Below are 57671 nucleotides of genomic sequence, written 5' to 3'. Positions count from 1 at the left end.
CGCCGCGACTCGGTCCACGGTCCCTTCGAGGGAACCATCACCATTGACAAGAAGAACAACACCATCCTCGCCAACGGCACCCTGATCCAGGTCATCTACTCGAACGACCCGGCCTCGGTGGACTACACCCAGTACGGCATCCAGAACGCCATCGTGGTGGACAACACCGGCAAGTGGCGCGACGAGGCCGGCCTGTCCCAGCACCTGCAGTGCCCCGGTGTCTCCCGTGTGGTGCTGACCGCACCAGGCAAGGGCGGGCTGAAGAACATCGTGCACGGCGTCAACCATGGCGACATCACGGCCGAGGACAAGATCGTCTCCGCCGCCTCTTGCACCACCAACGCCATCACCCCGGTGCTCAAGGCCCTGAACGACAAGTACGGCATCGTGCACGGCCACGTGGAGACGGTCCACTCCTACACCAATGACCAGAACCTGATCGACAACTTCCACAAGGGCGAGCGCCGCGGCCGCTCGGCGGCACTGAACATGGTGCTGACCGAGACCGGTGCCGCCAAGGCCGTGGCCAAGGCCCTGCCCGAACTGGAGGGCAAGCTGACCGGCAATGCCATCCGTGTCCCCACCCCGGACGTGTCCATGGCCATCCTGAACCTGAACTTGGACCAGGAAGCCACCAAGGACGGCATCAACGAGTACCTGCGCGGTGTCTCGCTCAACTCGGACCTGCGCAAGCAGATCGACTACATCGACTCCCCGGAGGTCGTCTCCACGGACTTCGTGGGCTCCCGCCGTGCCGGCATCGTGGACGGCCTGGCCACCATCGCCACCGGCAAGAACGCCGTCGTGTACGTCTGGTACGACAATGAGTTCGGCTACAGCTGCCAGGTGATCCGCGTGCTGGAGGAGATGGCCGGGGTCAACCCGCAGTCCTTCCCGGCCGTGGGCCAGGACCGGGAGCTGACGGCAACCGTCTAGGCTGCATAATCCAAGAGGTCCTAAGGGCCGGTGGCGGGTTTCCGCTGCCGGCCCTTCGGCGTCCCGGATTGGGCTATGGCTTTCGGCCGGAACCGTTCCTAGAATGAGCCGCATGACAGAGATGACGAAGTGGCAAAGGGCGCAAGCCAACTACAAGGAAGCAGTCCGTCTCCTTGACCACGCCAAGGCTGCCTACGCCCGGGGGGACGTGCCCGAAAAGCGGGTGGCCGAGCTGACCCGGCTGCTGGACGTTGCCACCGAGGATCTGCAGCGCTGCGAAGTGGAGCACCGATCCGGCTTCACCGATTCTTAGCCCGGCCGGGACCCGGCTAACCCGCCCCGCGCCAGCCGTTCGGCCAGGCGTACAGCGGCGGCCACAACCAGCGGATGGTCCTAAGTGTAGGTGCCGACCAGCCCGTAGAGCCAGGCAATGAATTCGTGCACCGTGGGCGGCCGCAGGATGACTCTCAGTTCACTGTCCGCCAGCTTCCGGTGCGGATCCGGCCGGGTGGCCGGCCAGGGCCAGCCCCGGGGCGACTTCTTCCAGGCATTGCCGCGGTGCCGCAATGAGGGTGGCGCAGCCCAGGACCGTGGGCAGGAAGCAGAATGGTTAGCGTGTTCCACGCAGCCTGATGAACCTCATGCCCCAAGCGTAGACGTGCCGGCGGTCTCAGCAGGGAAGCTTTGCAGGCAACTTTGCCGGGCTGGTAACGATGGCGCCCTTGTTGTCCTTGCCCCGGTATGCGCGGCACACCTTCAGTCCCTTGTCCTCCAGCTTTAATTTGATCTTGCGGATGGCGTCCGGGCCAAACCCGTTCCACTGCATGTGCATCAGGATAGTGGCGCCTGGTTTCGCGACCTTGACCGCGGCCGAGACCACCTTTGCTTTGGATTTGCCCGTGGTGTCCCCGGTGGCGCCGGTCCAGAGCCAGGGTTTCATTCCCGCTTTGGCATAGCCGCAGCGGACCGACGAATTGATGCGCCCATATGGAGGTCGGCCGAAATTCGTCACGACTCCGGGGGAGCGAAGTTCGCGCGCCACGGCATTGCAACTGAGCGACCGCATATCCTTGCGGTGGTTGATGCTGTGGTTGATGACGTACTGGCCGTAGGAGCGGGCCAGCTTCGCAAGGTCGACGCCGTGCTTATTGCGGAACTTCTGCAGGCAATCGCCGGTGGGGGCGAGGACCAGGCCGTCATTCTTCTTCTTGGCGTACTGCAGCACCTTCTTGAAGGAAGTCAGCGTCCGCGGGCAATCGTCAAAGGTGAGAATGACACGGCTCGTGTAATTAGGCCCCCGGGACTCGTTGTAGGAAGCGCCGAATGCCACCTGTGTGCTTGTGGCAAGGCCGACAGCCACCAGTGTGATGGTGGCCAGTACAGTCAGAATACGGCGCACACGCATCGCGCTACCGCCCTTCCGTGTCTATGCCGCACGGCAGGAACTGTGGTTGAGAGCGGGGGCGAACCGTACGGCTACCGGCAGTGTGCTACGGGCACCCTAGGAAAAGTTTGGGGTGTTGCGCAGGGCTAACTAAACCTATTGCGGTTCAGTTGGGAGTTCTCCCGTCATACGGGCCCCGGTACAAGGGAAAGTCAGTGCCCGAAGGGATCGGGGTCGGTGCCGGGCAGCCATGTGAGCCCGGGAACGCCCCAGCCTTCCTTCTTGACCTGCTTGCGGGCGCGCTTGCCCCACCTGTCGTTGAGCCGGTCCACGTACAGCTTGCCGTCCAGATGGTCGTACTCGTGCTGCATCACCCGGGCGAACCAGCCGGTGGCTTCGAACTCCAGCGGGTTCCCGTCCACGTCGTAGCCTTTGACCCGGGCCCATTCGGCGCGCTTGAGCGGGTAGCTTAGTCCCGGCACGGACAGGCAGCCCTCGGTCTCCTCGTCCGGGTCCGGCTCGGCCCCGGACACCTTGGACAGGGTCAGCTGCGGGTTGATCACCACGCCGCGCTCGGGCACGTCATCCTCGTTGGGGAAGTGGTAGGTGTACAGCCGCAGGCCGACGCCGACCTGCGTTGCGGCCAGCCCGACGCCGTGGGCGGCGTCCATGGTCTCGTACATATCCTCGACCAGGGTCCGCAGCTCGTCGTCGAACGCTTCCACCTCGACGGCGCGGTGGTGCAGGACGGGCTCCCCGGTGATGGTGACGGGTCGGATGCTCATTGTTCTCCTTCTGCTTGCCAGGCTTCCCGCGTCAGCGGGCGATCTCCCGGCCGATAACTTCGCGCATGATCTCGCTCGTGCCGCCGAAGATGGTCAGCAGCCGGGAGGCCAGGAACGCCTGGGCCACCGGATACTCCATGATGTACCCATAGCCTCCATGCAGCTGCAGGCAGCGGTCCGTGATGGACTTGGCCCGCTCGCTGGCGAAGAGCTTGACCTGGGCGGCTGAAACCGCATCCAGCCGGCCGGCATTGAAGGCGAGCATCGCCTTGTCCACGTACGCCGCGGTGGCCTCCACCTCGGTGCGGACGTCCGCCAGCGTGAAGCGGCTGTTCTGGAAATCAAGGACCCGCTCGCCGAACGCACTGCGGTCGCGGGTGTACTGCACCGTCGCCTCGTACACGGCGCGCGCGACGGCGGCGGCGGCAACCGCGATCGCCAGCCGCCCCTGGGGCAGCTGGCCGGCGGCGTACTCGAGTCCGCGGCCGACCTCGCCGACGAGGTTCCGGCCGGGAACCCGGACGTTGTCGAAGAACAGTTCGGCGGTGTCGGAGGCCTTCAGGCCCATCTTGTCCAACTGGTTGCCGGTGCTGTAGCCCTCGGCCTTCTCCACCATGAACAGGGAGAAGGAATCCGCCGCACCCCGTCCGCCCGAGCCGTCGGTACGGGCCAGCACCAGGGCCGCGTCGCCGCTGACGCCATTGCCGATGAAGGTCTTCTGGCCGCTGACCAGCCAATCGTCCCCGTCGCGCACCGCCTTGGTCCGGATCCCGCGCAGGTCCGAGCCGGCGCCAGGCTCGGTCATGGCGACCGAGGTGATCTTGTCGCCGCTGACCATGCCCGGCAGCCAGTATTCCTTCAACTCGTCCGAACCGTAGGCGAGCAGGTGGGGGAGGACCAGATCGTCATGCAGATGGAAGGCCAGGGCAACGGCGAGGTGGTTAGCCCTGGCGAACTCCTCGTCCAGGACGGCACGGAAGCGGTAGTCGGCCAGCCCCATTCCACCGAACTCCTCGGGCACCGCCAGGCCCAGCAGGCCCTGCCCGCCGGCGGCGGACCATAGCTCGCCGGGCATCATGTGCTTTTCGTCCCACTGCTGGTAGTGCCCGGCGATCTCGCGGGCATTGAATTCCGCGGCAAGTGCGCGGAATTGCTCGTGGTCCTCTTCGTAGAGATTCCGGTCCAAAAGGTAGTCCTCCACTGGCTGCGCGTCTCGTGCGGGCCGGCGCCGGCCCGGACATGCAAGAAGCCGCCCGGAACAATTCCAAGGCGGCTTCTGCCGGTCCGGCGCCAGATGCCGGACCCCTTCGGGGTGAGTAACGGGGATTGAACCCGCGACCTCCTGGACCACAACCAGGCGCTCTGCCAGCTGAGCTATACCCACCGTGTGCTTCTTCGTTCCTCCCGGGTAGCGCCGCGCTTGGCGGTTCCGGCCGGTCTTCAACAAGAAAAGCAACGCAGACTAGTCTACATGCTTTCCGGGGTGGTTTTGACCATTTCGCCGCTTTTGCGGGATTTACCGGAAAGTGTGGCGCAGCTAACAGCCTTAGTCCTGCTGCTGGGCCGCAAGGTCGGCGGCAATCTGCTTGGCGGTCGCCGAGTCCGGGCCGGGGGAGGGAACGAAGACGGACTGCCGGTAGTAGCGCAGTTCATTGATCGAATCCTTGATGTCGCCCAATGCCCGGTGGCCGCCGTGCTTGGCCGGGGACTGGAAGTAGGCTCGGGTGAACCAGCGGCGGGCCAGCTCCTTGATGGTGGAGACGTCGATGATCCGGTAGTGCAGGTGGTCCACCACCCGGGGCATGTCCCGGACCAGGAAGGTGCGGTCCGTGCCCACCGAGTTGCCGGCCAGCTGGGCCTTCCGCGGCTCGGGCACCCAGGTGGTGATGTACTCCATCACCTTGTCCTCGGCCTCCTGCATGGTGATCCCGCCGGACAGTTCCTCCAGCAGGCCGGAAGTGACATGCATCTCCCGCACAAAGTCGGTCATCTGTTCCAGCGCCTCGTCCGAAGGCTTGATGACCACGTCCACACCGTCGCCAAGGACGTTCAGCTCCGAGTCGGTCACCAGCACCGCGACCTCGATCAATGCGTCCGCTTCGAGGTCCAGACCGGTCATTTCACAGTCGATCCAGACAATGTTTTCGTTAGAGATAGGCACCGCTCAAATGTATCGTGTTCTGTCCGGGGCGGACTGCTAAAATCCTTCGGGTGACTGCCCCCCGCCCTGCCGCCGTTCCGCTGCCGTTATCCGACGCCGCAGCCGGTGAGGGCCGTCATACGCTGACCATCGCCCAGGGGGCGCTCGGCTCCTTCTTGATGTTCTTCGGCTCGCTCGGCGTGGGCTGGCTGGCTTCCGTGTCCGAACTGCGCCGCTGGCCGCTGCTGATCTGGCTCCGGCTGGAGCCGGCTGGGGTCATTGTCAGCGTCCTGTTGCTGGCTGTGGGCAGCATGCTGCTGGTGCGGTCCTGGCTGCGCCTGGGCCAGCAGTTCACCGTCTGGGGACCGCAGGCCCGGCGGGCCACCCTGACGGCGATCGCTGCCTGGGCCGCGCCGCTGGCGCTGTGCATTCCGCTGTTCAGCCGCGATGTGTATGCCTACATCGCCCAGGGCAAGGTGATGGTCAACAACCTCAACCCGTATGTGGACGGGTATGACCAGCTGCAGAACTACCTGCAGACCGGCGCGGACGACCTGTGGGCGCGCAGCCCAACGCCGTACGGGCCGATCTTCCTCTGGCTGGAGCAGTTCATCGTCTGGTTTACCGGCGGTCATCCCGAGTACTCGATCATCCTGTTCCGTGTGCTGGCCCTGATCGGCGCGGCGCTGTGCGTGTACTACGGGCCCAAGCTCGCCGAACTTCACGGCATCAACCCGAACCGGGCCCTCTGGCTGGCCTGCGCCAATCCACTGTTCCTGACCACTTTCGTCGCCAGCATCCACAATGACGCGCTGATGCTCGGCCTGGCCCTGGGCGGGTTGTATTACGCGGCGACCAAGCGGCCGCTGCTGGGCATCCTTCTGGTCACCCTCTCGGTGGGCATCAAGCCCATCACCTTGATCTTCCTGCCCTTCGTCGGCCTGCTCTGGGCGGGCAAGGAAGCCGGCTGGCTGCGCAAGTTCGGCTTCTGGGCGCTGACGGCCGGCCTGTCCTTAGGACTCCTGGCCGTGCTGGGGGCGATCAACGGCCTGGGCTTTGGCTGGATCGGGGCGCTGAATGCCCAAGGGGCGGGGCTCTACATCTGGTACGCCCCGGTGGGCCTGATCGGCATGCTGATGTACCTGATAGCCAGCGGCCTGGGCTTCGACGGCGGGACGGTCCAGAACTTGGTGTACAGCGCCGGGAAGGCGGCTGCCGTCGTCGTGGTGCTGGTGATGATGTTCCGGGGCAGCTATGACCGGATCGTCCGCAGGCTGGCCGTGGCACTGGCTGCCGTCGTCTGTTTGGCCCCGATGATCCAGCCCTGGTACGTCGTCTGGCTGCTGCCGCTGTTCGCTGCCACCGGGATCCGCAATGACTGGCAGGTGCGCACCGTCTATGCGGTCACGTCCTTCCTGATGGTCTACGCCACTGCGGACCAGTTGGACATCTTCCCGTACATCGGCATCGACCTGAACGCGGCACGCCTGCTGGCTGCCGCCGTCGCCGTCGGCTTCGCCCTCTACCTGGTGTTCCTGGACCCTTGGACGCGGCGGCTGTTCCGCAAGAAGTACATGGACCCGGCGGACCGCCGGCTGTTCTAAACGTCACGCGGGAAACGGCCGGTGGTGCCGGATCTACTACACTGATATGTGCGCCGCCGCGTGCATGGGGTTCCCGCGGCTGTACCGCCCTATTGATCGTGTGTTAGGAAAAATGCTGGCATGAGCCTTGCCGAATATTCGGAACGGAGCGGACTCCGCAGAGTCGGTGCCCGTCCGTCCCTCCCGAGTTACCTGGCGCAGGCCTGGCGCCGGCGGGACTTCGCCATCGCCATGGCCCAGTACAAGATCGAAGCGGCCAACCACCGCAACCGGCTGGGCATGCTGTGGATCTTCATCAAGCCCACGCTCAACGCCCTGATGTACGGGCTGATCTTCGGCGTCCTGCAGGGCGCCAACCGGCCGCCGAACTTTCCGATGTTCGTGGTCATCGGCGTTTTTCTCTTCGAGTTCTTCGCCACGTCGATGACCGCAGGCGCCAGGTCGATCACGGGTAACGGTGCGCTGGTGCAGTCCCTGGCCTTCCCCCGGATCACCCTGCCGCTGTCCACTGTAATCCAGCAGCTGATGACCCTGGTTCCGATGCTGGTTGTGATGGCCGTGTACATCGTGGTGCTCGGTGCGCCGATCACCACGGAGTGGTTGCTGATCATCCCGCTGGTGGCCATCTTCACCGTGTTCAACCTGGGGGTGGCCCTGATTGCGGCGCGCCTGACGGTCCACGTCCGCGACCTGACCCAGCTGCTGCCGCTGATTACCCGGATCCTCTTCTACACCTCGGGTGTGCTCTTCGCGATTGACAGGATCCTGAAGAACCACCCCTGGGCCGTCGAGCTGTTTAATTTCCACCCCATCCACGAGATGCTCACCATTGCACGTGGTCTGCTGATGCCCGGTATGACGTATCCGCCGGTCTACTGGCTGTACTTCACCATCTGGTCGGTGGCGGTATTCGTGGCCGGAATCCTGTTCTTCTGGTCTGCTGAGGAGCGTTATGGCCGGATTGACTGAAACCGGAGACAAATTGAACGAGTTCATGCCGTCCGAGGACGGCAGGAAACCCGTCGTCGTCGTGGACAACGTGCACGTGGAGTACCGGGTGCACGCCGCCGGCCGGAAGGCCCCCGGCACCGGCCGTTCGCTGCTGAACCGCACCCGCGGACTGCGCACTGTGCATGCCCTCAAGGGGGTGTCCTTCATGGCCTACGAGAACGAGTCGATCGGCGTGATTGGCTCGAACGGTTCCGGCAAGTCCACCCTGATGCGTGCCCTGGTGGGCCTGACCCCGCCCAGCCAGGGCGCCGTCTACGCCGCGTCCCGGCCCAACATGCTCGGCGTCGGCGCGGCGCTGATCCCGGAGCTCTCGGGCGAGAAGAACATCATGCTCGGCGGCCTGGCCCTGGGCTTTGGCAAGGCCGAAATTGACGAACTGCGCGATGACATCGTCGCCTTCGCGGAGCTGGAAGAGTTCATCGACCTGCCGATGCGCACCTATTCCTCTGGCATGCAGGCACGGCTGAAATTCGCCATCGCCGCCTCCAAGCAGCACGAGATCCTGATCGTGGACGAGGCGCTGGCCGTGGGGGACCAGCGGTTCCGCCAGCGCAGCGAGGCCCGTATCCGCGAAATCCGCGAGAACGCCGGGACCGTGTTCCTGGTCTCGCACTCGATGAAGTCCATCCTGGACACCTGCAGCCGGGTGATCTGGATCAACAAGGGTGTGTTGCAGATGGACGGAGAGCCGAAGGAAGTCGTGGCCGCCTACCGGGATTCCAGGAAATAGTGCCAGCCGTGAACCGCCTTTCCCCGCTGGCCGAACATCCCGGGGTTTCCTACATCATGCCCATCCTGAACGAGGCCGCCCACATCGAGGATGCGGTGCGCAGCATCTTGGCCCAGGACTATCCCGGGCCCAAGGAGATTGTGCTGGCGTTGGGTCCGTCCACGGACGGGACCAACGAGATCGTGGCCCGGCTGCAGGCGCAGGAGCCGCGGCTGCATAGTGTGGCCAGCCCCACCGGCCGGACTCCGGCCGGCCTGAACCTGGCCCTGGACGCTTCCCGCTATCCGGTCATCGTCCGGGTGGACGCGCATACCGAATTGGAACCGCACTACACGGCCCGCGCAGTGGCGACCCTGCGGCGCACCGGGGCCGCCGACGTCGGCGGGCTGATGGATGCCCAGGGCAAGACCGCGTTCCAGCGGGCCGTGGCCGCAGCCTATGTCTCCCCGCTGGGGCTGGGCGGCGCCGCGTACCACAGCGGCGCGCCGGAAGGCCCGGCCGAATCCGCCTACCTGGGTGTCTTCCGGCGCGAGGCGCTGGACGCCGTCGGCCATTTCGAAGAGACCCTGTGGCGCGGCCAGGACTGGGATATGTGCCTGCGGCTGCGCCAGTCCGGCTACGACGTCTGGTTCGATCCGGAACTGAAGGTCACCTACTGGCCACGCTCCAGCTGGGGCAAGCTCGTGCGGCAGTTCTACGCTGCCGGTATCTGGCGGGCCGAACTGGCCCGCCGGCACCAGGAAGGCAAGTCGACGCGGCACTACCTGCCGCCCCTGCTGGTAGCCGGCCTGGCCGCCGGCGCCGCCGGCGGCGTACTGTCCGCGTCCGGGGCCACCCGCCGCTGGCCGGCCTGGCTGAAGCTCCCGGTCGCCGCCGCGGGCCTGGTCCCCGCCCTCTACGGTGCGGGCCTCGCCTATGCCTCGGCCACCATGAAGCAGGATCTGGGCCGGCCCGAGCGGCTTCGCCTGCTTGCCGTGCTGCCGGGCATCCACGTCAGCTGGGGGCTGGGCTACCTGCGCGGCCGGCTGTTCGGCGCCGCCGGCACCGTGGACACCAGCCGGAGGAAGTCATGATGGACACTACCCGTCCGGCCCACCCCACCCTCGAGCAGCTGCGCGCCGTCGCCCAGCCGCCGGAGGTGCGCAGCCGGAAGAACGCCGAACACTGGACCGCCGAGCTCTACCTTCGGCACATCTCCATCTACCTGACCAGCGTGCTGGTGCGCACCCCGATCAGCGCCAACGGCGTGACCGGCCTGATGATCCTCTCCGGCTGGGCCATCTCCGCCTGCCTGCTCATTCCGGGCATCTGGGGCCCGCTGCTGGCCGTGTTCTGCTCCCAGCTGCAGCTGTACTTCGACTGCAGCGACGGCGAGGTGGCCCGCTGGCGCGGAACCCAGAGCCCCAAGGGTATCTTCCTGGACAAGATCGGCCACTACACCACCGAAGGCCTGATCCCGCTGGCCCTGGCCCTGCGCTGCCTCGGCGGCTTCGGCCTGCTCGGGCCGGATCCGGACCGGGCGCTGCTGCACCTGGCCTGGTTCCACATGTTCCTCGGCGCCCTGCTGGCCCTGCTGATCGTGCTCAACAAGGCCCAGAACGACATGGTCCACGCCTCGCGCGCGCTGGCCGGCCTGGACAAGCTGCCGGACACCGCCGCGGCCAAGGCCGTTCCTGCTGCAACCCTGGTGGGGCGGCTGCGCCGGCTGGCCCGCTTCCTGCCCTTCCACCGCATGCTGCACTCCGTGGAAATGAGCCTGCTCATCCTGGCCGCCTCGGTCGTTTCGCTCATCGCTGGCCAGCCCACGCTGGGGGAGCGCTGGCTGCTCTACGTGCTGGTCCCGGCGGTGCTGCTCGTGAACATCGGCCACTTCGTGGCCATCATGGCATCGCCGAGGCTGCGCAAGTGAGCGCCGCCGGCCCCGAAAGCAGGGGACTGACGACGGCGGCGGACGGCTCGACGGCGGTGCCCACCTTCGGCGTCGTCATCCTCACCCAGGGCACCCGGCCGGATGACCTGCAGCGCGGCTTCGCCTCGCTGCGCGCCCAGCGCGGGGTCAGCCTGGACGTCGTCGTGGTCGGCAACGGCTGGAAGCCCGAAGGACTGCCCGCCGGCTTCAAGTCCCTGCACCTGGAGGAGAACCTCGGCATCCCCGCCGGGCGCAACGCCGGCGTGCCGCAGGTCACGGGGGAGTACCTCTTCTTCCTCGACGACGACGCCTGGCTGCCGGACGAGGACTTCCTCCTCTCCTGCGCGCGGCTGTTCCGGACCCGGCCGGACATCGGCATGATCCAGCCCCGGATCGAGGATCCGGCGGACCCCTGCGCCCCGCAGCGCTGGATCCCGCGGCTGCGCAAGGGCAGCGCCCACGCCTCCAGCAACGTGTTCTCGGTGGTGGAGATGGCCATCGCCATGCGCCGTGACGTGTTCGAGCGCACCGACGGCTGGCCGGCCACCTTCTGGTACGCCCACGAGGGCATCGAATTCGCCTGGCGGGTCTGGGACACCGGCTTCCGCACCTGGTACGCCGGGGACCTGCGTGCCGGTCATCCGGTGATCGACCCACGCCGGCATGAGGAATTCTTCCGGCTCAATGCCCGCAACCGGGTCTGGCTGGCCCGGCGCAACCTGCGCTGGCCGTTCAGCTGGGCCTACGTCGGCTCCTGGACGCTGGTCCAGGTGCTCCGCGCCCGCCGCGACCTCGGGCAGCTCAAGCCCTGGTTCGCCGGCTGGCGCGCCGGCTGGCAGCAGGATCCATGGGGACCTGGGGAGAGCCGGCGCAAGCTGAAGTGGTCCACGGTGATCCGGATGGGCGTGTCGGGCCGCTGGCCTGTGATCTAGCCACCACGGGTCGAATCCATCTCGCCCTGGCAGGTTTGGACCGGTTTCACTCGCCCGGTCCAAACGCGTGCCTGAGGCCTACAACGCAGTACCTTTGGCAATACCTTTATAAGGACATGACGAATAGGAGCAGTGTGGGCACGAATGTCTACACTCCCGAACCGGCGCTTACACGCGCGGCTATCCGGGGGCAACAGATGACAGGAACAAGGCCATCAGCCGCAGTACCGCGCTTCCGCCTCCTGGACGGTCTTAGGTTTCTGGCTGCCTTGGCGGTCGTGATTTACCACTTCACAGCGCGCGACAACTCGGCATGGGGTGTGCCTGTCGGTCAGGTCTTCCCGGAGTTCTCTAAGATCTCCGCCTTCGGTGCTTTCGGCGTACAGCTGTTCTTTATCATCAGCGGATTCGTCATCCTACTCTCAGCTTGGGGCCGTGACGTGTCGTCATTTACTGCGTCACGAGTTGGCAGGCTCTTCCCGGGCTATTGGGCAGGCGTTCTGTTGACGAGCTTCTTGCTGCTCGTCCTTTGGCCGGCTGGAAAAGACATCTCCCTCACACAGGCGCTAGTGAACCTGACCATGGTTCAAGAAGGCCTTGGTGTAGGTCATGTCGATGGCGTGTATTGGACGCTTTGGGTGGAACTGAAGTTTTACCTGATAATCGGCATTCTCATGGCCGTAGGCATGACACGTGTGCGGGTATTGGTTCTTTGCCTGCTTTGGCCTTTGATCGGTGCGATGGCGGAAGAAACGGGCAACCCGCTGCTGGCAAACCTGTTGGTGCCGGAATTTGCGCCCTTGTTCGCAGGCGGCATGCTCATTTACATGGTGTACCGGGAAGGGGCGAGCGTGCTTCTTTTGCTCGCGCTGGGTTTCAACGCGATATTGGCCGGCTACCAGACGCTGGGCGGTCATGCCCAAGCCATTGAGCACGCGGCTCACGTGACTCTCGCTCCGCCTACCGTTTGGATCACGGTTATCGGCCTATTTGTTATCGTCGCGGCAGCCACACTAACACGACTCAATCGGGTCCCTTGGAAGTTCCTGAGCATGGCTGGGAGCCTGACTTTCCCCCTCTACCTCATACACGAGTACTGGGGCTGGTGGTTTATCTCACTCGGGAGCCCTCATTTTCCCCAGCTCGCCGTCCTGCCCGCCGTCATCGCGCTGTGCCTCAGCATGGCATGGGCTGTCTGGCGGTTTGTGGAGAAGCCCATCAACCCGCTTCTCCGGTCAGCGGTACAACGAGGCCTTGACCGGCTGTGGGTCACGCATGCTGACGAAAGGTATCCGACCGCGCCGAAGTGAGGCTGCCCATGCCATCCCCGGATCCGGAGGAAGGCATGGTTACATTGACAGGGACCTTCGTCAGGAAGAATTTGAGGTAAACAAGTGGGCAAGACAGTGCTGACCTACGGAACGTTCGACCTGTTCCATATCGGCCATCTGAACATTCTCAAGCGTTTGCGCGGACTGGGAGATCAGTTGATTGTCGGCGTATCCACCGATGACTTCAACGCTATCAAAGGTAAGAAACCCGTCGTCCCGTTCGAGCAGCGGATCGAGATTGTGCGCGCCATCCGCTACGTCGACCTGGCGATCCCCGAGGATAACTGGGCACAGAAGCGCGAAGACATCGAAAAGTACAACGTCGACGTCTTCGGCATCGGCGAGGACTGGAAGGGCAAGTTCGACGATCTCGAGGACAAGGTCGAGGTCGTCTACCTGCCCAGGACCAGCGGCATCTCGACTACGGAAATGAAGCGGGTGCTCAGCGCCTTTGACGAACGCCACGTGGATGAGTTGAAGCGCACGCTGGACAGCATCAGCCAGATCGTGAAGGAACTCAGCTGACCATGGCTCGCTCAATGGGGGAAATGGGCTTCGTCGGTGCCCTGAGGACTCTGCCGGAGGAGTCCAGAAACCTGGCGCAGATTTTGGCACTCAGTGCGCTTGCGGTTGTCGGCTGCATCCTGGTGTTGTCGGCAGAGGACACCTTCACGGCCGTCATTGGCACGGCGATCGCAGCGGCGGCGTACCTTGCCATCGGTTGGCTAAAACGGCGTCCACTGCGCCACCTCGACTACGGGGGATTGCTGGCCACCTATGTTTCCGTGCGGGTGGTGCTGGCAGTGACCGCCGGTGCTTTTTATGCCCGGTTGGTTCCGGCGCACGCTGGATGGAGCTGGGCGGCCCTGGGGTTGACAGCTGTAGTCGTTCTCCAGGAGCCCGTTCTCAAGAAAATCCTCGGAGGGAAGCGGCAGCAAACTGCGCATCTGCCCGGCGCCCCGGCGTTGCCGGCACGTCCGTACCCGGCCGGGACGATCACCCGCAACAGTCTGGCCGTTATCGGGCTGTCCGTGTTGCTGGCTGCGTTCCGGGTGCCGGGCTGGATCCCGCTCATTCTCGCCGTGGGTCAGCTGCTGCCCGTGTACCGCGTGGCTCGCTACGCCGTCCTGACCCAGGCCATCAGCAAGCAGAATTACGACCGCCTTCCGGAGCTGCTCAAGAAGCACAAGCCGGAATTTGCCGTTTACTACGCTGCGCTCAAGGGCGCGGAGTACCAGCTGGGCATGTGGCTCCCGTATCTTGAACGGCTGGACCGGCCCTTCGTCGTGATCACCAAGAACCCTGCCACGGTGCCGGTGATCGCGGGTCTGACCAGCGCGCCGGTTGTCAGCGTGATGGAAGGCGTGGCCGGCGCGCTCGACCGCATGGTCGTCCCGAGCCTCAAGGCGGCCTACTACGTCCAGGGCAGCCCGGGGAACGCCGCATTCCAGCGTTACCGCAAGCTCACCCACATCTGGCTGAACCACGGAGACTCGGACAAGGAAGCCAATTTCCACCCGAGGCATGCCACCTACGACAAGCTCTTTGTCTGCGGCGAGCAGGGGGTCGCACGCTATGCGGCCCACGGTATCGAAATCCCACGCGCTAAGTTCGAGCTGGTTGGCCGGCCGCAGGTGGAGAAGATCGAGTTCCGCGAAAATGCGACGGTCCCGGCTGCGCCGACGATCCTCTATGCACCGACCTGGCAGGGCGGCCGCCCCAGCACCAGCTATTCCTCACTGCCGATCGGTCCGGACATCGTGAAGGCGCTGCTCGAACGAGGCGCGACGGTGGTCTTCCGGCCGCACCCGTTGAGCTACGGGATTCCGGCCGACAAGAAGCAGGTGCTGAAGATCCATGACCTGCTGCGCAAGGACGCCGACGCGACAGGCCGCCAGCATGTCTTCGGTCCTGCCGCCGAGAAGGAGCTCGACGTCGCGGGCTGCTTCAATCTCTCCGATGCCCTGGTCACGGATGTCTCCAGCATTGCCTCCGAGTACCTGGCGTCGGGCAAGCCGTTCGCGATGGCAGCCATCACCTCCGGTGGCGAAGCGTTCCTGAGGGAGTTCCCGACGGCCCAGGTGGCCTACGTGATCGAGAAGGACCTTTCCACCCTGGCGCCGGCTCTCAATGATTTGCTGGGCAGCGATCCGCTGTCCGCCAAGCGCGCAGAGCGCCGCCGGTACTGCCTGGGCGACGTGATTGGACCGGAGGCGGCCCAGCCGTTCGTGGAAGTTTCGCTGGCTATCCTCGACCGCGCACCGGTTGCCAAGGCTGCCATTTCAGTCAGCTAAGCGGTCCCGGCGCGGCCGAGGGTTCCCGTTTGATGGGTTGCCTACTATCGTCGCACTCCAAGGTTAAAGGTTATTTCTGTCCTGGCTGTACCTTCACTCCCGGGGGTGTGCTCCATGACCCCTCCCGTTTTGGCAAGGAAGAATTGTGGCACGACGAATTCTCGCTTTTCTGGCAGCGGTCCTCCTGGCGGGGGGAACGCTCCACCTTACGGCGCCCGCCGCCAGTGCCGCCTCGCTGGCCAGACCGACCGGCTTGAGCGTGACTGAGGTCAACTATGAGAGTTTTGTCTTCAGTTGGAGAGCGGTAGCCGGCGCCACCAGCTACACGGGCAAGCTGGCAACCAACTCGACGTTCACCTCCGGCGTCCAGTACTTCCAGACCTCGAAAACCACCCGCAAGCCCATCAACTTGAAGAACTGCACGACGTACTACTTCAAGGTGAAGGCGAACAAGGGGTCCTCGACCTCGAGCAGTTACTCGGACACCAAGAAGGTGACCCTCAAATGCTTCTGGCCGCGAGAGTTCACGAGGATCAAGGCTGTTCCGAAGTCCGGCTCATCCATCGGACTGAGCTGGACCCGGCCGGAGTACGCCACGCGATTCGAGATCTGGCGCTCCACCGCCAGTGACTTCACGAAGAATTTGGTGAAGGTGCAGACGTCCAAGGACTGGTACGTGGATGAGAACCTCTCGGCGTCCAAACCGGGCAAGAGCTACTACTATCGGATTCTCGCGTTCAACAAGTCCAACACCACAAACGTCCGCTACTCGCCCAAGTTCGAGGCCAATCTCAAGCCGGCGGTGCCCTCGGGCGTGAAGGTGGCACGGACCTCGCCGAACGGTGCCACGTTGACTTGGAGCACGACGTGGAACGCCAGGCAGTATGAGGTACGGGCCGCCACGGATGCCGCTTTTACCAGCAACGTGAAAACCCTGACGACTTCTGACGGCCGCAATCGGCTGACTTTCAATACCCTCGCCTCCGGCAAAAAGTACTATTTCCAGGTCCGAGCCGTTAACGGACTGAAGCAGAACATCGCCCGCAGTGCATACAGCAGCACCGTCTCCGGAACGACGTCGGGCACAGGTGTGCCGCTGACCGTTATGTCGTTCAACGTCCTGTCCGCTAAATATGACGGCGGTGTCAGCAGCCGTAGCTGGAACAATCGCAAACCGGCCATCGCGGCGACCATCGGCAGCAGCGGGGCCGATGTTGTCGGCGTTCAGGAGGCCTATGCGTCCGATGACTACCCCGGGGGCGATGGCGTGACACCTCAGTGGGAGGACTTGCGAAAAATCCTGGCTACCAAGGGCTACCGGCGGGCGCTGACCGGAACGGACGGTCTCTACGCCTACAGTCAGTGCGGCAAGGACGGCTGCTGGAGGGACGAGTACCAGTTGGACGGAAACCACATTTTTTACAAGTCGGCCACCGTAAAGCCGGTCGGGAATGGCGGCAAGATCAGCCTGCCGAACCCCGACGACCGGGGTAGTGGCTACACCGCATCCTGGCAGGTCTTTGAGAAGCTCGACAGCAAGGCGCGGTTCATCGCCGTCGACACGCATCTTTACGCCGCCGGGATTACGACCAGGGGCACCAATGAAAGCAACCGCGTGGCGCAAGTGACTGGGATCTTGGACACACTGAAGCAGGTGAATACAGCGAGCCTCCCGGTGGTGCTCCTAGGGGACCTGAACTCGCACGAAAGCCACAAGCCGATCTCGACCCTCCTAACCGGAGGCTTCGCAAACACCGCCGGATTGGACGTCCCGCAGACGAAGGCCAACTTCAACAGCAGCCATGGCTTCCAGAACCCGCCGCCGAGCACCTTCGGCACGCAGATCGACTACGTCATGGTGTCGAATGACATTGCCGCAAAGAAGTGGGAGCTCGTGGCGAACATCGACCCTGCGACGGGCAGGTTCACCGGGACCATTCCATCCGACCACCACGCGATCAAGGCCGTCGTGACACTACCCCAATGAAATGCTGGCCCCTGTTCGCACGCATGTGGTGGGCGCCGGCCAGGGGCCTTCGGCCCGCCCTTAGCACGGACGTCTGTGTATAGCCGGTAAACTGTTCCGGGCGACCGGCCAACGAATTGATTAATTAGGGAGTAAGTCTTTGTCTGAACTACGGAACGTTGCAGTAGTGCTTGCCGGAGGCGTCGGGTCGCGCGTCGGACTGAATATTCCCAAGCAGCTGATCAAGATCGCCGGCCGGCCGATCATGGAGCACACTCTGGACATTCTCAACAGCCATCCTGCCATCGACGAAGTCGTGATCATGATGACTCCGGGTTATCTGGACAAGGTTCGCGAGATCGTCAAGCGCAACGACTTCGAAAAGGTGTCGCAGATCCTCGAGGGCGCCGACAACCGCAACGACACCACGCAGCGGGCCTTGGCCGCCTTGGACGACGAGGAATGCAATGTCATCCTCCACGACGCTGTCCGGCCTCTGCTCTCTCCGCGCATCGTGACCGATGTAGTCAAGGCGCTGAACACTCACGGTGCAGTCGACGTTGCCATTCCTTCTGCAGACACCATCATCTCTCTGGCTGGCAAAGAGATTGACGGCTACCCGGTGATCAGCTCCGTCCCGCCGCGGGCCATGCTGCGCCGTGGCCAGACTCCCCAGGCCTTCAAGCTCAGCGTCATCCGGTCGGCCTACACCGAGGCTGCGAAGGACCCGGAATTTGCCGCAACCGACGACTGCACCGTAGTCCTCAAATACAAGCCAGAGGTGCCGGTAGCAGTCGTTCAGGGCGATGACCGCAACATGAAGGTCACCGAGCCCATCGACATCTACATTGCGGACAAGCTCTTCCAGCTCACCAGCAACGACGTCCCGGCGCCGTCGAGCGAGGAAGGCTACCGGGCCGCGCTGGAGGGAAAGACCGTCGTAGTCTTCGGCGGATCCTACGGTATTGGTGCGGACATCGCGGCCATGGCCGCCCGCTACGGTGCAACTGTCAAGATCTTCTCCCGTTCCAGCACCAAGACCCATGTGAATCGCCGCGAGGATGTGGTTGCAGCACGCGACGAGGTGCTGGCCGAAACCGGCCGCATTGATTACGTGGTCAACACTGCAGGGGTGCTGCCTCGCGGACTCCTTAGCGAGACCTCGGACGAGACCATTTACGAGTCGACCGAAATCAACTACATCGGCCCGGTACTGGTGGCACAGACCTTCTACCCGGAGCTCAAGAAGACCGGCGGGTCCCTGCTGCTGTTCACCTCGAGCTCGTACACCCGTGGCCGCGCCAGCTACAGCCTCTACAGCTCCGCTAAGGCCGCCACAGTAAACCTGACCCAGGCGCTGGCAGATGAGTGGTCCGAGGACGGGGTGCGTGTTAACTGCGTCAATCCCGAACGGACCGGAACTCCGATGCGTACGAAGGCATTCGGCCAAGAGGACCCGTCCGGCCTGCTCGAGTCGGAGACGGTTGCACAGGCGTCCCTTGATGTCCTCATTTCGGGTAGGACTGGACACGTGATCGACGTGCGCAAGGTCGATCCCCTGTCTGCAGAGAGCATGGTGGCTCTGCAAGACAACGCCTGAACGGGCGAATTGCGGCTAATGGGGCGAACAACCAGCAGCCTGTGTTGATAGTCGTGTTGGGGGAGAGTAGAGCATGTTGGAAAGCCAGATAGGTTCGATTAGGGCAAGCGGATTGGCGCCGGTATATAAAAAGGTCACCCGTTTTCTTCCCCAGCCCGTGCAGCGGGGCTTCAAGAAATGTGTCCGCGGAATACTGCTGAGAAGTCAAGGCGCACATGAGGTGCACGCCAAAATCCGTCGTCCGCTTGTCAGCCTGATCGTTCCCGTGTACAATGTCGAATCGTATCTGCGCCAGTGCCTTGATAGCATCATTCGCCAGACATATACCAACATTGAAGTAATTCTGGTCAATGACGGATCTACAGACACGTCTCCCGACATTGCTCGTTCATACGTCGAAAAGGATCACCGTTTTCGTCTGATAGAACAAGCGAACGGCGGGCTGAGCCGCGCCCGTAATGCTGGCGTGCTTGCTGCGTCAGGGGAGTACTTAGCCTTTATTGATTCCGATGATACAATCGGGGCCGGCTACATTCAGCGCGCTGTTAGCGTTCTGAATGAGACGCAGTCTGACTTCTTGGTCTCTTCCTATTCTCGCTTCAATTCCACCCGTGAGTGGAAAGCCGCGAGGTGGATCCAGGCCGCGCATGGAGTCGAACGCTTGAAGGCCACGGTCAGTGAATTCCCCGGAATCATGGTTAACGCTATGGCCTGTTCGAAGGTGATACGGAGGTCGTTTTGGGACCAGCACGCGCTGGAATTCCAGCCAGGAATTCTGTATGAAGATCAAATCTTCTCTGCTCGGCTTTACGCAAAATCTGCGAGCTTCGATGTCCTGACGGAACCCTACTATCAGTGGCGTGCTAGGGAGGATAAGTCCTCGATTACCCAGAAAGTCGGTGATGTAGCCGATTTCCAAGCCCGCCTGAGCGCTGCCAAGTATTCACTGTCGGAGCTCAGTGAGTTGAGCAACCAAGTGTCAATCGTGCGGGCCCAGCAGATCCTGGCCAACGATTTCCCGATGTGGCTGCGTCAGATATCGCAGTCTTCCCCCGCCTTCTGGGAAGCGGTGGCGGAGGGTATTGCTGAACTGGCAGGCGAGGTCCCGCTGGACGCGTGGGACCAGGTGAATGCCCAGCACCGACTGCTCTATCAGATTGTCCTGAACGGTTCCCGAGATGACGCCCTTGACTACTTCCGTCAAGGACTGTGGGATCTCAAGAACTATTCCACCTACGTTAAATCAGGGGAAGTCTTTCTGGACTCCGAAGCAATTGACTTTGACCGGTTTAAAGTGGAAGAATCTATGCGTCGTCTCCAGGAACATCAATTTCCCTCGATATGCCGTTTTACCAGAGGCCTGTGGCTGGATGACAAGCTTCATGTGGAAGGGTACGCCTACATCGACCATGTCGATACGAAATATGCGGACTATGCAGTCGAGTTGGTGTTGGTTTCTCCTGACGGCAAAGAGCTGATGATACCGACGAAAAGACGGACCGTTTCACTGGACGAACATGTCGGCAACCATCCGGTAAATGATTACTCGGAGGGTGGCTTTGAAGTCGATATTGATTTTCGCGACATACTTGCCTCCAAAGCTTTCGGTAAACCGGAGAGCTGGAACCTTGAGCTGCAGCTCATGACTTCCGGGATCGCACGGAGAATCAAGTCCGTTCCGGTGATGGCTTCGTCGTCACTGGCCATCGTTGGGGCGAAGCTGATCCAGAACCGTAGCGTAAATCCAACGATGTCAGCCAGCCGCGTCATCTCCATCCGCATCAGCGAGCCGACTGTCACGGCTGCACCCGCTGCAGACGGTAATGCTGGCTCTATAGTTTTACGTACCAAACCAGGCATTGAGCTGCAGGCCGTAGCTGCAATTACGGGAGGGCGACGGTACTTCGCGCCGGTGCGGACAAGGCAACTGGACACCGACGATGTTGAAACTGTGTTCGATCTATCCGACCTTGGCCACCTTCCTAGAGGCGCCGCTCGTATTCGAGCATTCGACACAAAGGGGAAACTCCGCCCTATTACCTGGAGCGCTTCGCATGAGAATGCTCCGCAGATCCAGCAGCGCAAACTCGCCCTGTCAGTTCATGGAAACCTCGAACTATACGAGGACCGCAATGTCGTCGAGGTCCGAGACGTAGGATTCGATAATTTGGGCAGGCTGCGCCTAAGTATCGATGCGTTTACTGCAGGAACGGCATCATTTGGACTAGTCGGCGGACCTGAGGCGATTATGTTGGGCACCTTTTCGCCGGGTAGCCAAGTGGTTGAGGTAGAGCTTTACCGCGCGCCCGGCGAGGCGTTGGCCAGCGGCATCTATCAGGTCGCAGCATGGTCGGAGGATGGCAGGCGCATTACGTTTAGGGCTGATCCTCATCTAGCCACGCCACTGCCCATATCTGCCGTATCGCCGTCGCACAGAGCGACCGTCGGTCTGCGAAGACGAAGTCTTATCGTCCGAGTGTCTCCGTCCTACAAGGACTCGGAAATTGGGGCGGCAAGCCAGCGCAAGCTAAAGGCAAAATATGTGGAGGTCAGCGAGAACCTGAGGCAATCGGTCCTTTTTCGGAGTTACTTTGGGGAGTCCGCGTCTTGTAATCAGTTGGCGATCCACAAAGAACTTAGGGAACGCGGATCAAAGCTTGAACTGCTGTGGGCTGTCAAGGATCGTTCTGTTGCTATACCGGAGGGGGCGATTCCTGTCATCCGCGACAGCGAGGATTGGTACCGGTCGCTGGCGACGACGAAATACTACGTGGACAACATGCACCAACCAGAATATATGGTGAAAAGGGACGGGCAGGTGATCATTCAAACCTTCCACGGCTATCCATTCAAATCAATGGGACTTCCGCATTGGGAGAGTCTTCACCTTGACGGTCATCGCGTCGATTCGTTGCTGGCTCGCGCCAAGGATTGGGACTACTTGGTTTCACCGGCGGCCTACGCTACACCGCTGCTTCGCGAACATTTTGGCTACCAAGGCAAGGTGCTGGAATATGGCTATCCGCGGAACGACGAACTCGTCAATGATGCCTCGGCTGCGCGCCGGATCAGCATCAGACGCGGTCTAGGCATCGCTGCAGACCAGAATGTCGCCCTGTATGCTCCAACCTTTCGGGACGCTGACGCTATCAACGATTACCGGTCCCGGATGGTCAGCTTTCTCGACGTACGCCGACTCAGCGAAGAACTTGGGCCGCAGTGGACGGTTCTTGTGCGGGGGCATGCCTACCATGCCCGGCAAGGAGTGAAACTGACCAATACCGATCGCATTCGGAACGTCAGCACCCATGCGTCGATCAACGAGCTGATGATTGCTTCCGACATCGGTATATTCGACTACTCGTCCATCCGGTTCGATTATGCTGCCTTAAGAAAACCCATGATCTTTATGGTTCCGGATATCGATTCATATTTTAGGTATCGGAAACCAGTCGTTGATTTTTCGGCCACAGCGCCCGGCCCCCAGGTATCCTCCACGGAGGAAGTGGCGGCAACGCTGATGAACGCAGCCGAGACAGGATTCAGCCTGCCGCCGCAATATATGGAATTTGTGGCGGGCTACACCTATCTAGATGATGGGACGGCGAGCCGGCGGGTTGTGGATCAGATCTTTGGCTCGCCCGCAGCTGCGTGAACTGTCAGCGCCGTAGAAGCTGTAACTGTTTCGAGGTGGCAGCAGGGCATGCAGGCAGGGTATGCGGTCTACTTGGAAAGCGCGGTAGTCAGGTCGCGGAGCCCCAGCGGAGCGGCCCGTAGGCCGATTGCTGGGAGCCACCCAGGGAGTCGCAGCAAGCCATCTTCCGTCAGATCGTCGAACATGCCGGTAGCCTGGCATCCGTGCTGTAAGCACAGTTCGCTTCCTGCAGGACGGCACCGAGGGGGCACTGCCAAGTGTGCTTGGTCACGTCTCTTGGGGTGGTGTAATACGGTCGCCGTATGATTCATGGATCGGTTAGGCGCAGAGCGCCAGGTCAGTGTCGGTTCCCTTCTGTTTCGTTTCGGGGCCGGTGGTTCCGGCGGCTTGGGAGGTGCTCCGCGGTCCTGGGCAGTTCTCTTCCAGTACGTCCAGGACCCGGTCGAACTGGGCGTGCACTCCGGCCGCGTCGGGCAGGGTCGCCCCGATTGCCGAGACCAGACCGGCGTGGGCGTCGGAGGTCACCAGCTTCACCCCGGCCAGGCTGCGGGCGGTCAGTTCCGGAAGAACCCCAGCCACCCGGCCCCGTCCTCGGCGGAGGAGGCCTGGATGCCCAGGACCTCGCGGTACCCGTCGGTGTTGACGCCGGTGGCGACTATCGCATGGACGTTCACCACATGCCCGCCCTCGCGGACCTTCAGGACCAAGGCGTCGGCGGCCACGAACGTGTACGGGCCGGCGTCCAGCGGGCGGGTGCGGAACGCCTCGACCTGCTCGTCCAGGTCCCGGGCCATGAGCGAGACCTGGGACTTCGAGAGCCGGTTGATCCCGAGGGCTTCCACCAGCTTCTCCATCCGGCGGGTGGAGACCCCGAGCAGATAGCTGGTGGCCACCACGGTCGTCAGGGCGACCTCGGCCCGGCGCCGGCTCTCTAGCAGCCAGTCCGGAAAATAGGACCCCGAGCGCAGCTTGGGGACGGCTACGTCCAGGGTTCCGGCGCGGGTGTCAGAGTCCCGGTGCCGGTACCCATTGCGCGAGTTGGTGCGTTCCTCGGAGCGGGCCCTATATTCGGCGCCGCAGACCGCATCCGCCTCGGCACTCATTAACGCGTTAATGAATGTGGTCAGCATCTGCCGCAGCCGATCCGGGGAGGCCTGTTCAAGCTGTTCCGACAGAAAGCCGGCAGGGTCAATAGAATGGGGTGCGGTCATCGCGTGAGAACTCCTTGAGAAAAGACTTTGGGCGAGCTTTCCAAGAATCACGCGGTGACCGCCTCACGTTCGGGATCAACACACCCCGCTCCGCGGCACGTTACACCACGCTAATGGGCACTACTTACCACGAAGGCGCGTCCCTACAAAACCCGGGCCAGTTCAAGGCTGCCATCAGCCCACCGGTGAGTAAATGGCATTCGTGGCTGCCCTGAGGGAAATCGTACATAAGTCCGGATAAGTGCTCTTTTTGAATATTGCGGATTATCCGCCCCTTGTCTTGATCCTCCGAGTCTATAATCACCGCCAAGCAACGCAGCTTTTCCATCTACACGGTTGTAGGAGGAAGATGCGATGGGGGTGCGAAGCAGAACCTGCCGTCACTGGACGTGCCTGATCGCCGGTTCGCTCCTGGCCGCAAGTACCTGTCTCCAGGGCCCTGCGGCACAGGCAGCGGCCAAACCCGCAGCGCCCACGGGCGTAGCAGCCAACGGAATCAACTATGAGAACTTCAGCCTCAGCTGGAAGGCCGTGTCCGGCGCCACCGGCTACACGGTCAGGATCGCCACCAACCCGAAATTCACCTCCGGGCGCAAGACGTTCAAACCCGGCAAGGCGTCGCAGAAGGTAACCAAGCTCAGGAACTGCACTACCTACTACTTCAAGGTGAACGCGCACAAGGGATCGGCCGCCGGCGGTGCCTACTCGGCCACGTCCAAGGTCACGTTGAATTGCTACGGGCCGGAGAAAACCTCCAGTATCGGAAAGTTCTCGACGATCACGGTCAAGCCGAAATCCGGCACCAGCATCGGGATCAGCTGGTCCCGACCCAAATCCGCCACGAGGTACGAACTGTGGCGTTCCACCTCCACGAATTTCAGCACTGACCTGGCCAAAGTAAAGACCAGCAAGACCTGGTACATCGACCAGAACCTCAAAGCGAGCACGCCCGGGAAGAGCTACTACTACCGGATCCTGGCTTTCAAATCAGGCAGCAGCACGGTGCGTTACTCCACGAAGTTCGAGGCCAACCTCGCGCCGGGCGTACCCGGGGGAGCGCGCGTCCTGGGCACCTCCGCCAGCGGGGCGACCCTGGCCTGGAATGCCTCGACGAACGCCCGCCAATATGTGGTCCGGACCGCCACGGACCAGGGCTTCACCCAGAATGTGAAGACTTTCACCACGACTGACGGCCGCAACAGGCTCGCGGTGAATACCCTCACCGCCGGCAGGAAGTACTTCTTCCAAGTCAAGGCGGTAAACGGGAACAAACAGCACATCGCCAGCAGCCGTTACGGTGCGTCCGTCTCCGCGACTACGTTGGCGTCGGGCACTCCGCTCACGGTCATGTCGTTCAACGTGCTCACTGCGAACCTGAACGATGGCATCGCCAGCCACAACTGGACCACCCGCAAACCCGCCGTCGTTAACGTCATCGGTGGCAGCGGCGCGGATGTCGTGGGCGTCCAGGAAGCCTACGCCACCGTCAGCTATCCCGGTGTGGTGGACGCGAAACCCCAGTGGGAGGACCTGAGGCAGGGGCTGGTAACCCGCGGCTATGAACGCGCCCTGTCCGGGACGGACGGACTCTACGGCACCCAGTGCGGAGGGACCGGCTGCGCGCAGGACGAGTACCTGCAGGACGGTAATCACATCTTCTACCGCACGTCCACGGTGCGGCCGATTGGAAGCGGCGGCAGAATCCAGCTCACCAATCCGGACAACCGGACCAGCGGCTACACCGCCGTGTGGCAGGTTTTCGAAAAGCGGGACGGCAGCGGCGTCCGCTTCCTGGCCGTGGACACCCATCTCTACTGGCAGGGAATCAACGTCCGGGGAAGCTTCGAAGCCGCGCGCACGAAGCAGGCACAGTCCCTGGTGGCTGCCCTGAATACGGTGAACCGGGACGGGCTGCCCGTTATCCTTCTGGGAGATTTCAACTCGAAGCCGTACCACGATCCCATTACCGCCATCGAAATGGCAGGATATTCCGACGCCGCGGGGGTGGACGTACCGCAGACCAAGGCCACCTATAACAGCTTCCATGGCTTCAGAAACCCGCCGCCGCACACCTGGGGGAACCACATCGACTTCGTTTTCCTGTCGCCGGATGTGTCCGCGAAGAAGTGGGAGTTGCTGGCGAACATTGACTTGACAACCGGGAAGTTCGTGGGTGCCATACCGTCGGACCACCACGCACTCCGGGCGACGCTCACCCTGCCGAAGTAATGGCTTCGGTGTCGACCGCGGCAGCCGCCGGCACTGTCACCAGGGCTTCGCTGGCATCGGTGGCCAGGATCTCGCGCACGGTGGTCTCGAAGCATTCGCTCCGGCTCTGGTAGCCGGCTGCGATCCGGCTGAGCGGGTTGAGGCTTCGTTCGGCAGCGTCCAGCAGCACCTCCGCATCCTCGGGGGAACGCATCAGCTGTGCAGCCCGCAGCGAGGGGTAGCGCTCCGCCAGGTCCTCGTTAGTCCACGCAATGACGCCAATAGGTTTTCCGGTGACCGTGTAGTCCACCAGCACGCTGGAGACGTCGGTGACGAGCGCATCCGAAGCATTGAACAGTTCCACTAGGTCCGCGGAGCGTGCCGCCCCGGAAGCCATGTGCGGACCTCCGTGCCGGCGCAGTTCTTCATCCACGGCGGCCACCAGCCGACGCTCTTCGGCGGACTTGACGCTGAACGGATGCGGCCGGAAAATGATTCGGGCTCCGCGGGACAGCAGGCGCTGGATGTACGGTCCGGCATGCTCGAGCGAACTGAGCGTGGAAGCATTGTTGTAGCCCAGCCAGGTGGGAGCGTAGAGCACCGTCGGTGCTTCGTCCGGGGTGCGTTGGCGCGGTCCCTTGTGAGCGCCGCGCAGCTGCGGCCGGCCGACGACGGCGAATTTTTCTTCCGGGATGAGCACGTTGTTGGCGTGGTAGCGCTCAATCGCGGCCTGCCCGGCCACGAAGATCCTGTCGTACATGGCGTGGACCGGATGGGCGGAAATCTCTTTGTCCGAATCCCCGTGCCCGAGGTAGACATGCGTCAGGTGCCGGTAGCTGACCATGTTGATGTTCGACGCCACAGAATTGACGTAGAAGGTAGCGCGGACCGTAGGGGCGATGACCTTGTCCAGTTCGGCAGTATTCAGGCAGGCGACCAGCGGTATCCCCGCCAGCGCGGGCCGCCTGCGCAGGGCGTCCGCGGCTTCGTTATGCCGGGTCACGACGGCGAAAGGCACCCCCAGCTCCTTCAGCGGTCCCAGCCACTGTTCGATCTGGTACGCGCCGCCGTCTTTGCGCCCTGTGTAGATCAGGAACTCCGGGCCGAAGCTGCCCAGTGCCCGCTGGACCGCCGGCCACCGGCGGCCGCGCTGGCGGGCCAGCCAGAACGCATAGCCGCCGACGCCGGCCATGGCCGCCCCGATGGCGGCCAGCCACAGAATCCACCAGAGCACGCTCCAGCCGGCATTAAGGATGGCCGCGGTGCCGAGCAGGCTGGCCCCGGCCAGGACGCTGGGCACCCAGGCTTGCGGTGCGGCCGGCAGCTTGATTCCGGGAAGCCCATAGGCGGTGACATGGTGGACCGCCAGCACCCGCTGGGTGACCGGGACCAGCATGATGCTGAGGGCCGTTCCAATCCCGCCCAGCAGCACCCATTCCACTCCGGCGGAGCCTTGGAGGGCAAACGAGGCAGCCAGGAAGCCCGCCCCGGCACCAAGCACGACGGCGCCCGCGGTGCGTGGCAAGACGGTGCGCAGGGCCGCCTTCACAACGGCCGCCTCGGCGCGTCGATCAGTTCCCGCGCGGCCTCCAGGAAGCCGTCGGCGTAACTGCCGGCTGGGAAGTCACCCAAATAGTAGACCCTGGACTCTTCCCGCTGCTTTGCCAGCGGATCATGGACGAGCAGGTTGTCTAGCGCCTGGTCGAGGTTCGCTAGGTCCTCCTGGATCACATAGGCCGCCCGGGACGCGGGGGCCTCAGCCGCCAGTTCCTCGACGGTGCGCCCCACGGAGACAATGGAGAACGGCTTGCCAGACTGCAGGTAGTCGGACACCATGGCGGAGACATCCGAGACCATCGCATCCGACGCGTTAAAGCAGTCCACCACGCTCATCTCCTGTTCGGCCGCCTTGCCGTAGATGTGCTGCCGGCCCGTGGCTACGGCATCTGCCGCCAGCAGTTCGCCGATCTCGGTGATCCACGCAGTGGCTTCCGGAAAGCGGTAGTTGAACGGGTGGGCGCGGAAGATTACTGTGCAGCCCCGGGCCAGCAGGCCTTCGACAATGCCCCGGCCGTGCGGGAGCGAGTACACCGCGGTGTCGGCGTAGGGTCCACGCCAGGTGGGGGCGTAGAGAACCGTCGGGTTCAGCCCGGGCGCACCCCGGCGGTGCTGGATGTCCTCCACCTGCGGGCGACCGACGATCCGGAACTTCTCCCGCGGAATGTCCACGCCGTGGCGGGCGTAGCGGTCCACACCTGCCTGGCCAGCACTGAAAATGTGGTCGTAGATGGCATGCACCGGGTTGTAGCAGGCAGGTTTCTCCGAGTCTCCATGGTTGAGCCAGACGTGGCGCATTTCGCGGCGCTCGATGAAGTGGGTGTTCTTGACCGCGTTGTTGACATAGAACGCGACCTTCAGGCTCGGCGGGGCCACTTCTTCCAGGCTCCGCAGGGTCGGCCGGTGGATAACCGGGGCATCGGTCAGCGCGGCGATGGCACGCATCATCCGCAGCGTCCGCGTGATGACGATGTAGGGCCGGCCGATCCGGTCCAGATAGGGCAGCCACATGCCGGCCTGGTACCCGGCACCCACATTGGACCCGAAGTAAAGGGCGAACTCGGGGGCCAGCCCCTCCACGGTTCGGGCCAAGCGCGCCTCGTGGCGCAGGTTCCGGTAGCTGCGCTGCCACCCGGCGGCCAGCACCTTGGCGCTGAAGACCAGCACCAGTACTGCCAGCAGTGCAGCGGCGGCCGGTGCACCGGCGGAGGTGAAGAACGCGGCCACGAAGCCCGCGGCCAGGCCAACTAGGCTCACGGCCGCGACACTGCCCCGGGGCAGGATCTCGTGGCCCTGGGTGCTGACGTCCCGGATATTGCGGGCGTCCAGGCCGCGCGGACGCCAAGCAACTACCGCGTAGCGTTCCAGGACCGTGGCCGCCAGCCAGCAGCCCAGGCCCGCGGTCAGCCAGGCGCCCGCCCCTGTCCAACCCGGGGTACCGAGCTGAAGGATGAGAGTCAGGATGAGCAGGGTTCGTGCGGCAAGGTTGCTGCCGAGCATGGCGTTCAGCGCGCGGCGGCGCCGAAGAGCGCGCCGGTGGAAGAACAGGGAAACCGCCACAGTGGCCAGCCCTGCAGTACAGACCAGTCCCGCTGGTGCTCCGAGCAGATGCGTGCACCAGACCGCCACGGCTCCGGCGGAGGGCAGGACAAAGCGCAGCAGTGCCATCAGGCGGCGGCGCGCTGGGGATGTGCGCTCGTCCTCGTCTGCGGCATTATCCTCGCTGGCGGCCGCGTTGTCTTCGATGGCAGCGGCAGCGTCCTCGTCCGTCGCGCTGGTTTCGGCCGGTGCCTGGGCCTCATCCGCCGCAGCGGCAGTCGGAACGGCGTGGCGCGGGCGTGCCGACGCCACGGTGCGGGCGGTGCCGATGAACGCCTCCGCGTAGCCCTCCACCGGGAAGTCGCCGAGGTAGTCCGAGCGCAGCTCGGAACGGATGCCGGCCATTTCGTCCGCGCCCAAGAGGGAATTTAGGACCTGGTCGATATTGGCCAGGCCGCCGTCGAGCACATAGGAGGCCCGGGCGATCGGGTACTGCTGGACGAAGTCCTCCGGCTCGGCATTGACCGCCACCATCGCGAACGGCTTGCCGGAGTAGAGGTAGTCGGAAACCACGCTCGAGACGTCCGAAACCATCGCGTCCGAGGCGTTCATGCACTCGATGATCCCGCGGATGGATTCGGCTTCCGCGCCCCACAGGTGTTTCCGTCCGGTCCGCTGGGCGTCTTCGCGCAGCACTTCCTGGATATTCCGAATCAGTGCGGCGTCTTCGGGGAAATCGTAACTGAACGGGTGCGGGCGGAAGATTACGGTGGCACCGCGGTCCAGCAGCGAACGGACGATCTTCTCGCCCACGGGCAGGGAGTGGAAGAAGGTCTCCTCCACATGGCCCCGCCAAGTGGGGGCATAGAGGACCGACGGGGCGTCGCTGGCACCCTCGGGCCGCGCGTGCTTGACGTCCTCGAGCTGTGGCCGGCCGACAACCTGGAACTTGTTCCGCGGGATCGAGACGCCATGCTCGGCGTACCGCCGGGTGGCAGCCTCGCCGGCGGCGAAGATCCTGTCGTACATGGCGTGGGTCGGATTATACGACGGCGGCTTGTCCGAATCTCCGTGGCCGAGGTACACATGCGTGAGTTCGTGGAACCGGACCATTGCGCCGTTACCCGAGGAAGCGTTCACGTAGAACACGGCATTGACGCTGGGCACCACGACGTCGTCCAGATCGGCCACCCGCCGGCGCATCACCACGGGGGCGTCGGTCATCGCGGCCAGGGCTTCGGAGGGCACCAGCGAGCGGGTCACGATTATGAACTTCTTGCCGGTGCGCTGCAGGTACGGCAGCCACATGGCCACCTGGTAGGAGGCGTCGTCCGGCCGAGCGGTGTAGATGATGAAGTCCGGGGCATAGCGCCGCACCGCGGCACCGAGGTTCTGCTCAATTGCCCGGCTGGCGGAAATCCGCCGGAATGCGTTCAGCGCGGCGGCACCGTAGAGCCCGAGTATGGCCACAGTTGCCGCGCTCAAAAGCCAGACCGGCCAGCCCAACACTGCCGTCACGGCGGCCCAGCACAGCACGATGAATGACCCGGTGACGTAACTGCGAGCGTGCCCCGTTTGCTTCGCCACCGCGGCTACACCGGGTAGCTGGCTGGCAAAGGCTTGTTGTGCGCCCAACGCCCGGCGCAGCAGCGGCTCCACCAGCACCATGCCCAGCGCCACAGCGGTAGTTAGTACCACCGTCCAGCGGCCTGCTGTATCCGGGAAGGTCTGGACCAGCAGCAGGGACGCGGCGGCAAAGGCTCCTGCCCGCGGCACGGCCAAATGCCCCAGCGCCTGGCCTGTCTCCCTTCGGAACGCCACCGTCTGGACAGCGCCGGCGACGCCGGTCACCAGGATCATGGCTGCGGCCAGCCAGACGGGGCCGCCGGAGGCCGCGACCACGGCCGCAGCCGCGGCGAGCAGGGTCAGGGCCAGCCCGTAGCTTGCGTCACCGGCCAGGCCGCCCAGCACCCGGCGGGCGCTGGGAAGCGTTTGGGATTCGTCAGCAGATATCAGAGCCATTGGAAGCTTTCACTGGGGGCAGTTGGGGGGGGAGTCTAGGCCGGAGGGACGCCGGACGGCGTTTACCTCCGCAGCGCGTGTCGCTTCAGGCGGCGGAGGCGGACCAGCAATCCGGCCAGCCCAATGCGCTTCGGCGACGGACGGCCGTGCCGCTCCGGCTGGGGCGCTGGTGCCTCTGTGGCGGCGGCCGCCGGCTTCTTGGCCGCTGGCTTCAACGGCACCAACGTGCCGGCCTTGAGGCGCAACGGCAGCTGGCAGCCGGTCCGTTCACAGTCTAGTTCCAGCACGAAGAGCGGGACTGTCCCGGCCGCGGTGCCGGCGGGTACTGCCGGTACCGCGGCCGGCAGCCGGACCTCTAGCTGCCCGTCCGGCCGCAGCGTATGCTCGAGCGGCAGTCGGCCCTCCGGGGTCAGCAGCGCAGCACCGCGTACCGCGCCGCTGTTCTTGGGCAGCGTCAGATTTATCACGCCCTCGCCGTGGCCTGCGACTTTGGCCGCAGTGAACCGCGGTTTCGGACCCTGCCGCACGCTGAAGCTGCCATGGGCCGTGGTGTAGCCCTCCAAGTACATGGCTGCCCCATCTTCCGGCGAGAGCAGCACCACGGCACGGGCTTCGACCGGGTCGCCAGTGCGCGGATACGACGCACGGGCGGAGGCCAGCTCGCGGGCGCCGTCCGCCAGCACCAGGCGCGCATCCCAGACTGTGGGTACGGCTGGGGCCTGCGGCAGCAGCTCGGGCCCGAAGCAGAACTGCCAGCGGTTGCCACCCAGCGGACTGCCGGCCACGCTGACGGCGGCGGGGGAGGGGCCCCGGGTGGTCAGCTCCAGCGTCAGCGGATGCAGCGCCAGGCCAGGCACCTCGGCCAGCGGGCTCTCCAGCCGGTAGGTCACGGCCAGCCCGGCGGCGGTGCCGGCGAGGGACTCGAAACTATGCTGAAGCTTGCCGCCGGTCCGGACCAGGCGCAGCTCGGCCGGGACGAGGGCGTTGAGGTCCGGGCCGAGATCAAAGTGCACCTGGCCGTCGTCAACGGTGTAGGCGAGGTCGTCCGCCAGTTGGCGGTTGAGCTCGGCCAGCTGCGCAACGGTGCCCTTGCGGGCCACCGCCAGCCGCAGCCGCGGCTTGTCCGCGACCGCCGCCAGGTCCTCGGCGCCCATATGGGGCAGGACTTCCTGCTGGATCCGCCGGAGGAATTCCTCCTGCTCCCCGGACGGGGCAGTCATGAACGGCCTACCCAGACCCGGTGCCAAAGTCCTGAAGATCACGCGGTGGAAGAACTGCTGCCGGCGCCGGCCCGGCTTCGTGTGGGCAGTGATGATCTCTGCCATCCGGGTGGTGGTCAGCAGCTTGTTCCGCAGTGACTGGGGCTGCTTGGAGACGTTGCCGCCGTCCTCACGGCCGCGCAGATGGTAGTAGTCGTAGTCCGCGAGGGTAGTCACCTTCCCGGCGGCCAGGTAGCACTGGCCGACGAAGACCTGGTCTTCGCCCTGGACCATGTCTTCGGGAAAGGTGGCGCCGAGGCGGCTGATCAGCGAGGTACGGAACAGCTTCCAGGGCGAAAGCGTCCGCCAGGCCCCGTCGTTGAGCACATCGGCGTCGTAGACAGTCTGCAGGTAGGAGGCCTGCCGCACCGTCCTGTTGTCACCGACGGCCAGCGCCACCACCACGTCGGAGCTATGCTCGCGGGCGGCGGATACCATCCGTTCCAGCGCTTCCGGGGAGAACCAGTCGTCCGAATCCAGGAAGAAGATGAACTCGCCGGTGGCAGCGGCCAGACCGCGGTTGCGGCCCACGCTGGGCCGGCCGGAGTTTTCCTGCCGCAGTGCCACCAGGTTCGGATGCTCGGCACGCAGGGACTGCAGGTAGTCCCACGTGCCATCCGTGGAGCCGTCGTCGACCACGATAATTTGGATCTCGGACTGCGGCAGCGTCTGGTTGAAGACGCTTTCCAGGCATTCCTGCAGCAGCGGCTGGCAGTTGTAGGTGGGGGTGACAAGGGAAACGGTGGGCGTGCTCACGTGGTGCCTCTAATTCAAATCGGTAACAGCGCCGGGAAACGAATCCTGCAGCGGGTCCAGGCTCACGGTGTCGGCCGGCCGCCTGGCCGTCTGGGCCAGCTTGACGAAGTCGGTGGTCGGGAGCTGCTCCGCGGCGACGACGGCCTCGGAAACCTCTTCGCGCTCGAGCACGCTGAAGAAGTCCTCGAACTTGAAGGTGTCGCCGAGCAGCGCATGGTCCCCGATCCGCAGCCAGGTCCACGGGACGCCGTAGGCGTGGGCGATGATGATCCCGTGCAGCGACGTCGAAATGCAGTGGCTGGCGCCGGCGATCTGGGCCACCACACGCTCCAGCCCGTTGCCGACGTTGACCAGGTTCAGCTGGGGGCCCTTGACCCCGGCGAAGTAGGCCTTGTGCGAATAGTGCGGCACGATGGCGATCTTGCCCGCCTTTTTCGACGGCGCCGGTTCCAGGAAGCGCGGCAGCAGCAGGGCCGGGTCCCCGTACACTTCGGGGACGTCCCAGCCCAGCTTGGTGGTGAGTTCGTGGCGGGTCAGCCGCCCGCGGACGGCATGGATGGCCGCCGGCTTGTTCGGCCCGATCCGCTCGGCCTTCTCCGTGCCCAGTTGGTTGATGATGCCGGAGCCCCACAGCTGGTGCCCGGGCACGTTCAGGTGGCCGACGACGGACCCTACGGTGAAGAGCGAAGGCTGCTGGGGCTCGGTCCATTTGCTGTTGACCACCGGGCTACCGGTCATGGCGCCGACCAGCCAGGGGCCGATGGTGTCGCCGAAGTTCGGCTTCAGGTCCCACCAATAGGTCAGCACGTGGCCGGCCGGGACCGGCTGGTGCGGATTGGCTTCGTTCGGCAGGGTACCCAGGAGGTTCGCCAACCACTGCATTTTGGTCAGCGTTTCCTGCACTATGCGCGGGCGCGCGCTGCGGGCGCCTGGCCACCGTGCCAGTACATGGCGTTCGCCCTTGTCACGGACCATCGGTGCCAGACCTACCAGCGAGCTGCGCAGTACGCGTTTGGACAAGGCGCCGCGTCCCAGGGCCGACAATTCCAGCTGGTCGGCCTTGACACGCAGGTCGAAGGCATAGGCCAAGGCCCCATCCGTAAAATCCAGGCACACGCAGGTTTCCGAGTGCCTTTTGACACTGACCAGGCCCGGCATCTGGGCAGCGCGCTGCCCCAGCCGGCTCTGCAGCGTCCGCAGCGGGTCCGGGTCCGTGATCCGTCCGTAGGCGCGGACCAGCCGTCGGGCCTGGCTGCGCAGGGCCGTAACAGCGGTTGGCGTGCCGGTAAATTGCATGGCGGTATCGTGCTGCCTTTCGCGCGTTGCGGTGCCGGCTGCAGGCCGCGGTGACAATCACGCCGGGCAGGGGTGAGCCGGTCCTTGGTCCAGCGGCCTCCGCGGAGGCCGCCTGTACTTGCCTCCGGCGGTGCGAAGGGCCGGAGGCAAGTACCCATCATATACTCGCTGCGCTGGCACAGGTCGCCATGCAGCCCACCGTCAAAGCTCGCCGGCAGCCTTGTATGGCCACAGGCCGCTGTGGACAAAGCGCGTGCCGGCAAAGAACCAGGCAGAGCCGTCCGGTTTGGTTGCCAGCAGGTCCACCTTGCTGTCTCCGTTGAACCTGCCCACCCCGAGAAGCCGGTTGTACTTGTCCCACCCGCTGGCGATCAGCCTCCGCTCGGCGGCGAACCAGCCGTTGGCTGTCGAGTAGGACTTGTAGCCAGCCAGCAGCCAGAGCGAACCGTCCCGCTTCCGCGCGACCAGGTCCATGGTGCCATCGCCGTTGTAGTCACCGGTGGCGGCCACCTTGTTATAGCTTCGCCAGCCGGACTCGATCCGGGACTTCTTGCCGGTTCGGCCGGTTCCGGTACCGGCAAAGAGGTAGACGGCGCCATTGCTCTGCACGGCGACCAGGTCCATTTTGCCGTCCCGGTTGACGTCGCCGGCCCCGGCCAGGTGGGTGAACTTGTTCCACCCGGCCGAGCCGATCCGGATCTTCGACCGGAACACCGGCTGGCCGGAGGAAGCCCGGCCGGTGCCGCGGAAGAGCCAGAGCGAGCCGCTCTTGCCGCGTGCCAACATGTCGTTCCGGCCGTCGCCGTTGTAATCGCCGACGCCGACCAGGAGGTTGAATTTGTTCCAGCCGCTCTTGCCGATCTTGACCCGGGCGCCGTAACCGCCATTGCCGTTGCCGGGGGCAAACCACAAGGAGCCGCTGGACTTGCGGGCGAGCAGGTCCGGATCCCCGTCGCGGTTCAAATCGCCGGCGGCGATGACCAGGTCGTAGGAGTCCCAGACGGACTGGCCGGCGCGCACCCGGGGTTTCATCCCCGTGGAGTCCTTCATCTGGGAGCCACGGAAGAACCCGAGATCGCCGTTGGGAAGGGTGGTCACGAGGTCAGGCTTGCGGTCCCGGTTGTTGTCGCCAAGGCCGAGGATCTGGGTGAACTTGTCCCAGCCACCGGAGGCCACCCGCTTGGCGGTGCTGAAGGTGCCGTTCAGCTTGGCCGTCCGGGTGTTCCGCAGCACCCACAGGGAACCGTCGGACCCCCGGCCCAGGACGTCCGCCTTACCGTCCCCGCTGAAATCGCCGGGAGCGGCCAGCTGGTTGTAGCCGCTCCAGCCGGAGGCGACCTTGGTCTTCGCCCCGAAACTGCCGGTGCCGAGGCCGGGGAAGACCCAGACCGTCCCATCCGAGAGCGTGCCCAGCAAATCGCGCTTGCCGTCCCCGGTCAGGTCGCCCGGAACCAGCAGCGAACGGTACTTGGCCCAGCCCGTGGCGGAGATCTCGACGCCCTTTTTCAGCGTGGCGGTGGAGGTGCCGGCCATGAACCACAGCGAACCATCGGTGTTCCGGGCCAGGACGTCGGGGCGCTTGTCCCCGTTCAGGTCCCCGGCACCGATGATGGCGTTGTACTTCTGCCAGCCGCTGCCGATCTTGCGTTCCTTGCCGAAGCCGCCCTTGCCGTTGCCGGGGTAGAGCCACATCGATCCGTCCTTGCGGCGGGACAGCAGGTCCCCGTTGCCGTCCCCGGTCAGGTCCCCGGGCGTAGCATTGCGCAGCTTGCGGTCGTACATGCCGGCGAAATTCTTCAGATCGGTCCAGCTGCCGCGCCAGACGTTGGAGTCGCCCACGAACGGGCCGGAGGAGCTGTACTGCCAGATGTCCCAGCTGGTCCAGCCGGCCGGCAGCGGGGCCGGGGAAGCGACCCCGTACTCGGCAATGTGGAGCGGATGGTCCCGGAACGCCGTGCTGTTGCCGGTGCACTGGTTCCACCAGCCGGCGGTGGTGTAGATGGCGGGGTAGCGGCCGATGCGGGACTTGATGGTGTTGGAGAAGTCCCGGATCCAGGACACCATCTTTGTGGCGCTCATGTTGTAGCAGGTGTTGCCCAGCTTCTTGTACGGGTTGTACTCAATGTCCAGCAGCGGGGGCAGGGTCTTGCCGTCGGCAGACCAGGCGCCGCCGTTTTTGAGCAGGTAGTCCGCCTGTTCCTTCCCCGAGGAGACGCTGGGGATGGCGAAGTGGTAGGCGCCGCGGATCATCCCCTGCTTGTAGGAGCCGGTGTACTGCTGGTCAAAGTACGGATTCAGGTACGTGGTGGCCTCGGTGGCTTTCACATACGCGAACCGGGCCCCGTAGTTCCATTCACTTTGCCAATCCACCGTTTCCTGATGGCTGCTGACGTCGATGCCCTGGATGCCGTTTGGCCGCCATTTTGTGCGGTTCGCCGCCGGAACCCCGGCCACCGGCTGCACGGCGGCGGTCCGGTCGATGGACAGCGCATCCGCTTCCGGTGCCAGTTCCTGCTGCAGGTCCTGTCCGAGTTTCTCCTGTTCGTCCGGCTGTGCCATTTCCTTGCGCAGTTCAAGACCGTGCCCCATCTGGGCGCCGTCCTCACCCTGCAGGGCCTTCATCAGGCCGTCGAGCTGATCCTGAGTGAGTTTGTCAACGTCAACCTCGGCGGCCGGATCCAGCAGGGCTTCCATGGTTTCGCCGGCTGGCTCTTCCGCGGCGGGTTCCGGTTCCGTAGCGGGCGGATCGGCGGACGGCTCCGGTGTCCCGGCCTCGGTCGGAACGGCGGTGGGTTCCGCAATGTTTGTACCGGTTGGTTCGAGCGTCGGTTCGGCGGCGGGCTGGGCTGGAGGTGCTTCGGTCGCTCCGGTGGGGATGGTGCCGTCAGCGGGTTCGCCCAACGGGCTTTCCACAGCGTTGCCCGGCTTAGGCTCGGCGGCTCCGGCCGCCGGCGGAGCCATCAGCAACACGGAAGAGGCCAGCACCAGCGTGGTCAGGGCCGAGACGGTCCTGGCTGGAATCCTGCGGGATGAAGGGGGGCCGGCGGACAGCGGATTGCGTTTACTCATAAAGCTTCTCCCAGGTTTCCCTGCCGTGCGGCATGGCACTTCGGCAGGAAAATGGCTGATCAGGGGCGAATGATGGCTTCACCTTAACAAAGGATTCCCGCCATGTGAGTCCCCGGCGCGGTGTTGTGCCGGATTTGTATAAAGGTTTTACAAACCCGGCCGGAACCGACTCCTGCGGCACCGGTTGCGGCGGCGCCAGATCGGCGGAGGACAGGGATTCCCTGAAGCGGCAGGAACGTGCAAGCATACAGGCGGGGAGAAGGGGGAAATCAATGGCTGCAGGTTTCAAGCTCAGCCGCGTCAGTCTGCGGGCCGATGGCTCCCTCGATGTGTCCGGAACGGCCGCCGCGGTGCCGGACAGCCGCCCGGCGGGCTTCCTGCTGGTGGGGCGGCAATCCGGCCAGGAGCGCCGGTATCCGGCCGCCGTCGTCACCGGCCCTGCGGGTCCGGTCGAAATTAGCTGCGTGATTCCGCTGGCAGACCTCCCATACCCGGCCGAGGACCTGGTGGACCTGTACTTCGTGTCCGGGCCGGACCGGCTCCGCGTCGGCTGGCAGCAGGTGCTGCAGTGGCTGCCGTATCCCACCAAGTTCGGCAATCTCAGCTTCAAGCGGAAGGGGGCCTGAGCATGGCTGCGGATCAGGGGCCCATGCTGCCGGCGGGCAGGTATTTCATGGTGCTCTGGGGTATCAGCGAGAGTTTCGGTGGCATGACCACCATGAGCCTGCATCGTGCCGGAGCCTTCCGCCAGCACGGCGGCCGGACTGCCGCCGTCCTGACCTTCGAATCCAAGCCCAGCTACGAAACGCTCCTCGAACGGCTTCGCAGCCAGGGCAAGATCGATCCGGCCGTCGAGGTACTCAATATTTTCCAGTACTACCGCAGTGCCGCGTCCGATGGCGGAGCGCCCGACGGCGGATCGGTGCCCGCGCCCGTTCCGGCGGACGCCGGGACCACCGGCGTGCCCGAAGTGGTGTTCGATCCCGAGGGCCGGGTCTTTATGCGCACCCTGATGCGTCCGGACGGCGAGACCATGGCGCTGCGGGTGTATTACCGCCAGGACGGCACGGAATACTTCCGCGACGAGTCCCCGGTGGACGCTGCGGGCCGCACGCTTGGCCGGTACCTGACGCTGCTGGACCGGGCCGGCCGGCCGGTCCGCCGGTGGCGGAAGGCCGGGGACTTCTACCGCCACTGGCTGCTGGAACTTACGGCTGCCGAGCAGACCGTCCTCGTAGTGGACAGCGCCGTGGCCGCCGGGGTGGTGGGGCCGCTGCAGGCGGAGCACCTCCTCAAGCTGGTGGTGGTCCATAACAGCCATATTGCCGCAGGCGGAGATCCGTTCCAAGGCAAGCTGGCCGGCACCCGGAAGGGCATCTTCGAGGGCAGCTGGGCCTGGGATGGCCTGGTTTTCCTGACCCGGCGGCAGCAGGCGGACTACGAGCAGCGTTTCGGTGCGGCCAACAACCTCTTCACGGTCTCCAACCCCAAGGCCCGCACCGCGGCGCTGCCGCCGTTCGAAGCCCGCCATCCCAACCGCGGCGTGATGGCGGCCCGGCTCGAGCCGCAGAAGAACCTGGCCGAGGCGGTCGCCATCATGGCGCTGGTCAGCCGCCGGTTGCCCGATGCGGTGCTGGACATCTACGGCACCGGATCGCAGCGTGAGGCGCTGCAGGAGATGATTGACGACGCGGGCTTGGCCGGCGTCGTCAGACTGCGCGGACACGCGCCGAATGCCGCGGCCGAGTTCGAAACCGCCAGGTTCTCCCTGCTCACCAGCCGCTTCGAGGGCCAGCCGCTGGCGCTGATGGAAAGCCTGGGCCGGGGCTGCCCCCCGGTCGCCTACAACATTCGCTACGGCCCGGACGATGTGGTCGAAAACGGCCGCAACGGCTTCCTCGTGGCTGCCGGGGACCAGGAAGCAGCGGCGGACCGCGTGGTGCGGCTCTGCACCGATGACCAGCTGGCCCGCAGCCTGGGCCAGGCCGCCTGGGTAAGCAGTGGCAGGTTTTCCGACGCCGCCGTGACCGCGCAATGGGCGCGGGTAGTGGAGCAGGCGTGGCTGCAGGCTCCGGAGCGGCTGGCGGTGCCTGGTCTGGACTTCACGCTCGCCGAACTGAGCTTCGAAGCCGACGGCGGATTCCGCATCCTTGGCGACCTCACCTGGCAGCCGGGCTCAGGGCCGCCGGCCGAGCAGTACCTCGAGGCGAACCTGGTGATCGGGCGGCGGACTTCCGGGCCACCGGAATTTCTTTCTGCCCAGGTGGTGCAGCGGCAGCCCGGCGGCCTGCGGATCAGCGCCGGAGCCGACGGCGGGCAGCTGGGATACGCGGTGTCTATGGACAACCATGAGCTGGACATCTTCCTGCAGGTGCACGGCCGCAACGTGCTGCGCACTTTCCGGATCGGCTTCCCGGGTCCGGCGCCGTCTTGGCGGCCCTATGCGACGATCCACGGCTCGCTGAGCCTGAAACACGCCTGAGCCTCAAGCGCCCCGGGGACGCACCGCGGCCCGGATTAGGTTGTGCGGTTCCACCAGTACCTGCGCTATGAACCGGACCGGCCGGCTGACCGCCGCGACACAGAACAGCACGGATGCGGCGAGGAACACCAGCGTGCGGGCCGTGGGCTGGCCCAGCTGTACCAGCGAGGACGCTCCGACGATGGTCAGCAGCGGCAGGTGGAGCAGGTACGGATACATGGTGTGCCGGCCTGCCTCGGCTGTCCGGCTGCCCAGGCGCGATGGGGCTCCCGGGCTGCCGGGCAGCACGAGCATGAACCCGGCAGCCATCGCCGTGCCCACCACCAAGACCACCAGGCGGACCAGCATGCCCTCGAGACTGCCCAGGCCGAGTTCCTCATAGCCTGCGTCACCCAGGAATGGCTGGCGCCAGAAGTCCCTGCCCTGGACCGCTACGACCACCGCTCCGGAGGCCAGCACCGCCGCCCCGGCCAACCGCGTCGGCCACAGGCCGCGCCAGGCAGCCACACGTTCCACGATCCACGGCCCGGCTAGGAACAAGGGCAGGAAGACCAGGATCCGGGACAGCGAGAGGAATCCGCCAATGTCCGGGCTCAGTCCCGCCGCCAGGGCCAGGACCACGGCGATCGGCACTGCGCCGGGCAGCCCCCGGAACCACGGCCCGGCCAGCCGCCACGCCGCCAGCGCCACCAGGAACCAGAGGCCGAAGGTCTGCTCGGCAAACTTCCAGCTGGGGAGGGTGCCTTCGAACGTGTAGTTCACCGCGAAGGCCACCAGTTGGAACAAGAGGCAGGGGAGCAGCAGCTGCCACCAGATTTTCGCCAGGTTCCGGCCGCTGGCCTCGATGCGCCTGGCACCCCAGCCAGCCAGCAGGATCAGGACGGGGATGTGGAACATGTAGACGTAGTTGGACACCATGACGGCCAAGAGGCTGCTGCCGCGCAGCAGGCCAACTGCGTGGCCGGCCACTACCAGGACAATGGCAGCCCAGCGGGCCTGGTCGATCCAGGTCTGGCGGACGCGTCCCGCGGGCGGAGCCCCGCGCAGGCGGTTGATGTCCTGTCTCATCACCGGGTCCGCGCTACCTTGTTCCGGGGCGGGCAGCCGAGAGGGCCTTGTCGATCGGCTTGGCTAGGTACGGGGCCAGCGACGAGGCGTAGGTGGCGGTGATGTGGGAACCATCGCGGTAGGCGACCACCGAGCCGATTGCCGCCGGGCAGACGCCACCGGTGCAGAAATACTTGTCCAGATCCACCCGGCTGATGCCCGGCAGGGACACCTTACGGGCCGCCTCGTCCAGCGGGTCCATCCAATGCCAGCTGGACGGCGTCCCGGCGCAGGCGGCGGGGTTGCCGGAATGCGCGGCCAGGCAGTCTGGAATGTTGCTGATCCTGCTGCCTGGATAGGGTGGGTCCTTGATCACCAGCACGCGGGTGCCCGCCTTGGCCCACTGCTTCAAATAGGAGGCGTAACCGGCGACGGCGGGTATCCGGGTGGTGCCCCAGCTTTCGCCCTGCACCGGGACGGACTGCCGTTCGGAGGTGATGACCAGGTCGAACTTGCCGCCGTTGGTCTGTTCCATGACCCAGTCCCCGTAGTCCAGGCAGTTCTGCGTCCTAGCTTCGGTACCCAGCTCCAGCGGGGCATTGGTGACGTTGCACCGGGAGACCAGGAAGGTGCTGATGGTCCATCCGTGGCGCCGAGCCAGGGCCTGCAGGGCAGGCAGCCAGTGTCCGGCGTGGGAATTCCCCACCAGGGCGATCCGGACGGGCCCGTTGCCGTAGGTGCAGACCGGCCGGTCCAGGAAGTCGTCCTCCGCCCAGCAGCCGTCCCGGTAGGCGTCCGGCAGGTCCTTTTTGGCCAGTGCCGGTTCCGGGACGAGCTCGGCCTTCGGATCCGGCGGGCACTGTTTGAATCCCTGTGCTGCCGCCGCTGCACCGATGCAGGGCTTGCGGCTCTGCGTCACGGCCGCCAGCTGGCTGGCCGCCAGCTGCTGGCGATAGCCGACCTCCACCAATTGGGCGCCGCCCAGCAGGACCACCACGGCCATGCCGGCGGCGGCGAAACGGTAGCTGGGCAGCAGCCGGGCCGACGGCAGGGACAGCCGGAACCTGTCTTCCACATAGGTTTTCGTCAAGGCCGAAAGCACCAGCGTCAGGGCCAGGACGGCCAGCTGGCTCGGCAGCCCCGGGCCGAACAGCCCGGGCAGCAGCACTAGGAGCGGCCAATGCCACAGGTAGATCGAATAGGACGCATCCCCGAGCCACTGTACCGGCCGCAGCCGCAGGATGCCGGTGGGAGAGTACGTCCGGCTGGTGCCGGCCAGGACCACCAGCGCGGTACCCAGTACCGGCAACAGGGCCGCATAGCCGGGGAAGGGCGTCCGGGCGGAGTAGCCGCTCCCCGCCAGCAGGATGGCCGCCATGCCCGTCCAGGCAAGCACCGCCGTCGCCGGCTGCGGCAGGCGGGTGGCGGCCAACGGCGCAAGGGTGGCCACGAAGCCTCCTGCGGCCAGTTCCCAGATCCGCGTTGGAGTAATGAAATAGGCGCTCGCCGGCTCGACCGCGGTAGCCAAGACGGAGAAGGCAAGGGAAACAGCAATCACCCCCGCCACCGTCCAGCGCAGCGCCACCGCCGGACGGTGCCGCCGTTTGCGGGCCACCGCGAAGAGCGCCAGCAGCAACACCGGCCAGCCCAGGTAGAACTGCTCTTCCACGGACAGGGACCAGAAGTGCTGGACGGGCGTGGGGGCATTGTCGCTGGCCAGATAGTCCACCGAACTACCGGCCAGCAGCCAGTTCTGCACGTACAGCGCCGAGCCGACGATCTGCCGGGCGTTGTCCTCCCACTGGGTGGACGGGGTCAGCACCCTCGAGCCCACCGCCGTCGCGGCGAGGACAACGAAAGCTGCCGGCAACAGCCGGCGGATGCGCCGGGCCCAGAACTGGAGCAGGTCCCGTCCCGTCCGCGGCTGCCTGCCGAGCAGATGCGCCGTCATCAGGTAGCCGGAGATGACAAAGAAGACATCCACACCCACGAACCCACCGGTCAGCGCGCCCGGCCAGAGATGGTAGGCCACCACCATGGACACGGCGAGCGCGCGCACGCCTTGGATGTCCTGCCGGAAGCCGGCCGCGCGGGGCGTGTTGCCGGAATCCTGTTCGGCTCCGGTCCGGAGTGTTGGCTGATCTGTCGTGGTGGCTCCTGACGAAGGTCACTGCCCAGGTTCGGTGTGCCGGTCAGTCTACTCGCCGCTCCCCACCGGAAACAGGGAGCCGTGCCGGCTACCTGTACTGGCTGTTCATCCAGCTGATCCGGCTCTTTTGCCAACTGCGCAGGTAGCTGACTTCCTTCGACCAGGAGCCCTTGACGATGTGGTAGTCGCGGAGCTTCTCCTTGACGTTCCACAGCTTGAAGTTTGCCGCGGCGGATTTCGAAATCAGCTTGCTTTGGCTGGTCAGGTAGGAATCACTCTTCTTCAGCTCGGCGTGAACCTGCGTCCAGCGCTTGCTGACCGCCTTCCGGAAACCGGGATCGTCATTCAGTCGGTTGAACCAGGTGTCCGCAGACTGCCGTGCGGCGATCTTTAGCGGATCGCGGAGGTACCAGGTGTTCGTGGTTTCCAGCTTTCCACCCCGGTCGGCGTTCCCAGCGGAAATATCAAAGTCCCACAACGGCCCGAAATACAGCTTCCCATCGGCTTTCTTGTACATGTAGACGCTGGCATACATGTTGCCGTCGAGGGGCTTCATGAGTTCCATGGCGATGTAATAGTCGACGGCGGAGGGCAGGCTGATGTATTTTCGCCAGCCTTCGGTGGAGGACTTGAAGTTTTTGCCGAACAGCGCCTTGTCCGCGGCATCAAGATATCCGTCGATGTATTTGATCTGCGCCGCTGTGATGCCCTTTCCGGTATCCTTGCCGGCTTCGTCATAATCGTTTTCGGGTTCCTTAATGCCCACATAGCCGTGTTTGCCGACCGTCACGTTGTGGTCGGCACCCTTGCGGAAATCCCACTCGAGGACGTAGCCGCCGGTCTTGTTGCCGGAGCTCGAATCCAGTTCCGGCACGCTGACCCGGACCGCATCCCCCGGCTTCTTCTTGGCCGGATCGGTGACTGCAATCCGCTCTATCAGCAGGTACGAACCGCGGTAGGAACCGTTGATGTAGAGATCCACCGGCTGGGATTTGGGGGTCCAGGCCAGCTTCGTCATCTTCGAGCCGATGAAGCCGGCGAGCGAGTTGCGCAGCAGCGACTTGTCGTAGTGGTTCGCCACCAGAGCCCATTTCTTGCTGGCGCCCATCCCGCACAGATCAACCTTCTTGTCGAGTTTGACCGTGTATGACTTCTTATCGAAGGTCCATGACGAGTTGCCCCGCCCCTTGGCCGCCGCCAACTGCGACGGGACAGCAGCGCAGCCGGCCCCGGTCTTAATGGCAAACCGGCCTTCGAAGTAGCGGCTGCGGGTGCTGATCGATGTGCCCTCGTTGGTGTTGAGGTACACCACGGGAAGCCCGGTCTTCTTGGTGGCGGTCTTGACCGCGTAATTAACAGTGCCGGAGACCGCTTCGGTGCTGCCGGTGCCGCTCACCGCACGGTACTCGTGCTTGACCTCCAGCGGATTGGAGATGCTAAGGGTCGCCTTGCCACTGGCATCCTGGGTGCCAGTGGCAACCGTCTTCCAAGTCGAGGACGTCACTTCAGTGGTCATGGAGGTGACGATCGTTTTCACTTGCAGTTTGACAGCCTGGCCCGAAACTGCCGGAGTGAACTGAGTGGTCGCCTGGGCTTCGGTCCCCGGTCCGCCGTCGGCAATGACCAACGTTGCGGTAGCCGCGCTGGCCTGCGGCAGCGAGGGCGGCAAAACCACCAAACCGAGCGACAAAGAAACTATTGCAGCAGCCGAAAACAGCCTTTTCATGATTCCCCCGAATCAGTCTGCAGCCCCAGATGCGATATTGCCCGTACCCTACCCTTCGGGCTGCGATGGGACAACACCTCGCGTTGACTCATAGACAACCTCCGCGTATGGGGTGGTGTCCGGACCGGGGTCCCCGCTGCGGTTATGCCCATTTTCATGGAGCTGACAATTGCGTAGAGACAAGCAGTGACGAATAAGGAGGCACTGGCCTATAAGAGCGCATCAGGCCCGCCGTCAACCGGGTCTGGAACGCCTGATCCCCCAGAGTCCCTTCCATGAGGCAACAGGGAGAGCCTCAGCCGGCTTGCAGCACCTGCTCCACCGCCGAGGCGAAGCGCCGGCTTGCGGCCCCGGGCGCGGTGTCGCCGAAATGGTGTTCCACAAGGGCCCGCTGCGCCTCCGGTACGGGCCGGGCCAACATCCCTGCGAGGATGCCGGGGACGTCCCCGGCATCCTCCGCATCCAGCAGTGGGACGACGGCGGTGACGCCGCTATTTTGGATTTCGGCTTCCGGATCCACCGGCCGGGTAACCAGCAAAGGTTTGGCGTACGGCAGCCAATCCATAGCCACCGCCGAAATATCACAAATGCACACGTCCGCTTCAGCCATGGCGGTGGCGACGTCGGGGCGCTTGTCCAGAAGATGCCCGGCTCCGGGATCCTGCTGCTGCGCTTTCCTCATCAGGGCGTTGATTTCATGCACCGCGGCCCTGTGTGCGCCTAGGCGCACGCCGGTGCGCGGATGAGGCCGGAAGATAAGCCGGTACCGCGGGTCGGCCAGCAGGGCCTTGGTCAGGGCGATGCCGTGGCTAGCCGCCGAACCGTAGGACATTGCCGGCCGGTCCCCTTCCCAAGTGGGTGCATACAGTACGGTCGCCCGGCTGCCGTCGTAGGGACGGGCGTCCCGCACCGGAATGTCCAGTTGAGGCCGGCCGACCTCTACCAGCTTTGCTGGGTCCATCCGGTGCAAGTTTCCAAGGATGCGTTCGCGGGAGGCGGTTCCCGCGATGAAGGCGTAGTCGTAGGCCTTGAGTTGGTTGGACGCCATCGAGATCTTGTCGCTTTCACCGTGGCTCAGGTGCACGTGGACTGGGCTGGCCAGGCGCAGGACGGTGAAATTGTCCCGGTTGTTGTTCACATAGAACACCAGCCTGACGCCGTGGGAGTTCATGAAGTTCTCCACCTGCCCAATGCCGGTGGTCAGGAACACCGGCAGCGGGGAATCCGGTAGCAGCGCGGCCGCCGTCGTCGGCCGGTGCACCAGCACAGCGACCGGATGCGTTTGGGCGAGCTCCGCCAATGGCTGCAGCCACTGGCGGACCTGATAGGCGCTGGCGGCGCCGTCGGCGAAGTAGACCACGCAGTCGAACCGGTCCGGGGCACCGGCGTTGGCGGCGGCGAGCCGGGCCCGAACCCGGCGCTCCAGCAGCGTGCCGGCGGCACGATCGCGGACCAGCTCCAAGGAGCGGCGGGTGGTGGCGGCAAAGGTCAAGGGGTTTTCCTGCTTTCCGTGGGACTAATTACCAGCCTAGTATTCCTGCAGAGGGAGTACCGGACTGAGCAGGGGATGGAGGCGCATGATCGCTGAGGTGCGGGGGTGGGCCGCGCGCACGCTTCCGAGGCCCATGGTCCGGACCCTGTTCAACCTGGCGTACGGAAGGACGGGAATGCAGCGCGGCCTGAAGAAGGCCGTGGACCACACGCGGCTGCGGGTTCAGCACACCGGTCTCACTGAGGGCGAGGCCGCCGTATCGGTGGCGGGGGGATTGCTGCCGGCACGTTCCGTGCCACGGTTCAGCGCGGCGCAGGCCATCGTGGACAATCGGGCATTGGTAGCGGGAGCCCTCGAGGCCGCAGGCATTGCCTTCCGGGACGAGACGCTGCCTGGCGGAGCGCCCACCTTGGGCATCGCCCCGGAGCGGCTGCAGCAGGCGGTGGAGGCGGTGGCGCAGGCCGCCGAAGGCAGGGCCGTCTACCTGCTGTCCAGCGCCGGGGACGGCCCGCACCCTGTCGCGGATGCCAAACCGGTGCCGGACGCGCCGCTAACCTTCTTCGAGGCCTTGGAGGCCGGCGGGCTGGTCCTGGCCGACCAACGCCACGGTTGCGTCGTGAGCCCGGCCGCAGGCCCCGGCCGGAGCCTGCCCTGGTATTCGGACGTCACCTTTCCCATCGATGCCGTCTACACCTGGGTGGATGGCACGGATCCGGCCTGGGCCGCACGGAAGGCCGAAGCGTGGCGGCAGGCGGTCGCCGCAGGAGCCGGCGGCAGCCGGTACAGCGAATACTCCGCAAACGACGCCCGCTTCCGGTCCCATGACGAGCTGCGCTTCTCGCTGCGCTCGCTGGACTATTTCGCCCCGTGGATCAACCACGTCTACCTGGTCACGGCCGGGCAAATCCCGGACTGGCTGGACCGGGACAACCCGCGGATCACACTGGTGCACCATCGGGAGATCTTCGCGGACCCCGGGGTGCTTCCCACCTTCAACTCACACGCTATCGAAGCCCAACTGCATCGCATTCGTGGCCTGAGCGAGCATTTTCTCTATTTGAATGATGATGTCTTCTTCGGTCGCCATGTGGACCCGGAGCTGTTCTTCCTGGGAAACGGCCTGACCAGGATGTATCTGTCCAGTAAAACGGTGGACTTCGGGCCGGACAATCCGGCGGACCTCCCGGTGGACAGCGCGGTCCGCCGGAACCGCGCGTTGCTCGAGCAGGCTTTCGGCCGGACGATCGCCTACAAATTCCAGCATGTGGCGCACCCGGAACGGGTGAGCACCCTGGCCGGGATCGAACGGCAGTTCCCGGAGCAGATCCGCGCGACGACGTCGGCGAAGTTCCGCACTCCCGAGGACATCTCGGTGGCCTCGGCGCTGGCACACTATTACGGCTACCTGTCCGGCACCACGGTGCCGGGACGACTGAGCTACCGCTATTGCGACATTTCCCAGCCCTCCGCGCAGGGTAAGCTTCTGCGGCTGCTCCGGGACCGCAACGCAGACGTTTTCTGCCTCAACGAGGTGGACAGTTCGGGGCTTGATCCTGAGGACCTGGACCGGATGGTGCAGGACTTCCTCACCGAGTATTTCCCGGTGCCAAGCTCTTTCGAGGTACAGGCATGACAGCGGCTCCTTCCCCGCGTAGCCTGCTGCTTGCGGCCCGCCGGCGCGCTGAGCGGATCCTGGACCCCGATGCGAATGGTGCCCGGCGGGAATTGCACCGGTTGGCCGTCAGCCAGCAGGGCACACAGGTCTCGGTGCACCTGCGGTTGTCGGCGGCGCTGACTCCGGTGGCGGTTTGGATCAGGTCGGGGGAGGACCTCGTCCGCCTGGCCGGGCTGCACCCGGCGGCTCAGGGCACGATTCCGCCCCTGGTACAGGCCCGCGCCCCGGAACCGGGTGACGGGCATACCGGCGAGGAGTATTCCGCCGTGATCCGGCTAGAGGATTTTCCGGCGGTTGCCGTTCAGCCCGACGACGGCGGCGTGGGTGCCGTCCTGCCCATGTTGCTGGAAGTCAGGGCTGCGGCGGACCGGTTGCCGCGCTATGCCACGGACATCACGGCGGAGGACGGGGTATCCCGAGGCTTCGTACTCTTGGGCAGGTTCCGGCGCACCACCGTCGGGCCGCTGCGCCCGGTCACTGCGGGCACCGGTGCGGTCCTGGCACCGTATGTGAACCGACGAGGCTTCTTCCGGCTGGCGGTAGACCGTCCGCTGAAGCCCTACAACGCCATTTACGTGAAGCGCCTTTCCGTGGCCGGCGGCGTCGTCCGGCTCGCCGGGCGGCTGCGCACCCGCCACGGCGAGGCAGCCCGGGCCGAGCTGGTCCTGGTCGGCCGGCAGAGCGGCACCCGGTATACGGTGCCGGCGCGCGTGGTCCTGGACGACACCCTGACACAGCGCCATTTCGGCCTGCGCGAATACCGGCTTTCGGCCCGGCTGGAGCTGGCCGCGATGCCGGATGACGCCCTGGCCAGGGACGGAATCCTGGACGCCTGGCTGGAGGTCCACGACCGCGGGACAGACCAGCCGCACCGGGTGCGCATTGGCCGTACCCGGTATCTGGTCCGCAAGCTGACCCGGCCCGGCTGGCAGAACCGCGGCGAGCGGACCCTGTGCATCATCCCGTACTACACCTTCAAGGCGAAGAGGACGTCCTTTCACATCGAACTGTTGGACACCGCAGCATTCAGCTATCTGCAGGAGCACACCCGCGGCCGCCTGGCCCGGCGCCATCATGGCCGTCAACGGGCCGGCCGGCCGGTCTGGCTGGTAGGGGAGCAGCCCTACAAGGCCCAGGACACCGGTCTGGCCTTCTTCCGGTACCTGCGCAGCCACCATCCGGAGATCGAGGCCTACTACGTCATCGATCCGCACTCGCCCGAGGCCCGGAACCTGGAGGGTCTGGGCAATGTGCTCGCGTACCGGTCCAAGGAGCATGTCGAGGCCGCCCTCAGAGCCGAGCGGTTCATCGGCTCCCACCACCCGGATTTCCTGTACCCGACGCGGCTGCCGCAGTTCCGCCGGGCGGCGCGGGGTGTGAAGGTCTTCCTGCAGCACGGGGTGATGGGGACCAAGTGGATGGTGCCCAACTACGGCCGGAATTCCCCGGACTTCGAAACCGACCTATTCCTCGTCAGTTCGGACCGGGAGAAAGAGTACATCGTCAGCGACTTTGGCTACCCGCCGGAACAGGTCGCGGTCACCGGGCTGTCCCGCTTCGATACTCTCTTCGCCGGTGACGTGCCGGTCAAACCGAACCAGATCCTGGTCATCCCCACCTGGCGGGACTGGCTGCAGGATCCGGACCGCTTCGCCGAATCCGAATACCTGCGCGCCTGGACCGGCCTCCTGCAGGATCCCCGGCTCGCGGCCCTGGCCAAGGAGCACGGGGCCGAACTGGTCTTCTGCCTGCACCCGAACATGCAGCAGTTCCGCGCCTACTTCGACGGCGTTCCGGCCCGCGTTATCTCCCAAGGCGAGGTGGACGTGCAGCACCTGCTCAAGCAGAGCGCGTTGCTGGTCACAGACTATTCCAGCGTAGGGTTCGATTTCAGCTTCCTGGACAAACCGGTGCTCTACTATCAGTTCGACCGGGAGCGCTTCCTGGGCCCGGAAGGTTCGCACCTGGACCTGGATACGGAGTTGCCGGGCCGGATCGCCTTCGATCGAAACCGGCTGCTGGATCTGCTGCGGGAAGCGCTTGCGGCCGGCTGCACGATGCCGCCTGAATACCAGCGCCGGGCCCGCCGTTTCCTCAAATACAGGGACCGGGATAATTGCCGCCGCATTTTCGACGCGGTTCTTGGCGCCAGGCCGGCAGCATCGGGGCTGCGCGCCGGCACAGTGCCGGAGGTCGTGGAGATGGCCGGACGGCGCCTGCGTCGCTCGCGTTTCTACTTCCCGGCCATGCGCCGACTTTTCGGCGTAGTGTCCCGCACACCGGTGGACGAGAACCTGGTGGTCTTTGAAAGCGGGCTGGGCACCCAGTACGCGGACAGCCCGCGCTATCTCTACGAGCAACTGGTGCAGAGCGGGGACCAGCGCCGGAAGGTCTGGATCTACCATCGGAAGCTGCCCCGCCACGATCCGCGGACCAAGGTGGTGCGGCGGCTGTCACCTGGCTACTTCTGGTACCTGGCCCGGGCCAAGTACTGGGTGAACAACCAGAACTTCCCGTATTATCTGCGCCGCCGCCGCAATGGGGTGTTCATCCAGACCTGGCACGGGACACCGCTTAAGCGCATGCTGCATGACTTGGAGCAGTTCCACGGCCGGGACGAGGACTATTTGGGCCGGGTGAACCAGGCCGTCCGGCAATGGAGCGTGCTGCTCTCGCCCAGCTCATATGCCACCGGCGCCTTCCGCAGTGCGTTCGGCTACTCCGGCCCGGTGCTGGAAGAGGGGTATCCGCGCAATGACGTGCTGGCGCGGGGCCGGCAGGCCGAGGCCGGAAACATGATTCGGGAGCGGCTGGGTATTCCGCACGGCAAGCGGGTGGTGCTCTATGCGCCGACCTTCCGGGACGATCAGTCCGTGGGCACGGGCCGCTTTGGCTTTAAGCTGCCGCTGGACCTGGAGGACTTCCAGCGGCGCTTCGGAGCAGACACCGTGCTCCTGCTGCGCATGCATGTGCTGGTCGCCGGGCAGCTGGACATTCCCGAGGGTGCCGCCGGCTGCGTACGCGACGTCTCGGCCTATCCGGAGGTGCAGGAACTGCTGCTGGCCAGCGACGTGCTGGTCACCGACTATTCCTCGGTCCTGTTCGACTTCGCGATCCTGCGCCGGCCGATCGTTTTCTATGCCTACGACCTGGCGCACTACCGGAACACCCTGCGCGGCTTCTATCTCGACTACGGTTCGCAGTTGCCCGGACCGGTGGTCCAGACCCAGGACGAACTGTTCGAAGCCCTGGCCGATGCCGCCGCCCCGGATCCCGGGCGCGGACGACGGCTGGAGGAGTTTGCGGCGCGGTTCGCCCCGAAGGACGACGGCGGTGCCGCCCGCCGCATCGTGGACCTGCTGCTGCCGCCCCTTCCGCCGCGGCACCGGCCGGGCGCGGACGACGGCGGCACTTTGCCGCCGTCGTCGCCGCTGTCCTGAGGCACGGGCCACGGTAGCCGGAGCACGCCTCCGGGTCAGAACAGGACCGGCATGCGTGAGACGATGCGCGGCGGCCCCGGCGAATCCGGCACCGTCCCGGACCTGCCCTCCACCCGCATCGGCGGCGCGTCCTGTTTGCTGGCGGGCTTGGCGACGGTCAGGCCCGCCACCACGGGCATATGGTCGGACGAGCCGGTGTCAATCACCGTCGCCCAGCGTGCCACGATCGGCCCGCGGGTCAGGATGTAATCAATCCGCCGGTCCGGGTCATCGTAGGGGAAGGTCAGTTCCTCACCTTCGCCCAGATCGGCCATGATGTCGCGGAACTGGGTTTTGGCCAGCCCCACGACGCGTGAGGATGGCTGGGCGTTTAGGTCGCCGACGAGGATGGACGGCCTGCCGGACTGCGCGGTGATGGCCAGAATCTCCTTCATCTGAGACAGGCGCTGTTCCTTGCGCTGATTGTCCAAATGGGTGCTGTAGAAGCTGATTTTGGCGCCTTTGATGTCAATCACCGTTTCCAGCACGCTTCGCTGCTTGGTGGGGCGGTGCTTGTACTTGAGGTTGGTCAGCATGTGGTTCCGGGCGGTGAGGATCGGGAACTTGCTCAGTACCGCAACTCCGTGCAGGCCAGGCTGCCTGTGACCCTTCTGCGGCGGTGTCTTGCGGTTGAGCCCGAAGGCAAAATGCATATCGAGTCGTTTGGCGAGCCATTTGGCTTGGTCAACGAAGTCGCTCCGGGCCGAACGGTGGCGGTCCACCTCTTGGAGCCCGACGATCTGTGCCTTGGCGGATTCGATATCGTCGGCGACGCTTTCCAGATCGAGGTCGTCTTCCTCGTCCGTCCCGTGCCGGATATTGAAGGTCATCACCCGAACCTTAGTCCCGGCAGTGGCCCCGGTTCCGCCGCTGCCGCCTTGGGTCGAGCTATGGCGGCTGGGTGGGTCCGTGTCCCGGGGGAGACCGCCCGTGGCTGGCATGGATGGAAACAGGAGGCCAGCGACAAGCAGCAACACGGACAAAGCCGCCGTCGCCATCGACGGCAAAACCAACGTGCGTGCGCGCATGACCACACCCGCTTATCCCCAATAGCTGCTGGCTGGAACCGCGGTCCGTTTCCACGGCAGGCCGTGCAGATTGGAGCAAGTCTGGACCCGGGGGCGGGTGCTGTCAAGGAATCTTTGGCAACGGCTGACTGCAGAATTTTCCCAAGGAAGAAGGGCTAGTCAGCATTTCCATCGCCGCTACACGGAGCCTGCGGACAGGCTTGAAGTCAGGCCGCTGTTGCGGAAGGTGGTTCCCCGGTAAAGCCAGAGGCTGCCGGTGGGCTTGATACCCTGCAGGTCCGATTTCTTGTCGGCAGTGACATCGCCCGGTCCAAGGATCCGCGAGTAGTCATTCCAGCCACTGGCGGCAATCTGTTTCGAGCCATTGAACCACCGCTTGGCATAGGTGCTGCGCCCGGCCAACATCCACAGGCTGCCGTCCGCTTTGCGGGCGAGCACGTCCGGGATACCGTCACCGCTGAAGTCACCGGGGGCCACCAGCAAATTGAACTTCTGCCAGCCGCTGCCGATCTTGGTCCGCGCGGCCGGCCTGCCGTTGCCTTTGCCCGGGTATAGATACAGGGAGCCGTCCGGCTGGACGGCAAGCAGGTCGTTGCGTCCGTCCCGATTCGTGTCTCCGGCGCTGATGATGTGGGTGTAGCGGTTCCAGTTCTCCGCGCTGACCCAGATTCCCGGCTTATAGCCTTCGTCCTTGCTATTGATCTTCCCGGTGCCGGCGTAGAACCAGAGTGAACCGTCGCGATGGCGTGCGATCAGGTCGTTTTTGCCGTCGCCGTTGAAGTCCCGGACGCCGATGACCTGGTTGAAGACCTGCCAGCCGGTGCCGATCCGTACTGCCGTACCATAGCCGCCCTTGCCGTTGCCCGGCATGAACCAGAGCTGGCCGTTGGACTTACGGCCGATCATGTCCGCCTTGGCGTCGCCGTTGAAGTCGCCGGGAGTGATGACCAGATCGTAGGACTTCCACGAGGCGCCGGAGATGTATTCCCGGGCCTGCATGCCGGTGGCATCCTTCATCTGCGTGCCGGCGTAGAACCGCAGGGATTTGTCGGCGTTGATGGCCAGCAGGTCGTTCTTGCGGTCCCCATTGTTGTCCCAGATGCCCAGGACAGTGCTGTACGTCTGCCACCCGGACGTATCAACCCTCTGGGCGCCGGAGAACGCGGATCCGAGGCCAGTGGCCTTGCCGGTGCCCGGCATCAGCCACAGCGTTCCGTCGGTCTTGCGTCCCAGCACGTCTGCCTTGGCGTCGCCGTTGTAGTCCCGCGGCGCCACGAGCTCGCTGTATCCGGTCCAGCCGCTGGCAACCTGGCTGCGTGCGGCGAACTTGCCGGTGCCGAGGCCGGGGTAGAGATGAACGGCGCCGTCGGGTTGCTTGACGATCAGGTCCGCCTTGCCGTCGCTGTTGATATCTCCGGGGCCGATGATGCTGTCGAACTTGTTCCAGCCGCTGGAGCCCACTTTCACCCGCGTCGTGAACTTGCCCGTACCGGTGCCGGCATAGAACCAGAGCGACCCGTCAGTGTGCCGGGCCAGTAGGTCCGCCTTGTTGTCGCGGTTCAGGTCGCCGGTGCCGACCAGCAGGTTGTAGACCTGCCAGCCGGAGCCCAACTTCGACGGCGTTCCGAAGCCGCCCTTGCCGTTTCCGGGGTAAAGCCAGAGTGTCCCGTCGCTGCGGCGTGAGAGCAGGTCCCCGCGGCCGTCGCCGTTGAGGTCTCCGGCGGCTGCGTACCGTTGGGTGCTGTCCCCGGTAGCGGTCGCGGGTGGTTTCGGAGCGGTAGTCGGGGTGGACGTGGTGGTTACCGGCGAGCCCTTGGCGAAGGACTGCAATCCGGTCATCGATCCGTTCCAGATATTCGAGTCTCCAACGAATGGCCCGTTATCGCTGTACTGCCAGATGCTGTATATGGACCAGCTGGCGGGCAGCCGCTTCGGGCTGGTGACGCCGTACGAGGCCAGATGGAGTGGATAGTCAGTGAATGCCTTGCTGCTGCCGGTGCAGGTGTCCCACCAGTCCGCCGTGGTGTAGATCGCCGGCAGGCGCCCGGTGCGAGCCTTGATGGTGCTTGAGAAATCCTTGATCCAGGCCACCATCTGGCTCGGGCTCATGTTGTAGCAAGTCTGGCCGTAGGGGTTGTACTCGATGTCTAACAGCGGCGGCAGCGTCTTGCCGTCGGCGGACCAACCGCCGCCGTTGTTCACGAAAAAGTTGGCCTGCGTCCTGCCCGAGGAAAGGTTCGGCAGCGCGAAGTGGTACGCGCCGCGGATCATGCCCACGCTGTAGGACCCGTTGTACTGCCTGGCAAAGTAGGAATTCGTGTAGCCGGTACCTTCGGTGGCCTTCACATAGGCAAATCGCGCACCGTAGTTCCATTCGGTCTTCCAGTTCACAGTCAGGCCGGTTTTATCGTTTTCCTGCCAGCCGCTGACGTCCAAGCCTTGGATGCCATCGGGGCGCCAGCCGTTGCGGTTGACCAGCGGCAGGGCAGCTAACGGCTGCACTGCGCTGCTGCGTTCTATCGAGAGTACCTGGGGATCCGAGAGGACTTCCGGCTCGTCGCCCAGTTTCTCGGCAAGCTGTTGGGCCAGCTCGTCTTTGCGCTCGGGCTGGTCCAGTTCCTTGCGCAGGTCCCGGCCGTGGCCCATTTCCGCCCCGTTTTCGCCCTGGAGCACCTCGATGACGGTTTCGTGTTCTTCCTTGGTCAGTTCGTCGACCGGGAAGTCGGAATCGGAATCGAGCATGTTGTCGAGGGCATCGCGCCACAGCGCCGGGTCGCCCGGGTCGGTAACCGCGGGATCCGACGTCTTGCCCTTCCCGGCCGCGGGCGCTTTGGTGGACGGCTCCGCGGCAGGTTTGTCATTCGGGGCGGCAGGCGCCGATGCGGTCGGCTCCGGGTCCGCCGGCAGCTCGCTGCTGATAACCGGATCCTGCGGTGCTGTTTCTGCGGTCTTCGAACTGGCGTCGGCCGTACCTGTGGCAGTATCGGCGGCACCGGCTGGCGGCGCAAGGAGCACCGACGTCGCTGCCAAAGTCAGTGCTGCCAGCCCGCAGGCGAGCTTGGTCCCGTGCCGCTGGAAAGGGGCGAGGTGATGGAATAACGGGCGGGGCTCGCTCATGGGGCATCTCCGAACAACGCGGGAACAAGACGTTCACAAACGGACGGTTCACCCTAACACCAGAGTTAAACGTGTGACTAGAGTGACCAATGTTATTTGCCCACATAGTGGATTAACTGACCGAGGGCCGTCCATTAGGGACTATCGGCCCCGATTGCCCGACGGTTACCTGATCATCGTGGTGAGCAGCCTGCGGACAGCACTAGGACCTGACTTCGGCTTGCGGGGAACCCGCCGTTTGAGTCCGGACACAGGGGCACTGTCCAGAAGATCCAATTTGGCCAGGCGCAGCCGCTTGAAGTAGCGCATCTGTTTGGAACTCTCTGCGGCTGCTACGTACTCAGCTGCTGCCGGACGCAGTGCCCTTAGTGTCTCAGGCTGCATGCAATAGGAGACGGCTTCTACCAGCGGCTGGAGCTGGTGCAGTAGCGGTGTGTCGGGGAGCTCGGCTGCCGGCGCAGGGGTTCCGCGGGCAAATACCGCGTCGGCGATGGTGACCGGGATACGGTTGCTGTTCTGGTAGGGTGAGAGCCGCTCCAGCAGCAGCTCGGTTCCCACGGCGAGTGCTTCGATGCCGTAGACAAACCGGGCCGTGGCCAGCGCCGTCGAGAAACAGCTGATCACCATGTCAGGCTGCAGCTGTTCCATCAGCACTTCCGCCAACACAGGGGTGTCCAGAACCACCAGAGACACACGGTGCCGCGAGGCGGCCTGCTGCAGTGCCCGAGTGGCGCTGGGGCCGGCACTGGGGTGGGGCTTGAAGATGCACGTCCGGGCGCCGCGGGCTGCTGCCTTTGCCACCATTTTGCGGTGCAGTTGGTCTTCTTCGTCAGGGGTGAGGATGCCCAGATCAGACAGGTACTGGCCGAGGACCAGTGCCATAGACCCGTTCCGGTTGCGATGGATCGGGGGAAGCTCAGTGTTATCTGAGAGCTCCACGATACTTGCCTTTACGCGGGCGGCGTCGAAGGCGATCGCCTGCGGCTCGTGCTCGCGCAACAGCTGCGGCTGCAAGCCTGGAACGAGATCCAAATACAGAATGCCGTCGAGTCGGTCTGCTATCAGGGAGGGCAGGGGATTGCGGGTGGGGCCATAGCTCATCAATCCGTCCGAGTGGACCCAGACCGTGGCTGCATGGAATATCCGGCACAGAGCCAGCGCCGGGTCGACCTGGATTGACTCCACCACGAGCTGGAGTGGCGAATCGTCAATGTCCCAGTAACGCCTCAGCAGCCTTTCCCACATGGACAGCTCTTCGTCGCGGGGCTTGAACTGGCCGGGCCGGCGAGGCCAGATGAGTTCCGCCAGATCCACCACCCGGTCGAACCGGGAAGCCAGCGACTTGAATCCAAGGGAATCCTGGATCCGCTCGCCTAGTTCGGGCTGATGGACGCTGGCGGCTAGGACCAGAATCCGCTCGCCATTAGCCTCGGGGAAGCGGCCATCATCGATCATCGTGGCCAGACAAGCGCACTGGAACAGCGTCGAGGCGGCGACAAGCTGGGTCACTGAAGGACTCCTTCAGGCAGGGTCATGAGCATTCTCCGCCGTGCCGGATCGAGGGATCTGAGGCCCTGCTGATTAACATTGGCAGGAATGCGGCTCATAGTCATGGCGATACCAGTCTGGAGTTCGCTGCGCACGTCAGCTGTCATTCCGTTGGCACGCTTGAGGTGGTGGCAGGCCATTGCATAGAACTGCCGCGCAGCCTTGTGCCAAAACCGTTCCGCCTCGGTGTCGGCATTCACGAGGGAAAAGATCTCGAGGTAGCAGAGCAGGAAGTCCAGCTGGCGTTCGTCGAAGACCTGCGTCAGGGATGTACTGACGCCGCGGCGGTAGATTATGCCAGGTGCGTCAACAACGGCATAGGAGTCCGCATTGAGGTGGAGGTTCCAAGTCCAGAGCCTGTCCTCTGCCGTGCGGGCGCCGTCCATGAACTTGAGAAGGCCACTGTCCAACAAATTCCGGTCGAAGATTCCGGCCCATACAAAGGGGTAGTCCACCATTGTCGCGGCAGCGATGGGCATGATCCCTTCGCGCGGGTCCAGGGCCACGTCGCGCCGGCCTTGAGGCGCCCGGTGCATCGTGCGCACTCCGCGCGTGTGGCGGATGTGGTCGACGCGGAGGAAGTCCACGCCCAGCCGCTGGATTTCCCGGGCCAGCACCTCCAGGTGCCCGGGGACGTACCAGTCGTCCGGGTCGAGGAAGGTGATGTAGCGGCCGGTGGCCGCGTCCAGGCCCTGGTTCCGGGCAGCAGCGACCCCGTGGGCGCTCTTGTTGCG

General features: G+C 64.7%; 36 protein-coding genes, 1 tRNA gene and 1 pseudogene (1 of these 38 running past the window's edge). 19 read left to right on the top strand and 19 right to left on the bottom strand.

What is annotated here, in order from left to right; translation table 11 throughout:
* A protein-coding gene (locus LVY72_RS10175) for a glyceraldehyde-3-phosphate dehydrogenase (protein ID WP_308190747.1) crosses the window boundary here: on the top strand, window positions 1-936 show its 3' portion. It extends 540 nt beyond the left edge of the window; 936 of the gene's 1476 nt are visible here — the last part of the coding sequence; its start codon lies beyond the left edge, outside the window; it ends in the stop codon at window positions 934-936.
* A 112-nt stretch (window positions 937-1048) separates the two neighbouring features.
* Window positions 1049-1249, top strand: a complete 201-nt coding sequence (locus LVY72_RS10170) for a hypothetical protein (protein WP_308190746.1) — start codon at window positions 1049-1051, stop codon at window positions 1247-1249.
* 357 nt (window positions 1250-1606) lie between these two features.
* Here LVY72_RS10170 and LVY72_RS10165 read toward each other — a convergent pair whose 3' ends face one another.
* The 5 genes from LVY72_RS10165 to orn all read right to left on the bottom strand — a co-directional run bounded on the left by LVY72_RS10165 (window position 1607) and on the right by orn (window position 5266).
* Window positions 1607-2335, bottom strand: a complete 729-nt coding sequence (locus LVY72_RS10165) for a polysaccharide deacetylase family protein (protein ID WP_237820449.1) — start codon at window positions 2333-2335, stop codon at window positions 1607-1609.
* Window positions 2336-2532: 197 nt separating this feature from the next.
* Window positions 2533-3105 (bottom strand): peptide deformylase, encoded by a 573-nt coding sequence (gene def / locus LVY72_RS10160; RefSeq protein ID WP_237820447.1) that lies wholly within the window; start codon window positions 3103-3105, stop codon window positions 2533-2535.
* A gap of 31 nt (window positions 3106-3136) precedes the next feature.
* The gene (locus tag LVY72_RS10155; protein WP_237820445.1) at window positions 3137-4291 is read right to left on the bottom strand and encodes an acyl-CoA dehydrogenase family protein; all 1155 of its coding nucleotides are present in this window, start codon (window positions 4289-4291) and stop codon (window positions 3137-3139) included.
* 125 nt (window positions 4292-4416) lie between these two features.
* Window positions 4417-4489 (bottom strand) — tRNA-His (locus LVY72_RS10150).
* Between the two features lie 162 nt (window positions 4490-4651).
* On the bottom strand, window positions 4652-5266 hold the full coding sequence (gene orn, locus LVY72_RS10145; protein WP_308190743.1) for an oligoribonuclease: 615 nt from the start codon (window positions 5264-5266) through the stop codon (window positions 4652-4654).
* A 50-nt stretch (window positions 5267-5316) separates the two neighbouring features.
* Between orn and mptB the strand changes: the two genes are divergently transcribed.
* The 12 genes from mptB to LVY72_RS10085 all read left to right on the top strand — a co-directional run bounded on the left by mptB (window position 5317) and on the right by LVY72_RS10085 (window position 22277).
* Window positions 5317-6849 carry a polyprenol phosphomannose-dependent alpha 1,6 mannosyltransferase MptB gene (gene mptB / locus LVY72_RS10140; RefSeq protein ID WP_372463694.1) on the top strand — a complete coding sequence of 511 codons (1533 nt, stop codon included), beginning with the start codon at window positions 5317-5319 and terminating at the stop codon, window positions 6847-6849.
* A 120-nt stretch (window positions 6850-6969) separates the two neighbouring features.
* Window positions 6970-7818 (top strand): ABC transporter permease, encoded by an 849-nt coding sequence (locus LVY72_RS10135; protein WP_237820443.1) that lies wholly within the window; start codon window positions 6970-6972, stop codon window positions 7816-7818.
* Window positions 7802-8590, top strand: a complete 789-nt coding sequence (locus tag LVY72_RS10130) for an ABC transporter ATP-binding protein (RefSeq protein ID WP_237820441.1) — start codon at window positions 7802-7804, stop codon at window positions 8588-8590. The genes LVY72_RS10135 and LVY72_RS10130 overlap by 17 nt, the downstream gene beginning before the upstream one ends.
* Before the next feature lie 8 nt (window positions 8591-8598).
* Window positions 8599-9663 carry a glycosyltransferase family 2 protein gene (locus LVY72_RS10125; RefSeq protein ID WP_308190742.1) on the top strand — a complete coding sequence of 355 codons (1065 nt, stop codon included), beginning with the start codon at window positions 8599-8601 and terminating at the stop codon, window positions 9661-9663.
* Window positions 9660-10499, top strand: coding sequence for a CDP-alcohol phosphatidyltransferase family protein (locus LVY72_RS10120; protein ID WP_237820437.1), 840 nt, complete (start codon window positions 9660-9662; stop codon window positions 10497-10499). The genes LVY72_RS10125 and LVY72_RS10120 overlap by 4 nt, the downstream gene beginning before the upstream one ends.
* A 26-nt stretch (window positions 10500-10525) precedes the next feature.
* Window positions 10526-11431, top strand: a complete 906-nt coding sequence (locus LVY72_RS10115; RefSeq protein WP_269092399.1) for a glycosyltransferase family 2 protein — start codon at window positions 10526-10528, stop codon at window positions 11429-11431.
* A gap of 134 nt (window positions 11432-11565) precedes the next feature.
* On the top strand, window positions 11566-12741 hold the full coding sequence (locus tag LVY72_RS10110) for an acyltransferase family protein (protein ID WP_237820433.1): 1176 nt from the start codon (window positions 11566-11568) through the stop codon (window positions 12739-12741).
* A gap of 84 nt (window positions 12742-12825) precedes the next feature.
* Complete coding sequence (locus LVY72_RS10105) at window positions 12826-13287, top strand: FAD synthase family protein (RefSeq protein WP_237820431.1); 462 nt, start codon at window positions 12826-12828, stop codon at window positions 13285-13287.
* Window positions 13288-13310: 23 nt separating this feature from the next.
* On the top strand, window positions 13311-15056 hold the full coding sequence (locus LVY72_RS10100) for a CDP-glycerol glycerophosphotransferase family protein (protein ID WP_237820430.1): 1746 nt from the start codon (window positions 13311-13313) through the stop codon (window positions 15054-15056).
* 145 nt (window positions 15057-15201) lie between these two features.
* Window positions 15202-17043 carry an endonuclease/exonuclease/phosphatase family protein gene (locus tag LVY72_RS10095; RefSeq protein WP_237820428.1) on the top strand — a complete coding sequence of 614 codons (1842 nt, stop codon included), beginning with the start codon at window positions 15202-15204 and terminating at the stop codon, window positions 17041-17043.
* A 139-nt stretch (window positions 17044-17182) separates the two neighbouring features.
* On the top strand, window positions 17183-18622 hold the full coding sequence (locus LVY72_RS10090; protein ID WP_237820426.1) for a bifunctional cytidylyltransferase/SDR family oxidoreductase: 1440 nt from the start codon (window positions 17183-17185) through the stop codon (window positions 18620-18622).
* A gap of 73 nt (window positions 18623-18695) precedes the next feature.
* Entirely contained in the window at window positions 18696-22277 is a 3582-nt protein-coding gene (locus LVY72_RS10085) for a bifunctional glycosyltransferase/CDP-glycerol:glycerophosphate glycerophosphotransferase (RefSeq protein WP_237820424.1), read from the top strand.
* Window positions 22278-22656: 379 nt separating this feature from the next.
* On the opposite strand, the pseudogene LVY72_RS10080 reads toward LVY72_RS10085, so the two are convergent.
* Window positions 22657-23488 (bottom strand): annotated as a pseudogene (locus tag LVY72_RS10080) (IS256 family transposase); the annotation flags it as partial.
* 354 nt (window positions 23489-23842) lie between these two features.
* Here LVY72_RS10080 and LVY72_RS10075 point away from each other — a divergent pair.
* Complete coding sequence (locus LVY72_RS10075; protein ID WP_269092387.1) at window positions 23843-25717, top strand: fibronectin type III domain-containing protein; 1875 nt, start codon at window positions 23843-23845, stop codon at window positions 25715-25717.
* Here the strand turns inward: LVY72_RS10075 and LVY72_RS24660 are convergent.
* The 5 genes from LVY72_RS24660 to LVY72_RS10050 form a co-directional block, all read right to left on the bottom strand.
* Window positions 25701-27245, bottom strand: coding sequence for a CDP-glycerol glycerophosphotransferase family protein (locus tag LVY72_RS24660; protein WP_237820420.1), 1545 nt, complete (start codon window positions 27243-27245; stop codon window positions 25701-25703). The genes LVY72_RS10075 and LVY72_RS24660 overlap by 17 nt on opposite strands.
* Complete coding sequence (locus LVY72_RS10065; RefSeq protein WP_237820418.1) at window positions 27242-30814, bottom strand: CDP-glycerol glycerophosphotransferase family protein; 3573 nt, start codon at window positions 30812-30814, stop codon at window positions 27242-27244. The genes LVY72_RS24660 and LVY72_RS10065 overlap by 4 nt, the downstream gene beginning before the upstream one ends.
* 62 nt (window positions 30815-30876) lie before the next feature.
* A complete protein-coding gene (locus LVY72_RS10060; protein WP_237820416.1) occupies window positions 30877-32829 on the bottom strand; it encodes a glycosyltransferase family 2 protein in 1953 nt (650 codons plus the stop codon).
* Between the two features lie 9 nt (window positions 32830-32838).
* Entirely contained in the window at window positions 32839-34125 is a 1287-nt protein-coding gene (locus LVY72_RS10055) for a polysaccharide pyruvyl transferase family protein (RefSeq protein WP_237820414.1), read from the bottom strand.
* Between the two features lie 201 nt (window positions 34126-34326).
* The gene (locus tag LVY72_RS10050) at window positions 34327-37194 is read right to left on the bottom strand and encodes a GH25 family lysozyme (protein ID WP_237820412.1); all 2868 of its coding nucleotides are present in this window, start codon (window positions 37192-37194) and stop codon (window positions 34327-34329) included.
* Window positions 37195-37466: 272 nt separating this feature from the next.
* Between LVY72_RS10050 and LVY72_RS10045 the strand changes: the two genes are divergently transcribed.
* Entirely contained in the window at window positions 37467-37820 is a 354-nt protein-coding gene (locus LVY72_RS10045) for a hypothetical protein (RefSeq protein ID WP_237820410.1), read from the top strand.
* A 2-nt stretch (window positions 37821-37822) separates the two neighbouring features.
* Window positions 37823-39676 (top strand): glycosyltransferase, encoded by a 1854-nt coding sequence (locus LVY72_RS10040; protein ID WP_237820408.1) that lies wholly within the window; start codon window positions 37823-37825, stop codon window positions 39674-39676.
* 3 nt (window positions 39677-39679) lie between these two features.
* Here LVY72_RS10040 and LVY72_RS10035 read toward each other — a convergent pair whose 3' ends face one another.
* From LVY72_RS10035 to LVY72_RS10020, 4 genes are all read right to left on the bottom strand, one after another.
* Window positions 39680-40744: an acyltransferase family protein gene (locus tag LVY72_RS10035; RefSeq protein WP_237820406.1), complete on the bottom strand. Its 1065-nt coding sequence runs from the start codon at window positions 40742-40744 to the stop codon at window positions 39680-39682.
* 13 nt (window positions 40745-40757) lie between these two features.
* Window positions 40758-42782, bottom strand: a complete 2025-nt coding sequence (locus LVY72_RS24655) for an acyltransferase family protein (protein WP_237820404.1) — start codon at window positions 42780-42782, stop codon at window positions 40758-40760.
* A gap of 178 nt (window positions 42783-42960) precedes the next feature.
* On the bottom strand, window positions 42961-44598 hold the full coding sequence (locus LVY72_RS10025; protein WP_237820402.1) for a CotH kinase family protein: 1638 nt from the start codon (window positions 44596-44598) through the stop codon (window positions 42961-42963).
* Window positions 44599-44893: 295 nt separating this feature from the next.
* On the bottom strand, window positions 44894-46090 hold the full coding sequence (locus tag LVY72_RS10020) for a CDP-glycerol glycerophosphotransferase family protein (RefSeq protein WP_237820400.1): 1197 nt from the start codon (window positions 46088-46090) through the stop codon (window positions 44894-44896).
* An 85-nt stretch (window positions 46091-46175) separates the two neighbouring features.
* On the opposite strand from LVY72_RS10020, the gene LVY72_RS10015 reads away from it, so the two are divergent.
* Together LVY72_RS10015 and LVY72_RS10010 are read left to right on the top strand one after the other, a co-directional pair.
* On the top strand, window positions 46176-47723 hold the full coding sequence (locus tag LVY72_RS10015) for a stealth family protein (RefSeq protein ID WP_237820398.1): 1548 nt from the start codon (window positions 46176-46178) through the stop codon (window positions 47721-47723).
* Complete coding sequence (locus LVY72_RS10010) at window positions 47720-51205, top strand: CDP-glycerol glycerophosphotransferase family protein (RefSeq protein ID WP_237820396.1); 3486 nt, start codon at window positions 47720-47722, stop codon at window positions 51203-51205. Before LVY72_RS10015 ends, LVY72_RS10010 begins: the two co-directional genes overlap by 4 nt.
* A gap of 35 nt (window positions 51206-51240) precedes the next feature.
* On the opposite strand, the gene LVY72_RS10005 is transcribed toward LVY72_RS10010, so the two are convergent.
* The 4 genes from LVY72_RS10005 to LVY72_RS09990 all read right to left on the bottom strand — a co-directional run.
* Window positions 51241-52272 (bottom strand): endonuclease/exonuclease/phosphatase family protein, encoded by a 1032-nt coding sequence (locus LVY72_RS10005; RefSeq protein WP_237820394.1) that lies wholly within the window; start codon window positions 52270-52272, stop codon window positions 51241-51243.
* Window positions 52273-52449: 177 nt separating this feature from the next.
* Entirely contained in the window at window positions 52450-55389 is a 2940-nt protein-coding gene (locus LVY72_RS10000; protein ID WP_237820392.1) for a GH25 family lysozyme, read from the bottom strand.
* 165 nt (window positions 55390-55554) lie between these two features.
* Window positions 55555-56898, bottom strand: a complete 1344-nt coding sequence (locus tag LVY72_RS09995) for a polysialyltransferase family glycosyltransferase (protein WP_237820390.1) — start codon at window positions 56896-56898, stop codon at window positions 55555-55557.
* Window positions 56895-57671, bottom strand: a 777-nt coding sequence (locus tag LVY72_RS09990; RefSeq protein ID WP_237820388.1) for a glycosyltransferase family 2 protein, incomplete at its 5' end; no start/stop codon positions are given. The genes LVY72_RS09995 and LVY72_RS09990, both read right to left, overlap by 4 nt.

The organism is Arthrobacter hankyongi, assembly GCF_022012395.1.
Taxonomy (GTDB): Bacteria; Actinomycetota; Actinomycetes; order Actinomycetales; family Micrococcaceae; genus Crystallibacter; species Crystallibacter hankyongi.
Note: the sequence above shows the minus strand (reverse complement) of the source record. Positions and strands in the feature narration are given on the sequence as shown.

Bases quoted from the DNA above. Each gene is read 5' to 3' on its own strand.
- LVY72_RS10055 (WP_237820414.1), bottom strand. From the start codon at position 34,125: ATGCAATTTACCGGCACGCCAACCGCTGTTACGGCCCTGCGCAGCCAG.
- LVY72_RS10040 (WP_237820408.1), top strand. From the start codon at position 37,823: ATGGCTGCGGATCAGGGGCCCATGCTGCCGGCGGGCAGGTATTTCATG.
- LVY72_RS10005 (WP_237820394.1), bottom strand. From the start codon at position 52,272: ATGCGCGCACGCACGTTGGTTTTGCCGTCGATGGCGACGGCGGCTTTG.
- LVY72_RS10045 (WP_237820410.1), top strand. From the start codon at position 37,467: ATGGCTGCAGGTTTCAAGCTCAGCCGCGTCAGTCTGCGGGCCGATGGC.
- LVY72_RS10130 (WP_237820441.1), top strand. From the start codon at position 7,802: ATGGCCGGATTGACTGAAACCGGAGACAAATTGAACGAGTTCATGCCG.
- LVY72_RS10050 (WP_237820412.1), bottom strand. From the start codon at position 37,194: ATGAGTAAACGCAATCCGCTGTCCGCCGGCCCCCCTTCATCCCGCAGG.
- LVY72_RS10015 (WP_237820398.1), top strand. From the start codon at position 46,176: ATGATCGCTGAGGTGCGGGGGTGGGCCGCGCGCACGCTTCCGAGGCCC.
- LVY72_RS10085 (WP_237820424.1), top strand. From the start codon at position 18,696: ATGTTGGAAAGCCAGATAGGTTCGATTAGGGCAAGCGGATTGGCGCCG.
- LVY72_RS10025 (WP_237820402.1), bottom strand. From the start codon at position 44,598: ATGAAAAGGCTGTTTTCGGCTGCTGCAATAGTTTCTTTGTCGCTCGGT.
- LVY72_RS10010 (WP_237820396.1), top strand. From the start codon at position 47,720: ATGACAGCGGCTCCTTCCCCGCGTAGCCTGCTGCTTGCGGCCCGCCGG.
- LVY72_RS10075 (WP_269092387.1), top strand. From the start codon at position 23,843: ATGGGGGTGCGAAGCAGAACCTGCCGTCACTGGACGTGCCTGATCGCC.
- LVY72_RS10035 (WP_237820406.1), bottom strand. From the start codon at position 40,744: ATGAGACAGGACATCAACCGCCTGCGCGGGGCTCCGCCCGCGGGACGC.
- LVY72_RS10000 (WP_237820392.1), bottom strand. From the start codon at position 55,389: ATGAGCGAGCCCCGCCCGTTATTCCATCACCTCGCCCCTTTCCAGCGG.
- LVY72_RS10135 (WP_237820443.1), top strand. From the start codon at position 6,970: ATGAGCCTTGCCGAATATTCGGAACGGAGCGGACTCCGCAGAGTCGGT.
- def (WP_237820447.1), bottom strand. From the start codon at position 3,105: ATGAGCATCCGACCCGTCACCATCACCGGGGAGCCCGTCCTGCACCAC.
- LVY72_RS10120 (WP_237820437.1), top strand. From the start codon at position 9,660: ATGATGGACACTACCCGTCCGGCCCACCCCACCCTCGAGCAGCTGCGC.
- LVY72_RS10065 (WP_237820418.1), bottom strand. From the start codon at position 30,814: ATGGCTCTGATATCTGCTGACGAATCCCAAACGCTTCCCAGCGCCCGC.
- LVY72_RS10170 (WP_308190746.1), top strand. From the start codon at position 1,049: ATGACAGAGATGACGAAGTGGCAAAGGGCGCAAGCCAACTACAAGGAA.
- LVY72_RS10100 (WP_237820430.1), top strand. From the start codon at position 13,311: ATGGGCTTCGTCGGTGCCCTGAGGACTCTGCCGGAGGAGTCCAGAAAC.